Source organism: Microbacterium sp. GXF0217, from assembly GCF_054798195.1.
The window spans coordinates 170170-226159 of sequence record NZ_JBSJZG010000001.1 but is presented as its reverse complement, the minus strand read 5'-3'; the positions used below and the strand labels follow the sequence as shown (position 1 = coordinate 226159).

At 68.5% G+C, this 55990-nt stretch carries 57 protein-coding genes and 1 tRNA gene (2 of these 58 running past the window's edge); 16 read left to right on the top strand and 42 right to left on the bottom strand.

Annotation, left to right across the window (positions count from 1 at the left end; all coding sequences use genetic code 11):
• The 8 genes in view from ACWAT3_RS01125 to ACWAT3_RS01090 are tightly spaced (at most 46 nt apart) and all read right to left on the bottom strand, a layout consistent with a single transcriptional unit that may run on beyond the window.
• On the bottom strand, nt 1–368 hold the 5' portion of the coding sequence (locus tag ACWAT3_RS01125) for an RNA polymerase sigma factor (RefSeq protein WP_460795190.1). Its footprint begins 181 nt before the window's first position; 368 of the gene's 549 nt are visible here — the first part of the coding sequence; the start codon lies at nt 366–368; the stop codon falls past the left edge of the window.
• Entirely contained in the window at nt 326–1222 is an 897-nt protein-coding gene (gene era / locus ACWAT3_RS01120; RefSeq protein WP_460795188.1) for a GTPase Era, read from the bottom strand. The genes ACWAT3_RS01125 and era overlap by 43 nt, the downstream gene beginning before the upstream one ends.
• Complete coding sequence (locus ACWAT3_RS01115) at nt 1215–2492, bottom strand: hemolysin family protein (protein WP_460795186.1); 1278 nt, start codon at nt 2490–2492, stop codon at nt 1215–1217. Before ACWAT3_RS01115 ends, era begins: the two co-directional genes overlap by 8 nt.
• A complete protein-coding gene (gene ybeY / locus ACWAT3_RS01110) occupies nt 2489–2947 on the bottom strand; it encodes an rRNA maturation RNase YbeY (protein WP_460795184.1) in 459 nt (152 codons plus the stop codon). The genes ACWAT3_RS01115 and ybeY overlap by 4 nt, the downstream gene beginning before the upstream one ends.
• 25 nt (nt 2948–2972) lie before the next feature.
• Nucleotides 2973–3998: a PhoH family protein gene (locus ACWAT3_RS01105; protein WP_460795846.1), complete on the bottom strand. Its 1026-nt coding sequence runs from the start codon at nt 3996–3998 to the stop codon at nt 2973–2975.
• A 46-nt stretch (nt 3999–4044) separates the two neighbouring features.
• A complete protein-coding gene (locus tag ACWAT3_RS01100) occupies nt 4045–4392 on the bottom strand; it encodes an HIT domain-containing protein (RefSeq protein ID WP_460795181.1) in 348 nt (115 codons plus the stop codon).
• Nucleotides 4393–4406: 14 nt separating this feature from the next.
• A complete protein-coding gene (locus ACWAT3_RS01095) occupies nt 4407–5810 on the bottom strand; it encodes an FAD-binding oxidoreductase (protein ID WP_460795180.1) in 1404 nt (467 codons plus the stop codon).
• Nucleotides 5807–6571 carry an SDR family NAD(P)-dependent oxidoreductase gene (locus tag ACWAT3_RS01090; protein ID WP_460795178.1) on the bottom strand — a complete coding sequence of 255 codons (765 nt, stop codon included), beginning with the start codon at nt 6569–6571 and terminating at the stop codon, nt 5807–5809. Before ACWAT3_RS01090 ends, ACWAT3_RS01095 begins: the two co-directional genes overlap by 4 nt.
• Before the next feature lie 85 nt (nt 6572–6656).
• On the opposite strand from ACWAT3_RS01090, the gene ACWAT3_RS01085 reads away from it, so the two are divergent.
• Nucleotides 6657–7136 (top strand): MarR family winged helix-turn-helix transcriptional regulator, encoded by a 480-nt coding sequence (locus ACWAT3_RS01085; protein ID WP_460795176.1) that lies wholly within the window; start codon nt 6657–6659, stop codon nt 7134–7136.
• Between the two features lie 47 nt (nt 7137–7183).
• On the opposite strand, the gene ACWAT3_RS01080 is transcribed toward ACWAT3_RS01085, so the two are convergent.
• The 6 genes from ACWAT3_RS01080 to lepA form a co-directional block, all read right to left on the bottom strand.
• Nucleotides 7184–7912 carry a 16S rRNA (uracil(1498)-N(3))-methyltransferase gene (locus ACWAT3_RS01080; RefSeq protein WP_460795174.1) on the bottom strand — a complete coding sequence of 243 codons (729 nt, stop codon included), beginning with the start codon at nt 7910–7912 and terminating at the stop codon, nt 7184–7186.
• A gap of 3 nt (nt 7913–7915) precedes the next feature.
• Entirely contained in the window at nt 7916–9028 is a 1113-nt protein-coding gene (gene dnaJ / locus ACWAT3_RS01075) for a molecular chaperone DnaJ (protein ID WP_460795172.1), read from the bottom strand.
• Nucleotides 9029–9031: 3 nt separating this feature from the next.
• On the bottom strand, nt 9032–10060 hold the full coding sequence (hrcA, locus tag ACWAT3_RS01070) for a heat-inducible transcriptional repressor HrcA (protein ID WP_460795171.1): 1029 nt from the start codon (nt 10058–10060) through the stop codon (nt 9032–9034).
• Nucleotides 10061–10153: 93 nt separating this feature from the next.
• On the bottom strand, nt 10154–11419 hold the full coding sequence (gene hemW / locus ACWAT3_RS01065) for a radical SAM family heme chaperone HemW (protein ID WP_460795169.1): 1266 nt from the start codon (nt 11417–11419) through the stop codon (nt 10154–10156).
• Nucleotides 11419–12072 (bottom strand): DUF1990 family protein, encoded by a 654-nt coding sequence (locus ACWAT3_RS01060; RefSeq protein ID WP_460795167.1) that lies wholly within the window; start codon nt 12070–12072, stop codon nt 11419–11421. Before ACWAT3_RS01060 ends, hemW begins: the two co-directional genes overlap by 1 nt.
• 53 nt (nt 12073–12125) lie before the next feature.
• Nucleotides 12126–13979: a translation elongation factor 4 gene (gene lepA, locus ACWAT3_RS01055; RefSeq protein WP_460795165.1), complete on the bottom strand. Its 1854-nt coding sequence runs from the start codon at nt 13977–13979 to the stop codon at nt 12126–12128.
• A 238-nt stretch (nt 13980–14217) separates the two neighbouring features.
• Between lepA and ACWAT3_RS01050 the strand changes: the two genes are divergently transcribed.
• The 5 genes from ACWAT3_RS01050 (at nt 14218) to ACWAT3_RS01030 (ending at nt 20770) form a co-directional block, all read left to right on the top strand.
• Nucleotides 14218–15201, top strand: coding sequence for an ABC transporter permease (locus ACWAT3_RS01050; RefSeq protein WP_460795163.1), 984 nt, complete (start codon nt 14218–14220; stop codon nt 15199–15201).
• Nucleotides 15201–16118 carry an ABC transporter permease gene (locus tag ACWAT3_RS01045; RefSeq protein ID WP_460795161.1) on the top strand — a complete coding sequence of 306 codons (918 nt, stop codon included), beginning with the start codon at nt 15201–15203 and terminating at the stop codon, nt 16116–16118. Before ACWAT3_RS01050 ends, ACWAT3_RS01045 begins: the two co-directional genes overlap by 1 nt.
• Complete coding sequence (locus tag ACWAT3_RS01040) at nt 16115–18046, top strand: ABC transporter ATP-binding protein (protein ID WP_460795159.1); 1932 nt, start codon at nt 16115–16117, stop codon at nt 18044–18046. Before ACWAT3_RS01045 ends, ACWAT3_RS01040 begins: the two co-directional genes overlap by 4 nt.
• Nucleotides 18047–18207: 161 nt before the next feature.
• A complete protein-coding gene (locus ACWAT3_RS01035) occupies nt 18208–19926 on the top strand; it encodes an ABC transporter family substrate-binding protein (protein WP_460795158.1) in 1719 nt (572 codons plus the stop codon).
• Nucleotides 19927–20035: 109 nt separating this feature from the next.
• A complete protein-coding gene (locus ACWAT3_RS01030) occupies nt 20036–20770 on the top strand; it encodes an alpha/beta fold hydrolase (RefSeq protein ID WP_460795156.1) in 735 nt (244 codons plus the stop codon).
• On the opposite strand, the gene ACWAT3_RS01025 is transcribed toward ACWAT3_RS01030, so the two are convergent.
• Nucleotides 20709–21968, bottom strand: a complete 1260-nt coding sequence (locus tag ACWAT3_RS01025; RefSeq protein WP_460795154.1) for an MFS transporter — start codon at nt 21966–21968, stop codon at nt 20709–20711. The genes ACWAT3_RS01030 and ACWAT3_RS01025 overlap by 62 nt on opposite strands.
• A 198-nt stretch (nt 21969–22166) precedes the next feature.
• On the opposite strand from ACWAT3_RS01025, the gene rpsT reads away from it, so the two are divergent.
• Nucleotides 22167–22427 (top strand): 30S ribosomal protein S20, encoded by a 261-nt coding sequence (gene rpsT, locus ACWAT3_RS01020; RefSeq protein ID WP_406245480.1) that lies wholly within the window; start codon nt 22167–22169, stop codon nt 22425–22427.
• A gap of 135 nt (nt 22428–22562) precedes the next feature.
• On the opposite strand, the gene holA is transcribed toward rpsT, so the two are convergent.
• The 6 genes from holA to ACWAT3_RS00990 form a co-directional block, all read right to left on the bottom strand.
• Entirely contained in the window at nt 22563–23600 is a 1038-nt protein-coding gene (gene holA / locus ACWAT3_RS01015; RefSeq protein WP_460795153.1) for a DNA polymerase III subunit delta, read from the bottom strand.
• A 10-nt stretch (nt 23601–23610) separates the two neighbouring features.
• Nucleotides 23611–25884, bottom strand: coding sequence for a ComEC/Rec2 family competence protein (locus ACWAT3_RS01010; RefSeq protein ID WP_460795151.1), 2274 nt, complete (start codon nt 25882–25884; stop codon nt 23611–23613).
• Between the two features lie 374 nt (nt 25885–26258).
• A complete protein-coding gene (locus ACWAT3_RS01005; protein ID WP_460795149.1) occupies nt 26259–27530 on the bottom strand; it encodes an SH3 domain-containing protein in 1272 nt (423 codons plus the stop codon).
• A 118-nt stretch (nt 27531–27648) separates the two neighbouring features.
• On the bottom strand, nt 27649–28266 hold the full coding sequence (locus tag ACWAT3_RS01000; RefSeq protein ID WP_460795147.1) for a helix-hairpin-helix domain-containing protein: 618 nt from the start codon (nt 28264–28266) through the stop codon (nt 27649–27651).
• A gap of 105 nt (nt 28267–28371) precedes the next feature.
• Entirely contained in the window at nt 28372–30942 is a 2571-nt protein-coding gene (leuS, locus tag ACWAT3_RS00995) for a leucine--tRNA ligase (RefSeq protein WP_460795145.1), read from the bottom strand.
• Between the two features lie 62 nt (nt 30943–31004).
• Entirely contained in the window at nt 31005–32330 is a 1326-nt protein-coding gene (locus ACWAT3_RS00990) for an anthranilate synthase component I family protein (protein ID WP_460795143.1), read from the bottom strand.
• Nucleotides 32331–32373: 43 nt separating this feature from the next.
• Here ACWAT3_RS00990 and ACWAT3_RS00985 point away from each other — a divergent pair, with 43 nt between their 5' ends.
• Genes ACWAT3_RS00985 through ACWAT3_RS00975 form a run of 3 tightly spaced genes read left to right on the top strand, consistent with a single transcriptional unit; the run spans nt 32374 to nt 34984 of the window.
• Entirely contained in the window at nt 32374–33093 is a 720-nt protein-coding gene (locus tag ACWAT3_RS00985) for a DedA family protein (protein ID WP_460795141.1), read from the top strand.
• Nucleotides 33094–33098: 5 nt separating this feature from the next.
• Entirely contained in the window at nt 33099–34127 is a 1029-nt protein-coding gene (locus tag ACWAT3_RS00980) for an App1 family protein (protein WP_460795139.1), read from the top strand.
• Nucleotides 34127–34984, top strand: a complete 858-nt coding sequence (locus ACWAT3_RS00975) for a 3-methyladenine DNA glycosylase (protein WP_460795138.1) — start codon at nt 34127–34129, stop codon at nt 34982–34984. The genes ACWAT3_RS00980 and ACWAT3_RS00975 overlap by 1 nt, the downstream gene beginning before the upstream one ends.
• Nucleotides 34985–34990: 6 nt before the next feature.
• Here the strand turns inward: ACWAT3_RS00975 and ACWAT3_RS00970 are convergent, their stop codons facing one another.
• The 4 genes from ACWAT3_RS00970 to ACWAT3_RS00955 are packed head-to-tail and all read right to left on the bottom strand — an operon-like array spanning nt 34991 to nt 38095.
• Nucleotides 34991–35647 carry an SDR family oxidoreductase gene (locus ACWAT3_RS00970; protein WP_460795137.1) on the bottom strand — a complete coding sequence of 219 codons (657 nt, stop codon included), beginning with the start codon at nt 35645–35647 and terminating at the stop codon, nt 34991–34993.
• Between the two features lie 5 nt (nt 35648–35652).
• Nucleotides 35653–36183: a hypothetical protein gene (locus ACWAT3_RS00965; protein WP_460795135.1), complete on the bottom strand. Its 531-nt coding sequence runs from the start codon at nt 36181–36183 to the stop codon at nt 35653–35655.
• Nucleotides 36180–36971: a hypothetical protein gene (locus ACWAT3_RS00960; protein WP_460795133.1), complete on the bottom strand. Its 792-nt coding sequence runs from the start codon at nt 36969–36971 to the stop codon at nt 36180–36182. The genes ACWAT3_RS00965 and ACWAT3_RS00960 overlap by 4 nt, the downstream gene beginning before the upstream one ends.
• A gap of 53 nt (nt 36972–37024) precedes the next feature.
• On the bottom strand, nt 37025–38095 hold the full coding sequence (locus ACWAT3_RS00955) for an NAD(P)-binding domain-containing protein (protein WP_460795131.1): 1071 nt from the start codon (nt 38093–38095) through the stop codon (nt 37025–37027).
• 84 nt (nt 38096–38179) lie between these two features.
• Between ACWAT3_RS00955 and ACWAT3_RS00950 the strand changes: the two genes are divergently transcribed.
• Together ACWAT3_RS00950 and ACWAT3_RS00945 are read left to right on the top strand one after the other, a co-directional pair.
• Nucleotides 38180–38677 carry a hypothetical protein gene (locus ACWAT3_RS00950; protein WP_460795129.1) on the top strand — a complete coding sequence of 166 codons (498 nt, stop codon included), beginning with the start codon at nt 38180–38182 and terminating at the stop codon, nt 38675–38677.
• Between the two features lie 97 nt (nt 38678–38774).
• Nucleotides 38775–38850, top strand: a tRNA-Ala gene (locus ACWAT3_RS00945).
• A gap of 74 nt (nt 38851–38924) precedes the next feature.
• Here the strand turns inward: ACWAT3_RS00945 and ACWAT3_RS00940 are convergent.
• Both ACWAT3_RS00940 and ACWAT3_RS00935 read right to left on the bottom strand, forming a co-directional pair.
• Nucleotides 38925–39233 carry a hypothetical protein gene (locus ACWAT3_RS00940; RefSeq protein WP_460795127.1) on the bottom strand — a complete coding sequence of 103 codons (309 nt, stop codon included), beginning with the start codon at nt 39231–39233 and terminating at the stop codon, nt 38925–38927.
• A 50-nt stretch (nt 39234–39283) separates the two neighbouring features.
• Nucleotides 39284–40123 (bottom strand): transposase, encoded by an 840-nt coding sequence (locus ACWAT3_RS00935; protein ID WP_460795125.1) that lies wholly within the window; start codon nt 40121–40123, stop codon nt 39284–39286.
• Between the two features lie 71 nt (nt 40124–40194).
• Here ACWAT3_RS00935 and ACWAT3_RS00930 point away from each other — a divergent pair, with 71 nt between their 5' ends.
• Complete coding sequence (locus ACWAT3_RS00930; protein ID WP_460795124.1) at nt 40195–40728, top strand: hypothetical protein; 534 nt, start codon at nt 40195–40197, stop codon at nt 40726–40728.
• Nucleotides 40729–40742: 14 nt separating this feature from the next.
• Here ACWAT3_RS00930 and ACWAT3_RS00925 read toward each other — a convergent pair whose 3' ends face one another.
• The 3 genes from ACWAT3_RS00925 to ACWAT3_RS00915 are packed head-to-tail and all read right to left on the bottom strand — an operon-like array spanning nt 40743 to nt 43886.
• Nucleotides 40743–42320 (bottom strand): tripartite tricarboxylate transporter permease, encoded by a 1578-nt coding sequence (locus tag ACWAT3_RS00925; RefSeq protein ID WP_460795122.1) that lies wholly within the window; start codon nt 42318–42320, stop codon nt 40743–40745.
• Nucleotides 42313–42858 carry a tripartite tricarboxylate transporter TctB family protein gene (locus ACWAT3_RS00920; RefSeq protein WP_460795120.1) on the bottom strand — a complete coding sequence of 182 codons (546 nt, stop codon included), beginning with the start codon at nt 42856–42858 and terminating at the stop codon, nt 42313–42315. The genes ACWAT3_RS00925 and ACWAT3_RS00920 overlap by 8 nt, the downstream gene beginning before the upstream one ends.
• Nucleotides 42855–43886, bottom strand: coding sequence for a Bug family tripartite tricarboxylate transporter substrate binding protein (locus ACWAT3_RS00915; protein ID WP_460795118.1), 1032 nt, complete (start codon nt 43884–43886; stop codon nt 42855–42857). Before ACWAT3_RS00915 ends, ACWAT3_RS00920 begins: the two co-directional genes overlap by 4 nt.
• 146 nt (nt 43887–44032) lie before the next feature.
• Here ACWAT3_RS00915 and ACWAT3_RS00910 point away from each other — a divergent pair, with 146 nt between their 5' ends.
• A complete protein-coding gene (locus tag ACWAT3_RS00910; RefSeq protein ID WP_460795116.1) occupies nt 44033–45634 on the top strand; it encodes an ATP-binding protein in 1602 nt (533 codons plus the stop codon).
• Nucleotides 45631–46314 (top strand): response regulator, encoded by a 684-nt coding sequence (locus tag ACWAT3_RS00905; RefSeq protein WP_460795114.1) that lies wholly within the window; start codon nt 45631–45633, stop codon nt 46312–46314. The genes ACWAT3_RS00910 and ACWAT3_RS00905 overlap by 4 nt, the downstream gene beginning before the upstream one ends.
• Here ACWAT3_RS00905 and ACWAT3_RS00900 read toward each other — a convergent pair.
• The 11 genes from ACWAT3_RS00900 to rplU all read right to left on the bottom strand — a co-directional run bounded on the left by ACWAT3_RS00900 (nt 46296) and on the right by rplU (nt 55296).
• Nucleotides 46296–47342, bottom strand: a complete 1047-nt coding sequence (locus ACWAT3_RS00900; RefSeq protein WP_460795112.1) for a YihY/virulence factor BrkB family protein — start codon at nt 47340–47342, stop codon at nt 46296–46298. The two genes, ACWAT3_RS00905 and ACWAT3_RS00900, sit on opposite strands and share 19 nt — an antisense overlap.
• A 479-nt stretch (nt 47343–47821) precedes the next feature.
• The gene (locus ACWAT3_RS00895; protein WP_460795110.1) at nt 47822–48511 is read right to left on the bottom strand and encodes an SDR family oxidoreductase; all 690 of its coding nucleotides are present in this window, start codon (nt 48509–48511) and stop codon (nt 47822–47824) included.
• A 1-nt stretch (nt 48512) separates the two neighbouring features.
• The gene (gene rsfS, locus ACWAT3_RS00890) at nt 48513–48890 is read right to left on the bottom strand and encodes a ribosome silencing factor (protein WP_460795108.1); all 378 of its coding nucleotides are present in this window, start codon (nt 48888–48890) and stop codon (nt 48513–48515) included.
• Nucleotides 48890–50074, bottom strand: coding sequence for a hypothetical protein (locus tag ACWAT3_RS00885; RefSeq protein WP_460795107.1), 1185 nt, complete (start codon nt 50072–50074; stop codon nt 48890–48892). Before ACWAT3_RS00885 ends, rsfS begins: the two co-directional genes overlap by 1 nt.
• A complete protein-coding gene (gene nadD, locus ACWAT3_RS00880) occupies nt 50071–50673 on the bottom strand; it encodes a nicotinate-nucleotide adenylyltransferase (protein WP_460795105.1) in 603 nt (200 codons plus the stop codon). The genes ACWAT3_RS00885 and nadD overlap by 4 nt, the downstream gene beginning before the upstream one ends.
• 7 nt (nt 50674–50680) lie before the next feature.
• Nucleotides 50681–50905: a hypothetical protein gene (locus ACWAT3_RS00875; protein ID WP_376180527.1), complete on the bottom strand. Its 225-nt coding sequence runs from the start codon at nt 50903–50905 to the stop codon at nt 50681–50683.
• A gap of 52 nt (nt 50906–50957) precedes the next feature.
• The gene (locus ACWAT3_RS00870) at nt 50958–52253 is read right to left on the bottom strand and encodes a glutamate-5-semialdehyde dehydrogenase (RefSeq protein WP_460795102.1); all 1296 of its coding nucleotides are present in this window, start codon (nt 52251–52253) and stop codon (nt 50958–50960) included.
• 64 nt (nt 52254–52317) lie between these two features.
• Nucleotides 52318–53106, bottom strand: a complete 789-nt coding sequence (gene proB, locus ACWAT3_RS00865) for a glutamate 5-kinase (RefSeq protein ID WP_460795100.1) — start codon at nt 53104–53106, stop codon at nt 52318–52320.
• Entirely contained in the window at nt 53103–54614 is a 1512-nt protein-coding gene (gene obgE, locus ACWAT3_RS00860) for a GTPase ObgE (protein WP_460795098.1), read from the bottom strand. The genes proB and obgE overlap by 4 nt, the downstream gene beginning before the upstream one ends.
• Before the next feature lie 95 nt (nt 54615–54709).
• Complete coding sequence (gene rpmA, locus ACWAT3_RS00855) at nt 54710–54967, bottom strand: 50S ribosomal protein L27 (RefSeq protein ID WP_243225898.1); 258 nt, start codon at nt 54965–54967, stop codon at nt 54710–54712.
• A 20-nt stretch (nt 54968–54987) separates the two neighbouring features.
• Nucleotides 54988–55296, bottom strand: coding sequence for a 50S ribosomal protein L21 (rplU, locus tag ACWAT3_RS00850; RefSeq protein ID WP_264155001.1), 309 nt, complete (start codon nt 55294–55296; stop codon nt 54988–54990).
• A gap of 225 nt (nt 55297–55521) precedes the next feature.
• Between rplU and ACWAT3_RS00845 the strand changes: the two genes are divergently transcribed.
• A complete protein-coding gene (locus ACWAT3_RS00845; protein ID WP_460795096.1) occupies nt 55522–55797 on the top strand; it encodes a DUF4031 domain-containing protein in 276 nt (91 codons plus the stop codon).
• Here ACWAT3_RS00845 and ACWAT3_RS00840 read toward each other — a convergent pair.
• A protein-coding gene (locus tag ACWAT3_RS00840; RefSeq protein ID WP_460795094.1) for an Rne/Rng family ribonuclease crosses the window boundary here: on the bottom strand, nt 55753–55990 show its end. 2288 nt of this gene lie beyond the right edge of the window; 238 of the gene's 2526 nt are visible here — the last part of the coding sequence; the start codon falls outside the window, past its right edge — the gene reads right to left on this strand; it ends in the stop codon at nt 55753–55755. The two genes, ACWAT3_RS00845 and ACWAT3_RS00840, sit on opposite strands and share 45 nt — an antisense overlap.

Here is a 55990-nt window from a genome sequence, read left to right as displayed (position 1 = left end):
TCCCGACGGTCGAGAGTACTCTTTTCACCTGGATTCGTCACGACATTCTTCTGCACGGCCTCGAGAACCGATTCGCGGACGTCGCCTCGGCGACGACGCTCCCGCAGGAGTCCTTCCGCAATGCGCAGCAGCCAGGTCAGCCCCGGCGGCCGCGACACACGCAGGCGCTCCCACGCGAGCTGGAATACCTCGGCCACGACCTCGTACACCTGGGCATCCACGCCGAGGTAGCACTCGACGTGGCGGGTGACGGGCAGGCGGTATTCGGTGAAGAGCCGGTCGAAGACGCGGCGCTTCTCCGCCTGGCGCTGCTCCGACCGGGTGTTCAGAATCCCAGCCGTCCCAGCTGCTTGGGATCGCGCTGCCACTCCTTCGCGACCTTGACGTGGAGGCCGAGGAACACCCTCGTGCCCAGCAGCTGCTCGATGCCGGCGCGCGATCGAGCACCGACGTCCTTCAGGCGCGAGCCCTTGTGCCCGATGATGATCGCCTTCTGGCTGTCGCGTTCGACGACGATCTGCGCGTGCACATCCGTGAGGTCGCTGTTCTCCCGCGGTGCGATGTCGTCGATGACCACGGCGATCGAGTGCGGGAGCTCGTCCCGGACTCCCTCGAGCGCGGCCTCGCGGATGATCTCGGCGATGCGGTCCTCGGTGGATTCGTCGGTCGTGACCCCGGCCGGGTAGAGCGGCGGCCCCTGCGGCATCAGCTGCAGGATCTCGTCCGCCAGCACATCCAGCTGCTCGCTCGTGACCGCGGAGAGCGGGATCACGGCCGACCAGTCCTCGCGCAGGGAATCGACCTCCATGAGTCGTTCGGTGATCTCGTCGCGCGTCGCGGCATCCGTCTTGGTCACGATCGCGATCTTCTTCGCCCTGGGGTATCCGTCCAGAGACGCGGCGATGCGCCGATCACCGGGGCCGACCTTCTCGGTCGCGGGCACGCAGAAGCCGATCACGTCGACGTCGCCGAGCACCTGCTCGACGAGGTCGTTGAGTCGCTCGCCCAGCAGGGTGCGCGGCTTGTGGATGCCGGGGGTGTCGACGATGACCAGCTGGCCGTCCGGACGATTCAGGATGCCGCGGATCGCGCGACGGGTCGTCTGGGGCTTCGCGCTGGTGATGGCGATCTTCTCGCCGACGAGCGCGTTGGTGAGCGTGGACTTGCCGACATTCGGGCGTCCGACGAAGGTCGCGAACCCGCTGCGGGAATGGTCAGTCATCGTCGTCTCCTTCATCGGCGTCCGGTGCGCGCTCGACGAACACCGTCGCAATGCCCCGCCCGCGGCCTCGGGATGCGCCGCCGGTCAGTACGAGTCCATCCTGCACCGCCGTGGCGCCCGGCTGGGGAACCTGGCCGAGAGCCTTGCCGAGCAGACCGCCGATCGAATCGACGTCCTCGTCCTCGAGCTCGAGTCCGAAGAGGTCTCCGACGTCCTCGAGCGAGAGCCGTGCGCTGACGCGGTAGGCGCCGTCGCCGAGTTCGACGACCTCGGCGGGGTTGTGGTCGTATTCGTCGGCGATCTCGCCGACGAGCTCCTCGATCAGGTCCTCGAGGGTCACGAGACCGGAGATCCCGCCGTGCTCGTCGATCACGATGCAGACGTGCACCGCGTCGCGCTTCATCTGCTGCAGCAGCGTCTCCGCCCGCATCGATTCGGGGACGAACGTCGCTGGACGCGCGATCGGGCGCACGGGCACGCCGCGCCACGCGTTCTCATCACGGTATGCGAACTGCACCAGGTCCTTCAGGTACAGCACGCCGACGACGTCGTCCGCGTCATCGTCCACGACGGGCATCCGTGACACTCCGCGGGTCAGGAAGAGCTCCATCGCATCACTGGTCGTCGCGTCGGCGTCCACCGCCAGCATCTCGGTGCGCGGCACCATGACGGCGCGCACGAACTGATCGGTGAAGTCGAAGACGGAGTGGATCAGGTCGCGGTCGTCCTCCTCGATGAGGTCGTTGGATGCCGCCTCGTCGACCATGCTGAGCAACTGGTCCTCGCTCGTGAACGAGCTGCGTCCTGCTCCGGGAGTCACCCGGTTGCCGAGCGCGACGAGCCCCTGGGCGAGCGGGCCGAGGATGATCCGCAGACCGCGGACGATCGGGGCGCACGAGCGCAGCAGACCAGGAGCCCTGTGGCGCCCGACAGATCGAGGACTCGCGCCGACCAGGACAAACGTGATACCCGTCATGAGCACGGCGGCAGCGAGCATCGCCCACCAGATGTTGCCGAAGAGATTCGAGAACGCGACGGTGACGAGCACCGCGGCCGTCGTCTCGGCGAGCACGCGGATGAACGCGACGGCGTTGACGTGCACGTCGGGGTCGGCGGCGATCAGGCGCAGCGAGGCCGCATGGCGTCCCTGCTCCCCGAGATCCTCGAGGTCCGATCGGGAGGTGACGCCGAATGCGGCGTCGATCGCCGACATCAGACCGCCGAACGCCACCAGGAGAACGGCGGCGATCAGCAGCAGTATCTCGGTCATCGGCCGCGTTCGGCGCGGGCGAACCCGACGATCAGTTCTTTCTGCAGGCCGAACATCTCACGCTCCTCGTCCGGCTCGGCGTGGTCGAACCCGAGCAGATGCAGCAGGCCGTGCGTGGTGAGGAGGATCAGCTCGTCCATCAGGGTGTGCCCGGCGGCCTGCGCCTGGGTCTCCGCGACCTGCGGGCACAGCACGATGTCGCCGAGCAAGCCGGGCGCGGTCGGACGGTCCTCGGTGCCGGGTCGGAGCTCATCCATGGGGAAGCTCAGTACGTCGGTGGGGCCGGGCTCGTCCATCCACTGCACGTGCAGCGCCTCCATCGCCCCCTCGTCGACGAGGACGATGGCGACCTCGGCATCCGGGCTGACGTGCAGCTGGGCCAGATTGAAGTCTGTGAGACGCTGCAGCACGGTCTCGTCGATCTCGATGGCCGACTCGTTGTTGATCTCGATCATGCTGGTCCTCGTTCGCTGGTCCTCATCACGACTGTCCTCGCCTCGGCATCCGGTCGCGCGGACCTGGACGCAGCCCGCTGCGCCGGTCTGCACGGTTCGCGAACTCGTGCGCCTGCTCGCGCTCGACCTTGGCGGCAGTGCGCTGCTCATCGTATTCGCTGTAGGCGTCCACGATCCGTCCGACCAGGGAATGCCGCACGACGTCGGCGCTCGTGAGCCGCGAGAAGTGGATGTCGTCGATCTCCTTGAGCACCCGCGTCACCAGGCGAAGCCCGGACGCCCCCTGCGGAAGGTCGACCTGCGTGATGTCGCCGGTGACGACCATCTTGGTGCCGAACCCGAGCCGGGTCAGGAACATCTTCATCTGCTCCGGCGTGGTGTTCTGCGCCTCGTCCAGCACGACGAAGGAGTCGTTGAGCGTGCGCCCGCGCATGTACGCCAGCGGGGCGACCTCGATGGTGCCGGTGGCCATGAGACGCGGCACGATCTCCGGGTCCATCATCTCGTTGAGCGCGTCGTACAGCGGGCGCAGATACGGGTCGATCTTGTCGGTCAGGGTCCCCGGCAGGAATCCGAGCCGCTCCCCCGCCTCGACCGCGGGACGAGTGAGGATGATCCGGGTGACCTCCTTGCGCTGGAGGGCCTGGACGGCCTTCGCCATCGCGAGGTACGTCTTTCCCGTGCCCGCCGGCCCGATGCCGAACACGATCGTGTTCTCCTCGATCGCGTCGACGTACTCCTTCTGGCCCAGCGTCTTCGGGCGGATCACCTTGCCGCGGGTGGACAGGATCGCTTCGCCCAGCACCTCGCTCGGGCGGGGTCCGCCGTCCTGCCGGAGCATGCGCGCCGAACTCGTCACATCGCTGGGTGCGAGGTCGTGGCCTTCCTTCGTCATCGTGAGCAGCTCCTCCACGAGGGTCTTGGCTGCGGCGACGCGGGCGGCGTCGCCGGAGAGGGTGATCTCGTTGCCTCGGACGAGCACTTCGACCTCGGGGTGCTCCTTCTCGAGCATCCGGAGCAGGCGGTCCTGCGGTCCGAGCAGCCGGACCATCGCGACGCCGTCGACGTAGATGCGCTCAGTGGCGCCGGTCGCATCGTCAGAAGCCAACGAGGTCGCCTTCTTCGAGGTTGCCGAGCACGTGCGCGTGCACGTGGAACACGGATTGCGAGGCGCTGGCACCGTTGTTGAAGATCAATCGGTACTCGCCGTTCGCGTTCTCTTCGGCGATGCGCTTGGCTGTCTCGACGATCTCGGCGAGCAGCGCGGGGTCGCCGGCGGCGAGCTCGGTGACGTCCCGGTACGACTCGGACTTGGGAATCACGAGCGCGTGCAGCGGCGCCTGCGGATTGATGTCGCGGATCGCGAACACCCGCTCGGTCTCGAGCAGGATCTCGCCGGGAATCTCTCCGTTGAGGATGCGCGTGAAGATCGAGGGGGACGTCATGCTCTCCAGTCTAGTCAGCGGCGCGTGCGCGCGGCCCTGGCGTCCGCGCTGCCCTCCGCCCTGCGCAAGACCAGGCCTCCGTCGAACAGATGCTCCGGATCGACGTCCTCCGAGATGCGCCGCAGCCGTTCGCCCGTGGCGCCGGGCCACACCAGATCAGCGGTGTCCGAGCGGATGTCCGACGAATAGGCCCCGTACGCACCGGTGCCGACATCCTGCAGCGGCGCGAACGCGGCATCCACTCGCTCGATCGTCGCCGGCTGCGTCCAGATGCCGGCCAGCGCGCGCTGCGAGCGCGCGGCCCAGGCCGTCGACTCCGACGCGGCGTCCGAGACCGCGCCGCCCAGCGCACGCACTTCCGCCACCAGAGTGATTCCGTCCTCCAGCGTCGCCGCCAGTGCGGCGCCGACCTTCTCGTCGGCGGAATCCACCAGCACGTCGCGCATCCTGATGGTCTGCTGTCCGATGTGCGGACTGCCTGGGGAGGGGACGATGGCGGCGTAGGGGACGGCCTGGGCATCCTGTCCGAGCACACGGTCCAGACCCAGCGCGGCGCTGAGGGTCGGACGTGCCGCACCGACGTCATCGTTCGCCCAGACGTTGCGCGCATGGACGACGGCGCTGCCTTGACGGTCCCGCTGGATCATGAGGAAGCTCTCGGCCTCACGGGGTGCGCCGTCGATCCACTCGCCCCAGGCATTCGTGAAGCGCGCGAGGTCGGTCACGAGGTACTGGATGTTCTGATGGATGATGGTGGCGTCACCGGCAGCGCTGTGGATCGGCTCGGCGAGGACATCGAACTCGATCGCCACGCCCGCGTGCGCTGCTCCCCCGCGCACCGCCCAGAAGATCTCGGGTTCGTTGTGCTCATCGACCCAGCGGATGGAGCCGTCCGGGGTGGCGACCTTCGCGCGAACGACTCGATCGATCGTCAGGCCCTGCGATCGGGCGAAGTACCCGATGCCGCCCGCGGTGGCGAGGCCGCCGACCCCGGTGTCACCGAAGTTGCCGCTCGTGATCGTGAGATCGTGCGGAGACAGCAGGTTCGCGACCTCGCCCCATGTCGCACCGGCCTGCACTCGAAGGATGCCGCCGTCGGCCTCGAGATCCATCGCGCGCATCCGCGACAGATCGAGAACGATTCCGCCATCGTTGGTTCCGCTGCCCGAGATGCCGTGGCCTCCCGAGCGGATGCTGAACGGCACCCGCTTCCCCGTCTCGCGCCGCACCTCCGCGGCGTAGCGCAGTCCCGCGGCCACCTGGGCGTCATCGACGGGCCGGATGACGAGCTCAGGGCTGCCCACCCGCATGTAGGTGGAGCGGACCCACGGATAGGTGTCGTCGCCCGGGCTCACCGCGGCAGCGGCGACATCCGCTCCGGGCGTCGGCCATGCCGTCGACGAGGTCGGAGTGCTCATGCGCGATCGCCCTCGGATCCGGTGGCCGTGACGGCGGCGATGCGATCGGCCGCGTCAGCTGCCGAGTGCAGATCCGTGTGCGCCGACGGCGCCGACGAGACCGCGTGCGCGATGCTGACGCGTCCGACGTCCGCATTGCTCACCCAGGTCGGGTCGACGGAGCCGCGCCCGCGCGTGATCACGGGCCCGAGCGTGAACGCGAAGACGCGGCGCTGCGGCCCGGCCTCTGCCACGAGCACGCGATGCATCATGAGCAGAGCCGCCTGCTCCATGCTGATGATGCTCGCACCGGGGACCGGCGTGTATGCGCTGCCGCCGAGGACGAGCTGGTACGAACCGCTCTCGTCGAGCGCGGGCAGCCAGGCGCGGATGTTCGCGAAGTGGGCGGTCGTGAGATCCACGAAGTAGCGCTGCCAATCGGCCTCGGTCACAGCCCAGGTCGGCCCCGCCTGCCACCATCCGCCGATCGAGGCGATCACATCCGTCACACGGCCGTGCGCCGCGATGACGCGCTCGGACATGACCGACGCACTGTCGAAACCGGTGTAGTCGCCGATGACCGTGTGGAGCCGTTCGTCGGCCTGGGCGTCTGCGACGAGAGACCGCAGCTGCTCGGCGCTGCTCGTCGTCCGGCTGGGCACGATCACTTCTGCGCCTGCGGTCAACCACTCGCGGACGATGCCTTCCCCGACGCGACCGGTCCCGCCGAGGATGACCACCCGGCGCCCGTCGGCCGCGTGTGGAACGTGAAGCGTGGACATGACATCGCCTTTCCGCGTACGAGGTCGGATGCGCACGCATTATCTGTAACTACAGGTATATTCGTCTTATTCCGAGGAGGCCCCCATGAGTGCGAATGACCTGCGAATCGAGACCTGGCGACGCCTGCTGCGCGGACAGCGAGCGATGATGCTCCGCCTGACCGTCCGTCTGAAGCGCGAATTCGATCTCACCGCCGCTCAATACGAGGCTCTGCAGTCCCTGAACCATGCCGGTGGAACGATGACCGCCGCCCGACTGGCGCGTGATCTGCTGTACAGCTCGGGTTCGGCGACACACCTCCTGGCCCGCCTCGAGGAGCGCGGCTTGATCATCCGCGTCGCTTCGCCGACCGACGGTCGGGTCGTCGATATCTCCTTGACCGAGGAGGGACAGGCGCTCATCACCGCCGCGACGGCCGCGCACATCGCCGACGTCCATGACGCGTTCAGCCCGCTGATCCCCGATGACGAGATCTCGGTGCTCGTCGCTTTCGCGCGCCGGTTGGAGGCCGCGGAACATGCTGACCAGGCGCAACAGCGAAGCGGTCGGAGCACCCAGCGCTGATCGAGCGCCCGACACGCGCCAGCCGCCGCCTCAGCGGTGAGTCCGGATCACCAGCGTCCCAGCGCCGCGGAAAGCACCGCGATGGCGGCGGGGCCTGCGGTCGAGGTGCGCAGCACGGTGTCGCCGAGTCGCACGGGTTCGGCTCCGGCCGCCACGAGCTTCGAGATCTCGTCCGGAGCGATACCGCCTTCCGGCCCGACCACCAGCACGAGATCGCGCCCGTCCGGCTTGACATCCGTCAGCTTCTGTTCGGCTGCGGGGTCGAGGATCAGCAGCCGCTGCTCGCCCGCACGCGATGCCAACTGTGCGGTCGACGCCACGTCGGATACCTTGGGGATCCAGGACCGATGCGCCTGCTTCGCCGCTTCGCGCACGATGGATGCCCAGCGCTCCCGACCCTTCGCCGCCTTCGGTCCTTCCCAGCGGGAGACGCTGCGCGCCGCCTGCCAGGGCACGATCTCGTCGACGCCGAGCTCGCACGACGCCTGCACGGCGAGTTCGTCGCGGTCCCCCTTCGCGAGCGCCTGGACGAGCACGAGGCGCGGCGATGGCGAGTCGACGACGTGCCGGTGTGCGATCAGCACGTCCACTCTGGATGCCGAGACGTCGATCGCCGACCCCTCGAGCCACGCACCCGCACCATCGCCGATCGTGATGCTCTCGCCCACACGAACGCGGCGGACGATAGCGGCATGCTTGGCCTCCGCGCCGGTGAGTGAGACGACATCTCCCTCACCGGCATCCGATGCGGATTCGACGACGAAGTGCAGCGCCATGGCTCAGTGACTGCGGAAACGGTCGCGGAGCTTGGAGAAGAGCCCCTGCTGGAACTGGGCGAGCTGCGGCTTGGGAGCCTTGACCTTCTTCGCGAAGTCCTCGATCAGGCGGCGCTGAGCCGAATCCAGCTTGGTGGGCGTGAGCACCTGCACTCCGACTCGCAGATCGCCGCGCTGCGTGCCGCGCAGCGGAGTGATGCCGCGGCCCTTGATGGTCAACACATCACCGGACTGGACTCCGGCGCGGATCTCGAGATCGACCGGGCCATCCAGACCGTCGATGGTCGTCTCCGCGCCGAGCACGGCATCCGTCATCGCGACTTCGAGAGTCGCGAGCAGATCGTCGCCCTCGCGACTGAATGTCGCGTGCGTCGCGACCGTGATCTCGACGTACAGATCGCCGTTCGGGCCCCCGGCCTTGCCGACCTCGCCGGAGCCGGGAAGCTGCAGGCGCAGCCCGGTCTCGACACCGGCCGGGATGTCCAGCGAGACGGTGCGCCGCGAGCGGACCCGCCCCTGACCGCCGCACGTCGCGCACGGGTACGGAATCGTCGTGCCGTAGCCCTCGCACGTTCCGCAGGGCTGCGAGGTGACGACGTTGCCGAGCAAGCTGCGCACCTGACGCTGCACGTGACCCGATCCGCCGCAGATGTCGCACGTCACGGGCGATGTGCCCTCCTGGCAGCACGAACCCTGACACGTCTCGCAGAGAACCGCCGTGTCGACCTCGATGTCCCGGTGAGCGCCGAAGACCACGTCTCCGAGGTCGAGGTCGACGCGCACGAGTGCGTCCTGGCCGCGCTCCCGCCGCGACCGCGGCCGCGCGCTCCGTCCGCCGCCGGCCGCACCGAAGAACGTCTCGAAGATGTCGCCGAAACCGCCGAATCCGCCGGCGCCGAATCCGCCGTTCTCGTCGCCGCCCATATCGTAGCGGCGTCGCGATTCCTCGTCGCTGAGCACGTCGTACGCGTGCGTGACGAGCTTGAACCGCTCCGAGGCGTCGTCACCGGGGTTCACGTCCGGATGCAGCTGCCGCGCCAGACGGCGATACGCCTTCTTGATCTCGTCCTGGGAGGCATCGCGCGCCACCCCGAGGACCTCATAGTGGTCCGCCACCAGTCACCTCTCGTCTTCGTCGAGCAGTCGGGACAGGTAGCGGGCCACTGCCCGCGCCGCCGCCAGATTGCTCGGATAATCCATCCGGGTCGGGCCCATCACGCCGACCCGCGCCATCCCACCGGGGGTGGCGTAGTTGCTCGCCACGATCGAGGCCTCACCCAGACCGAACGGCTCGTTCTCGGTACCGATGCTGGCCGCGAGCCCGTGCTCGTCGGTCACCATCTCGCTCATCAGCCGCAGCAGCGTCACCTGCTCCTCGATCGCTTCGAGAAGAGGGTGGATGCTACCGCGGAAGTCGTGTTCGCGCCGTGCGAGCGTCGCGGCGCCGGCCATGACGAGCTTCTCCTGGCGGAACTCGTCCAGCTCCTCGGAGATGACGCTTGCCAGGACGCGCTGAGCGACATCCGCGCGGCCGGGCTTCACCGTGGTCGCGAGAGCGCCGACCAGGTCGCGTGCCTCGCTCACCGCCCGCCCGGTGATCGAGGCCGACAGCCGAGCACGCAGCACCGCGACGTCCGCCTCGTCGAGGTCGACCGGGAGAGCGGCGATGCGCTGCGAGACGCCGCCGGCGTCGGTGACGAGCACGACGAGGAGCCGGTTCGGTGCGAGGGCGACGAGTTCGAGATGCGTGAGGTGCGCGCGGGCGAACGACGGGTACTGCGCCAGCGCAACCTGTCCCGTGAGCTGCGTGAGCACGCGGACCGTACGCGCCATGAGATCGTCGAGATCGGTCGGCTCCGCGAGGAACATCTCGATCGCACTGCGCTGCGCTGAGGACAGCGGGCGCAACTGGGCCAGGTGGTTGACGAAGACCCGGTAGCCCTTGTCGGTCGGCACGCGACCCGACGACGTGTGCGGAGCCGTGATCAGCTCTTCATCCTCGAGGAGCGCCATGTCGTTGCGGATGGTCGCAGCCGAAACTCCGAACGAGTAGCGGTCGACGATCGATTTGCTCCCGACCGGCTCGTGCGTGGAGACGTAGTCCTGCACGATCGCCCGGAGCACCTGCAGACCGCGCTCAGTGACCATGACCGCTCTCCTCCCGCTGGCACTCACTGCTTCCGAGTGCCAATTCTACCCGCCGGTCGGCGTCGACCGCGCTCATCTCGCGGATCGGGATGCTCAGTCGGTGAGCTCTCTGACCACGGCATCGGCAAGGAGCCGCCCCCTGAGGGTCAGCTGCACCCGGCCGGAAAGGGCCGCCGCGGGCTCGACGAGGCCGTCGGCGATCAGGCCGGCGACGCGTGAACGGTTCGACTCAGGCAACTCGGAGACCGCGATGCCCTCGCGGATGCGACTCAGCAGGAGCACCCGCTCGAGCATCCGCGACTCCGCGTCCGGCCGCTCGGTGCCCGCAGCCGGCGATTCGGATACCGCGAGCCGCTGCGCGTACGCCGCCGGATGCTTGACGTTCCACCAGCGCAGCCCCGCGACGTGGCTGTGGGCGCCGGGACCGAAGCCCCACCAGTCCGAGCCGCGCCAGTAGGCGAGATTGTGGCGCGAGCGGTTGTCGCTCGTCGATGCGGTCCCTGAGCCCGCCGCACCGCTCGCTGAGCCTGTCGAAGGGCGGGCCCAGTTGCTCACCTCGTACCATTCGAATCCGGCATCCGCGAGGCGGCGGTCGGCGAGCTCGTACATGTCGGCCTGCAGATCATCGTCCGGCATCGGGACCTCGCCGCGACGGATCTGACGCGCGAGCTTCGTGCCGTCCTCGATGATGAGCGCATACGCGGAGATGTGGTCGGGCGCGAACGCCAGCGCCGCATCCAGCGAGGCATGCCAATCGGCCAGCGATTCCCCCGGCGTGCCGTAGATGAGGTCGACGCTGACGGCCAGGCCGGCGTCGCGCGCCGCATCGACCGCGGTCCGCACGTTCGACGGCTCGTGCGTGCGGTCGAGCGTCGCCAGCACATGCGGCACGGCGGACTGCATTCCGATCGAGAGGCGCGTGACCCCGGCATCCACCAGCGTCTTCACGACCTCCGGCGTGACCGTGTCCGGGTTGGCCTCGACCGTGACCTCCGCCCCGTCGCGAAGCCCAAAGGCGTCGCTCGCCGCGGTGAGCATCCGCGCCAGATCCCCGGCGGGCAGCAGCGTCGGCGTTCCGCCGCCGAAGAAGACGGTATCCATCGGCCGCAGAGCACCGGCGTCGGAGAGCACGCGACGCGCGAGAGCGATCTCGGCGATCAGCGTCGTGGCGTAGTCCTCCTGCTTCGCGCCGCGCAACTCGCTCGACGTGTAGGTGTTGAAGTCGCAGTACCCGCAGCGCACCCGGCAGAACGGCACATGCAGATATGCCGAGAACGGGGTGTCCGCGTCGATCTCGAGGTCGCCGGGCAGACGACCATCGACCGGAGCGGGATCGCCGATCGGGAGGGGGCCCGCCATCAGAGCGGGGTCGCGTACAGCGGCGAGATCGCTCGCAGGTACCGCGCGAAGAGCTCACGACGGCGCCGCTTCACGAGCGCGGGGACCGTGCGATACAGCAGACCGCTCGGCGCGTCGAAAGCGCGGACGGTGAACCAGACCTCGTCATTGTCCTCGCGCCATTCGATGTCGAACGATTCCTCGCCCTTCACCACGGAGCCGCCGACCGTGCCCAGCACGAACCCGATGCGCCTGGCGTCCTCGGTCACCGAGATCACGCGCAGTTCGGCATCGGCACGCATCCCTGCCACCCGACCGCGCAGATGCACGGTCATGCCCGCACCGGCGTACGGCAGCCCTTCGGAGTCGAAGCGCTGCTCGACGTCACGACGGCTGGGCGCGATCGCATTGCCCTCGGCATCGAAGCTCACACCCGAGTACGAGGGACCAGGCGCCGGACGGACATCGTCGACGGAGAGACCGGCTGCGCGCTGCGCCGTCCAGGAGAGCAGGGCGTCACCGGCCGTGCGGAAGCGCTCGGCTCCGCTGCCGATCCGCCAGGCGTTCTCCGCGGGGATGCTGTGCTCCGGCGGATACTGCATCAGGTCGGGCGCGTGCGTCGCACCCACGGCCGCATAGTCCACCGTGTCGTCTCGGAAGGTACCGCGCCGCATGATCTCCAGCCTACCCATCCTGCCTGGGAGCGCCCTGGCGACCCCCAGCATCCCTACTTCTTTTCCTTGCCTTCGACGTCTCCGGAGAGCGCGGCGATGAACGCCTCCTGGGGGACCTCGACGCGGCCGACCATCTTCATGCGCTTCTTGCCCTCCTTCTGCTTCTCGAGCAGCTTGCGCTTGCGGGTGATGTCGCCGCCGTAGCACTTGGCGAGCACGTCCTTGCGGATCGCGCGGATGGTCTCGCGGGCGATGATGCGCGCGCCGATCGCCGCCTGGATCGGCACCTCGAACTGCTGGCGAGGGATGAGCTTGCGCAGGCGCTCGGCCATCATCGTTCCGTAGGCGTACGCCTTCTCGCGGTGCACGATCGAGCTGAACGCGTCGACCTTGTCGCCCTGGAGCAGGATGTCGACCTTCACCAGATCCGCTTCCTGCTGTCCCGCCGGCTCGTAGTCGAGCGAGGCGTACCCCTGCGTCTTGGACTTCAGCTGGTCGAAGAAGTCGAAGACGATCTCACCGAGCGGCATCATGTAGCGCAGCTCGACGCGCTCCTCGCTGAAGTACTCCATACCCAGGAGCGAGCCGCGCCGCGACTGGCAGAGCTCCATGACTGTGCCCACGTAGTCCTTGGGCAGCAGGATCGCGGCCTTCACCATAGGTTCCGACACCGAGCCGATGCGCCCGTCGGGGTACTCGCTCGGGTTCGTCACGGTCACGGTCTCGCCGGTGTCGCTGGTGAGGACTTCGTAGATCACACTGGGTGCCGTGGTGATGAGGTCGAGTCCGAACTCTCGCGACAGACGCTCGGTGATGATCTCGAGGTGCAGCAACCCAAGGAATCCGCAGCGGAAGCCGAAGCCGAGTGCGACCGAGGTCTCCGGCTCGTACTGCAAGGAAGCGTCCGAGAGCTTCAGCTTGTCCAGCGCCTCACGCAGCTCCGCGTAGTCGCTGCCGTCGATCGGATAGATGCCGGAGAAGACCATCGGCTTCGGATCCGTGTAGCCGGCCAGAGCATCGGATGCCGGCTTGCGCGCGGTCGTGACGGTGTCGCCGACCTTGGACTGACGCACATCCTTCACGCCCGTGATCAGGTAGCCGACCTCGCCGACGCCGAGTCCCTTGGAGGGAATCGGCTCCGGGCTGGAGACGCCGATCTCGAGGAGTTCGTGCGTGGCGCCGGTCGACATCATCTGGATCCGCTCGCGCGGGCTCAGGTTGCCGTCGACCATGCGGACGTAGGTGACGACGCCGCGGTACGCGTCGTAGACGGAGTCGAAGATCATCGCGCGCGCCGGAGCATCCGCATCGCCCTTCGGCGCCGGGATCTCCTGGACGAGGCGGTCAAGAAGCTCCTCGACGCCGACTCCGGTCTTGCCCGAGACGCGCAGCACGTCCTCCGGCTTGCCGCCGATGAGGGAGGCGAGCTCCTTGGCGTACTTCTCCGGATCAGCGGCCGGGAGGTCGATCTTGTTGAGCACCGGAATGATGTGCAGATCGTTCTCGAGCGCGAGATAGAGGTTCGCAAGCGTCTGAGCCTCGATGCCCTGCGCCGCATCCACCAGCAGGATCGCGCCCTCGCAGGCGGCCAGGGATCGCGACACCTCGTAGGTGAAGTCGACGTGGCCGGGGGTGTCGATCATGTTCAGCGCGAACGTGTCGCCCTCGATCTGCCACGGCATCCGCACGGCCTGGCTCTTGATGGTGATACCGCGCTCGCGCTCGATGTCCATGCGGTCCAGATACTGCGCGCGCATGTCGCGATCGGAGACGACTCCGGTGATCTGCAGCATCCGGTCGGCAAGGGTCGACTTGCCGTGATCGATGTGAGCGATGATGCAGAAGTTCCGGATCTGCGAGGGCGGCGTCGCGGCAGGCGAGAGAGGGGTGAGAGCGCGTGGTGACATGTCTCGACGATTCTACGGTGAGCCGTCCCTAATCCCCGATTCGGGAAAACCAGTGATAGTCTCGCGAAGTTGCCTTGGCTCGCTCAGTGACACTGAGTTCCACAGGCGATACGACTCCGTAACAGACACGTAACGGTGTTGCATCGCGCAAGACCGCGGATGGTGATTGACTATCATCCCGACCCAGAGTTGCGTCGGAAGATCCCGCGCGCGTCTGTATAGAGAAAGACTCATCACCTTGATCAAGTATCTCGTGCGCCGCCTCCTGGGGTGGGTGCTGATGATCGTCATCGCGACGAACATCACTTATTTCCTGGCATGGAATTATCTCGATCCCGAGAACAACTACGTCGGACGCCGCCCACCGCTCTCACCCGAGCAGATCGATGCGCTCCTCGTCCCCCGGAACCTCAGCGATTCCGTCCCGCTGTTCGAGCGGTGGTGGACCTGGTTCTCCAACATCCTGTTCCACTGGGACTGGGGCATGGGCCCCACCGGAGAGTCGGTCAACGAGCAGGTCGCGTACCGCGTCTGGGTCAGCGCTGAGCTCGTCCTCGGTGCGACCATCATCACGACGATCCTCGGCATCGCGCTCGGTGTCTACACCGCATCGCGGCAGTACAAGCTCGCCGACCGGATCGGCCAGGGCACGAGCATCATCACGATGAACATCCCGACCGTCGTGTCCGGCTTCGCGCTCGTGCTGCTCGCGATCTACTTCAACAACGCCGTCGGCACCACCGTGTTCTACGTGGTCGGTTCGTCCAGTCCTGGCGTCGAAGGCTTCTTCCCCGTCCTGCTCGACGTGCTGCAGCATCTGACGCTGCCGACATTGAGTCTTGTGATCACCGGGTACGCCGGCATCCACTTCCTCCAGCGCTCACTGCTGCTCGACAACATCAAGGCCGACTACGTGCGCACCGCGCGTGCGAAGGGACTCACGAAGCAGCAGGCGATCCGCAAGCACGCACTGCGCACGTCGATGATCCCCGTCACCACGCAGGTCGCGTTCACGATCCCCGCGGTCTTCACCGGTGCGGTCCTGACGGAGACGATCTTCAACTGGAACGGCATGGGGCGGTACTTCATCACGACCCTGAACGGCAACGACATCCACGGCGTCGTCGCGGTCGCCGCGTTCGGTGCCCTCATGACGGCGATCGGCGCCATCCTCGCCGACATCACCGTTGTCATCCTCGATCCGAGAGTGCGGGTGAGCTGATGTCCATCGAAGCGATCGAGGTCTCTGCGGAGATCGAGAACAAGCTGAAGACGCGCAAGCGCACGTCGCTCATGAAGCTGTACACGCGCCGCTTCATGCGCAACCGCGGCGCAGTCATCGGCATCGTGATCCTCGCTCTGCTCGTGCTGTTCGCGATCATCGGACCGCTCATCTCGCCGTACACCCCGTCGGATCTCGACTTCCTGGCGCTGCGCCAGGCGCCGTCCGCCGAGCACTGGTTCGGCACCAACGGATCGGGCAACGACAACTTCGCGCAGGTGGCCACCGGCCTGCAGCGCTCCATGATGATCGCTGTCGTGGTCGCGTTCGGCACCACGGCGGTCTCGGCCATCGTCGGCGCGACGGCTGCCTACTTCCGCGGACCGTACGAGCGGATCATGCTCATCGTGATCCACTTCATGATGGTGATCCCGAACTTCCTGATCCTCGCGATGATCTCCAACGACGCGGGCGGCAACTGGATCGTGATCTCCCTGGTCATGGTCTTCGTGGTCGGCTGGTTCATGCCGGCGCGCATCATTTGGACGCTGTCGCTCTCGCTGCGCGAGCGCGAGTACATCCACGCCGCGCGCTACGCCGGTCTGCCCGGCCTGAAGATCGTCACCCGGCACATGCTGCCGAACATCGGCTCGCTGCTCGTGATCAACTTCACGCTCGGTGTCGTCTCCGCGGTGCTCACCGAGACCGCACTGTCGTTCCTCGGCTTCGGCGTCAAACTGCCTGACGTGTCGCTCGGCGCACTGATCGGCTACGGCTCCAGCACTCTTGTGAGCGCTCCGTGGCTGTTCTACTTCCCCGCCGCGGCGCTGACGCTGCTGACCGTGTCGATGGCACTCATCGCCGATGGTCTTCGCGACGCCCTCGATCCGACTTCGGCGGCTGGAGGTCGCGCATGAGTACAGTACTGTCGGTCCGCGACCTCAAGGTCAGCTTCCCCTCGGAGGCCGGGCGCGTGGATGCCGTGCGCGGCGTCTCGTTCGATCTCGAATCCGGCAAGACGCTCGGCATCGTCGGCGAGTCCGGCTCGGGCAAGTCCGTCACGTCGCTCGCGATCATGGGCCTGCTCGACGACAACGCCAAGGTCACAGGGTCGATCATCTACGACGGCCAGGAGCTCATCGGCAAGAACGACAAGCAACTGTCGGTGATCCGCGGCAACGGCATGTCGATGGTCTTCCAGGACCCGCTGACCTCGCTCACGCCGGTCTTCACGATCGGCGACCAGCTGATCGAGGCGCTCACGGTGCACCGCAGCCTGTCGAAGAAGGAGGCGTGGGAGCGCTCGGTCGAGCTGCTCTCACTCGTGGGCATCCCGGAGCCGGAGCGCCGGATGAAGGCGTTCCCGCACGAGTTCTCGGGTGGAATGCGCCAGCGCGTCGTCATCGCGATCGCGATGGCGAACAACCCGAAGCTGATCATTGCCGACGAGCCGACGACGGCACTGGACGTCACCATCCAGGCGCAGATCCTCGAGCTCATGGGCAAGGCGCAGGATGAGACCGGCGCCGCCATGATCATGATCACGCACGACATGGGCGTGGTCGCGAAGACCGCCGACGACGTGCTCGTGATGTACGCGGGCAAGCCCGTCGAGCACGCGGCCGTCCGAGAGCTCTTCTACCACACGCGGATGCCGTACTCGATCGGCCTGCTGGGCGCGATCCCCCGCGTCGACAAGGCCGAGAAGGTCCCGCTGATCCCGATCAAGGGCAACCCGCCGCTGCTGATCGATCTTCCGGATGCCTGCCCGTTCGCGGCGCGGTGCCCGATCGCGATCGACGCCTGCCGTACGGGAGAGCCGGCGCTGGAGCCCATCGCCACGGAGGGCGGCGGAGACCACACCGTGGCCTGCATCCGTGCGGACGACATCGACGACGCGGGCACGATCGGCGGGCTGCCGGTGTTCCCCGTTCCGGAGATCCCCGAGAGCGTGCTCGTGCAGACGCCCCGCGAAGAGCGGCCGATCATGCTCGAGGCGATCAACCTGAACAAGACCTTCCCGCTGATGAAGGGCTCCCTCTTCAAGCGCAAGGTCGGCGAAGTGCACGCCGTCAAGGGACTCAACTTCGATGTCCGCCAGGGCGAGACCCTCGCGATCGTCGGCGAGTCGGGCAGCGGCAAGACCACGACCCTGCTGCAGATCATGGATCTCGTCAAGCAGGAGGACGGCGACATCCGCATCGCGGGCAAGAGCGTCGGAGACATCAAGTCCCGCGCCGAGGAGCGCAAGCTCCGCCGCGACCTGCAGATCGTCTTCCAGGACCCGATGGGCGCGCTCGACCCCCGCATGACGGTGTGGGACATCATCGCCGAGCCGATGTTCGCGATCGGCATGCACAAGAACGATGTGTTCGACCGCGTCGAGGAGCTCATGTCGCTCGTGGGTCTCGACCCGGCGCACAGCGATCGCTTCCCGCAGGCGTTCTCGGGCGGACAGCGTCAGCGCATCGGCATCGCCAGGGCGCTCTCGACGAACCCCAAGGTCGTGGTGCTCGACGAGCCCGTGTCCGCGCTCGACGTGTCGATCCAGGCCGGTGTCATCAATCTGCTGGACGAGCTCAAGTCGAAGCTCGGGCTGTCGTATCTGTTCGTGGCGCACGATCTGGCCGTGATCCGGCACATCGCCGACCGCGTGGCGGTCATGTACCGCGGCTCGTTCGTCGAGCACGGCGATGTCGATCAGGTCTTCGACGATCCGCAGCATCCGTACACCAAGGCGCTGCTGTCGGCGATCCCGATCCCCGACCCTGATGTCGAGCGCACGCGCGAGCGGATCATCCTCCCGGTCGAAGGTTTCGACGCCGCGACGGTCGCCGCCGGTTGACCCAGGAGAGCATTCTGGGCGAATCGATGACGCTTATCGAACAGTCCTGTGACACTTTCTGCACAGTCCGATAACGAATCGGCCCGCATCGCATTCTGCCGGGCAGAGGCGACATAGTCTGCCTCTATCCCAAGTAAGGCCAAAAGGCACTAAGGAGTACCATGAAACGGCATCAGAAGCTGATGGGTATCGCCGCTCTCGGCGGCGCCCTCGCACTCGCCATGAGCGCATGTGCACCAGCGAGCAACGGTGGCGGCGACAACAGCGGCGAGGGCGAAGGCCCCCAGACCGTCGAAGGCGCAGACTACAACCCCCAGCCCCGCGAGAACCTCGCGGCCGGTGGCGAGCTGCGCATCCCCATCTCGAACATCGCCGAGCAGCTGAACTACTTCCACGGCGACGGCGACGCCCGCGTCACGCAGGTCGGAACCTGGTTCCGCCCGCAGGTGCTGCTGATGGACCCGGACGGCACGGTCAAGCCGAACCCGGCCTACCTGGATGACTACTCCTTCGGTGTCGAGGATGGCAAGACCGTCCTGCACTTCAAGGTCAACGAGAAGGCTGTCTGGAACGACGGCACCCCGATCGACGTGACCGCTTTCCAGGCCACCTGGCAGGCCCAGAACGGTGAGAACGAGGCCTACGTGCCGAACGCCACCGACGGCTGGAAGGAAATCGAGTCCGTCGAGGCCGGCGAGAACGACCACGACGTCATCGTGACCTTCAAGGGCGAGTTCGCCTGGCCCGAGATGGTCTACTCGCAGCTGCTGCACCCGGCTGTGAACACGCCTGAGCTCTTCAACACGGCGTTCCTCGGCGACTGGCACCCCGAGTGGGGCGCAGGTCCCTACACGGTCGAGGACTACGACAAGACCGGTGGCGTCGTCACCCTCACGCCGAACCCCAAGTGGTGGGGCGACGAGCCGCTTCTCGACAAGGTCACCTTCATCCAGATGGAGCCGACCGCTGCCGTCAACGCGCTGCGCAACGGCGAGGTCGACATGGCCGAGACCGGCAGCGCCGAGCTGCTCGCCCAGGTCGAGGACCTCGAGGGCGTCGAGACCTACAAGGGTCAGGCGACCGCGAACGCGATCTTCACGCTGAACGCCGCGAACCCCGTGCTCGCAGACCTCGACGTCCGCAAGGCGATCTTCGAGGCGATCAACATTGAGCAGATCAAGGAGATCATCTTCAACGGTCTCAACTACACCGAGGAGCCGGCTGGTTCGCTGACTCTGTTCTCGTTCCAGCCCGACTACAGCAACGCGCTCGAGGAGGCCGGCCGCAAGGACGGCGACACCGAGGGTGCCAACAAGCTGCTGGACGAGGCCGGCTGGGTCGTCGGTGACGACGGCATCCGCGAGAAGGACGGCCAGCGCCTGTCGCTCGTCTTCCCGGTCCACTCCGACACCGAGACCGCGCGTGCGCGTTCGCTCGCTGTCCAGGCGCAGCTCAAGGAAGCCGGCGTCGAGGTGGAGATCGATCAGCGTCCGTCCGCGGAGTTCGCCGAGGACTACAACACGCAGAACGGCGACATCTTCTTCCTCAACTTCACGTCGTCCGACCCGTTCGGTGCCGCTTGGTTCTGCCAGCTGTACTGCTCGGACAGCGGCCTGAACCTGTCGGGAACCGGCACGCCGGAGATCGACAAGATGATCCACGAAGAGCTCGAGACGATCTCGGACCCGGTGGAGCAGACGAAGAAGGCCATGGAGATGGAAGCTCAGATCTTCTCCGAGACCTGGGGCATCATCCCCGTCCTGAACGGCCCGGAGATCTGGACCGTCAAGGCTGGGCTGGCGAACCTCACGCCTGAGCCCTACGTCGGCCTCGACCTGTTCGGCATCACGCCGGTCGAGAACGTCGGCTACGAGAAGTAGGCATGAATGAAGGTCGCTGAGCTCGTTGAAGCGTCCTGAAGCGGGGCCGGTGGTTCACCCACCGGCCCCGTTTTCGTCTGTCCGCGGGCGGGGATCCTATGCTGAGGGCGTGAAGCCCCGCGTCGTCCTCGTCCACGGCATCCGCACGTCCCGCACGATGTGGCGCGGACAGCTGGAGCATCTCGGAGCGCGCGGCATCGAGGTCGTGGCGGTCGACCTGCCGGGGCACGGCTCGCGCATGGCCGAGCCGTTCACCCTGCCGGAGGCATTCGCGACGATCGATCGAGCCGTACGGGATGCCGCAGCTCACGCGCCCGTGCTGCTCGTCGGCCATTCGATGGGCGGCCTGCTCGCGGCCGCGTACGCGGGTCAGGAGGATCCGCCGCTGCTGGCCGGCCTGATCGGGGCATCGTGCACGGCGCTCCCCCGCGGCGTCGCGTTGTCGACGTACCGGTTTCTGGCCAGCCGTTTCGATGCGCTTCCCGATCGGGGGATGTGGCTGACCCGGCGGGTGCTCTACGCCACGCTCCCCGCCGACACGCGGAGGGACTACGAGGCGGGCGGGTACGCCCTCGATACCCAGGACACCGCACTGGCCAGCCTCGCCGACCTCGATCTCACCGCGTCGCTCCCCCGTATCCGGGTGCCGGTGTGGTGGATCAACGGTCAGTTCGACCAGCTGCGCATGCACGAGCGGCTGTTCCAGCAGCTGACGCCGCGCTCGGAGCTCATCCTCGTCCCTCGGACGACGCACCTGGTGACCACGACACGGCCGCGGGTGTTCAACGCACTGCTGGATCTGGCCGTCGCGACTCTCGAGCGGGACGCACGGCCATCGTCATGATCGCGCCGACGACCGACAGCGCACCGGCTGCCGCGAAAAGCAGCCAGAAGCCGCCGACCGCCGCGACCAGACCGGCTCCGATCAGCGGCCCCAGCAGCTGACCGAGGCTGGCCGAGACATTCGCCAGGCCCAGGTCGCGTGCACTGTCGAGACCGTCGGGCAGCAGATCGGTCGCCAGCGCCAGGCTGACCGACATGTACGCCCCGTAGCCGACGCCCATCACCGCCGCCGCGATCGCCGTCCCGAGCAACGTCGGAGCCGCGAGGATCATGATCGCCGACGCGGCCTGCACGAGAGCCGAGCCGATCACCAGCGCCCTGCGGTATCCGGATCGGTCTGAGATCCTGCCGGCGATGAGGGAAGCCACGACGACGAAGATCGTGTAGATCACGATGAGCACGAGCAGGTCGTCCTCGGCGGTGGCCGCGGGCGAACCGATGCCGTAGAGGACGAAGAAGAGCAGCAGCGCAGTGCCGAGCGCATTGCCGATGTTCACCGCGAGGCGACTAGCGAGCAGCCAGCGGAAGTCGTGGTCGTGCAGCGCACCCCAGCGGTCGCGCCGGGCCCGGACACCGACCGGGTCACCGCCCACGGGATCCGGCAGCAGCACGGCCGCGCCGACTCCGACGAAGAGCATGAGACCCGCGAGCACGAGGTCGCTCTCGAGGATACCGAGCCCGAGCAGGACGACCGCGCCGACACCCACCACGATGCCGACGGCCTGCGCCGAACTCACGAGAGCGGATGCCGTGCCCCGCTGCTCCTCGACCTGATCGGCGATCAGCGCGGTCAGGGCGGCCGACGTGACGGCGATCCCGATCGACACGCCGATCCAGGCCGCACCGACCGCCACCGGCGCCGTCTGGAGCCCGGTCAGGACGAGGGATGCTGCGGTGAGCACGGAGCCGCCGAGCACCCACGGGCGCCGCCTGCCCCATCGGGACGTCGTGCGATCCGAGAGCGCACCGGCGAGAGGGCCTGCGATGACGCCGGCGAGCCCGCCGACGGACAGGATGAGTCCGGACCAGACCACGCCGCCGATCCATGCACTCGCTCCCCCCGGCGTGTCCAGCTGCAATGGGAGCAGCAGCTGGATGGGCGTCAGTTGCGCGGTCCAGACGGCGAGCCAGGCGATCGCGTAGATCGTGAGCCACGTCCCGCCGACGCGGTGAGGAGCCCGCCCTGGTGCGTCCGTCATGGCGGCTCCCTCGTGTCGATAGCGCTCAGCATGCCGCATCCGACCGCTCCCGTGCCAGCGCCGCGCAGGAGTTCGCGGCAAACCTGGTAGGCTTGGTTCTTGGCTTGCGTGTGGGTGAACCCCTCACGACCGCTGGACAGCAGCCCCTCTACTGCTCCCGGCATTCCCAATCCCATCTCTGAACGAAAGCTTCCACGCGTGGCAAACATCAAGTCGCAGATCAAGCGCATCAAGACCAACGAGAAGGCGACGGCTCGCAACAAGGCCGTCAAGTCCGAGCTCAAGACCGTCGTCCGTCAGACCCGTGCGGCCATCGCCGCCGGCGACAAGGCTGCTGCCGAGGCGGCGCTGAAGAAGGCGACCAAGAAGCTCGACAAGGCCGTCAGCAAGGGCGTCATCCACGAGAACCAGGCGGCGAACCGCAAGTCCTCGATCGCCAAGCAGGTCGCAGCTCTCTGAGCTGAGTCTTCCCGAAGGCCCGTCCCGTTCGCGGGGCGGGCCTTCGTCGTGTCCGAGGCGCGTCGACGCAGGCGCAGGCATCGATTGCGGTCCGGGCGCCCGACACGGGGTTCGCCGCCCCGCCGGGGCGAGCGTTCAGCGCTCCTCGGCGAACGGGGCGCGCGTGGCGATGACGGTGACCATCCGCTCGAGCGCGAAGATCGGATCGCGCGCCGCGCCCTTCACCTCGGCATCCGCCCTGGCGGTCGCCTGGATCGCGAGGCCGAGCGATCGTTCGTTCCATCCGGCGAGGTCACGGCGTGCACGATCGATCTGCCAGTCCTTCATGCCCAGGCGCGTAGCGATCTCGCGGCTCGAGCCGCGGATGCCGGCGACCTTCGCCATCGTGCGGAGCTTCATCGCGAACGCAGCGACCATCGGAACGGGGTCGGCGCCAGATGCGAGAGCGTGCCGCAGCGACACCAGCGCCTCGCCGTATCGCCCGGCGATCGCGGTGTCCGCGACGACGAACGCCGATACTTCGACACGGCCGCCGTAGTACTTGGTGACGACGTCCTCTGTGATATCGCCCTCGACGTCGTTGATCAACTGCTGGCACGCGGCTGCCAACTCGGTCAGATCATCGGCGAACGCGGAGACGAGCGCGCGCAGCGCCTGCGGCTGGATGCGCTTGTTCGCCGCTTTGAACTCCCCCGCCACGAAATCGAACCGGTCACTGTCGCGCTTGACCGCGACGCACGGGATCTCGATCGCGCCGCCCGTGCCGGCGCGCAGGGCATCCAGGAGCTTCTTTCCGCGCACCGTCGCGCCGGTATGCCGCAGGACGACGGTCGCGCCCTCCTGCGGATGCTCGAGGTACGACAGCGTCTCCTGCAGGAACGCGTCGGAGCACTTCTCGACGCCGGAGACGCGCACCAGGCGCGGTTCACCGAACAGCGAAGGGGACGTCACGGCGAGCAGCGTTCCTGCGGCGTAGTCGTCGGCGCGGATGTCGCTCACTTCGAGCGCCGGATCCTCGGCGCGAAGGTAGTCGCGGATGCCGGCGATGGCGCGCTCTGCGCACACCTCTTCCGGTCCGGAGACGAGCACCAGCGGTGCAGGACGCGGCTCCCGCCAGGACACCTGCGGGATCTTCGCCGCTGTCTTGCGTGCGGGTGTGCGAGCAGCTGCCATAGGAGCCAGCCTACTCGGGGCCGCCGACCTCGCCCGGTGCGTCCGCGTCACCGGAACGCTCCGTCCAGACGACGAGCTCGCCCTCGCGGCGCCCCACCAGGATCCGCCCCTGCAGGTCGGTGCGCAGTGCCACGGCTCCGGTCGCCGCGACGAGGTCCAGGGTCTCGTCGCGCGGGTGTCCGTAGTCGTTGTCGACTCCCACGCTGAACAGCGCGACAGACGGGCTCAATGTGGCGTACAGACCGGCGTCCTGATCCGCACTCCCGTGGTGCGCGACCTTGACCACCGCGTACGGCGGCCGGAGCATTCCGGATGCCGCGAGCAGACGCTGCGGAGTCGCCGACAGGTCACCGAGGAAGATCGATCTCGGGACGTCCCCGCCGTCGATCTCGATGACGACGCTCGCGTCGTTGCCCGACGGGAAGGCCGCATGGTTCGCACGCGGCCAGAGCACCCGCCAGTCGGCTGCACCGATCCTTCCGCGCTGACCGGCGGATGCCTCGACGGTTTCCGCACCGCCATCGGCGAGTGCCGCGATCAGCCGCTCGTCCTCCGCGTTCCCCGCTGGCCCGTGCAGCACCGTGTCGACGCGACCGGCCAGCGCGGATGTTCCGCCTGCATGGTCCAGGTCGAAGTGCGTGAGCACGAGCAGGTCGACCCTGTCCACGCCGAGCGATGCCAGGCAGTGGCCGAGCGCCTCCGGATCCGGCCCGGTGTCGATCACCGCGATGCGCTCGTCCGAACGGACGACGAGCCCGTCGCCCTGCCCGACATCACACGCCGAGATCGACCAGTCCGGCGGAACGGCCACGACCGCGAGCGGGCCGTCCAGAAGGACGCGCGCCGCGCCGACGGCGACCCCGACGATGAGGACCGCACTCGCGGCGCGCCGGAGACCGGGCGATGGTCCGGCACCGGTACGGGCTCGGCACAGCAGCACGGCACAGGCCACGCTCAGCACCAGGACGATGGTCGCCGTGAGCACGCCGGGGACGACGAGCAGCTGCGCTCCCGGCATCGCCGCCGTCGTCGTCGCGGTCGTCGCGATCCACGCCGCGGGCAGCCAGGCGGATGCCGCCAGCAGATCGGCGAGGAAGGGGACAGGTGCCGCAAGGCAGGCGAGCAGCCCGACCACCGTCGCGATCGGTGCGGCAGGGGCCGCGAGCATGTTGGCCACGATGCCGATGAGCGACTGCTGTTCGGCGAACAGCGCGATGATCGGCCCGCAGACCAGCTGCGCTGCGATGGGGACCGCGATGCCCAGTGCGAGTGGAGCCGGCATCCAGCGCTCCATCCCCCGCGCGATCGGCGGTGCAAGCAGGATGAGCGCACCGGTTGCGGCCGCCGACAGTGCGAACCCGGGGGTCGCCGACAGCCACGGGTCCGCGATGAGGATGCCGGTGGCGGCGAGGCACAGCACGCTCACGCCGGCACTCGGACGCCCGAGCAGCACGGAGAGCATGCCCAGACCGGCCATCGTGGCTGCCCGGATGACGCTCGGCTCGGGCGTGACCAGAACGACGAAAGCGGCCAGCGTCGCGAGCGCGATGATCACGCGCGCCTTCCGCCCGCCGCCGCACAGCGCGACGAACCAGAATGCGGCGCCGACGACGATCGCGCAGTTCGCGCCGGACACCGCGGTCAGATGGGACAGCCCGCTGGTGAGCATCGCCTCGTTCAGCTCCGCGGAAACCGCGGTCGTGTCCCCCACCGCGAGTCCAGGCAGCAACCCGGCTCCCGGCTCGGGCAGACGGACAGCACGCGCGACGAAGTCCGCCCGCGTCGAGGCGGCAACAGCGAAGATGCCTTCCGCCGGGGTGACCACCTCGGCCGACGTCGCGAACACCACCAGCGCCGCGCGCTCGAACGGTTCGGTGGCCATCACCTGGCCGGTCACCCGGATTCGTGCCCCCAGATCGGCGCCGGCCAGCGCATCGGCCCCGATCCGCACTGCGACGGACAGCTCCTGCTCGGAGCCCCGCGGTCCGAGCCGCACGGTCTGCGCATCGAACCAGGACCTGCCGTCCGATCCTGTCGTGCTGGACGAAGTCACGTTCGCCTCGACGGACACGATTCGTCCGTCGAACTCCGACGCCGCTGCGCGCGCGGGTGCCGTGAGCGCACAGGTCAGGGCGACGCCCACCGCGGCCGCACACGCGAGGACGCCCAACGCTGCTCCGCCGGGCCCCCGCGGCCTCCGTGGTTTCCAGGCCACGACCATGAGAACCAGACCCGCGATCGAAGCACCCATCAGCAACCACCAACTCGGCGCGGGTGCGAACATGCACGCGAGTGCACAGGCCCATGCCGAGGCTGCCACAGGAACAAGCCGCAGATCACGCCTGCTCACAGGCGTGCCTTGTCCTGAAGCCGCAGCGGCTGCATCTGACCGCCGCGGGGAATCGTCGGATCGAGCGACGCGGTGAATGTCAGCCGCGACCGTCGGGGTGGCATGGGCGTGTGGGGGGTCGCTGGCACCCTGCCACGCTACGCACGCCGGGACCACCGCAATTGCGACAACCGCGGCATCCGTGGAGAACTACACGACGGAAGGGATCCGTGCAGGGCGAACACGTCCACCCCGATCGAGAATGCGGGGATCCGCGAGTGTGTGAGTCCTCCGAGGGCGACCTGCGTTGGACGGCAGCGTTTCAGCCGTCATTGCTTCGTGAGGTAGTCCTTGTGCACCCAGCCGGTCTTGCCGGCGTACGTGACCTTGCGCCAGGAACCGTTCGACGCGAGGATCTGACCGACGCTCTTCCCCTTCGGGATCGTCAGCAGCGGCTTCTGAGCCGTCGACGCCGTGGGTCGCAGGTTCAACGCCGCCGTGGTCTTGTACGTGACCGGCTTCGGCGGCTCTGCCGCCGCGGTCGACGTCGTGAGGTAGTCCTTGTGCACCCAGCCGGTCTTCCCCGCGTAAGTCACCTTGCCCCAGGAACCGTTCGACGCGAGGATCTGACCGACGCTCTTACCCTTCGGGATCGTCAGCAGCGGCTTCTGAGCCGTCGACGCCGTGGGCCGCAGGTTCAACGCCGCCGTGGTCTTATAGGTGGCCGCCGATGGAGAGGGAGTCGTCGGAGCCGGTTTCGGAGCGGTGATGACGGGCGGCTTCGGGCTGAGCAGCCAGTTCGCGATCCATCCGCTGCGCGAACCCGCGGTGACCGGCAGGAACGAGTTGGAGACCTTGCCGGGCACAGCCGTGACCATGGTGCCGGCGGCGAGCTTCACCACGACGGCCGTCGAGGTCGACGCCCCCGCGCGCAGGTTCACTGCGCCGGTCGTGTAATACGTGCAGGTGCTGGGCGCCGTCTTAGCGGTGATCCTTGTGGCGTGCGCGGCCAGGTCGACGCCACGGCTCTTCAGCCAGGGGACCGGATCGAGCAGTTTGTTCCCGCCCGCCGCGTGTTCCCAGAGCTCCAGGTGCAGATGCGGGCCTGTGGTGTTTCCGCTCGTGCCCACGGAGCTGATCCGCTGCCCGGCCTTCACGACCTGACCGACCTTCACATGGGTCGTCGCCGACCACACATGCAGATACTTCGTCGTGTACGTGACGTTGCCGACGGTGTGACGGATGTCGATGTGGCCGGCGGCCGAGCTGGTCCCCGAGACGGTGGCGGTGACAACCCCTGCCGCGACGGCGTAGATCGGCGAGCCGTTCTTGGTCGCGAGGTCGACGCCGCCGTGCGACGTGGAGGCGCCGGGACTCGGCATGCAGCGCGGACCCTGCCACGCGGACACGTCGTACGACTTCGCCGCGAGCGGCATCACGAAGGACGTCGCCGCAGGCACGGCAGTGGCCGTCGGGCCGTGGGCCGCGGAAACGGGCGCCGAAGCAGGCACAGCAGCGACCGCGGCGGCCGGAGACAGCCCCGCAACCCCCAGCACGATCGCAGCGGCCATGGACAGCACATGACGAGATCTGAGCTTCATGATTCTCCGGACGAGCAAGACCACGCGGTGGGGGCGCGCAGGTTCATGACATTACCGGCGCATCCGGACTCAGCGCCAGCTACGAACAGGAAGGACCCCCGGCGACAGCTCCCCCCGCTCACACCCGCACCTTGTCCCGCAGACCGGCGAGCAGCTTCTCACCGATCCCCGGCACGGCGAGCAGATCATCGACGGAAGCGAATCGGCCGTTCTCGTCGCGCCACTGGATGATCCGCTCCGCGAGTGCCGGACCGATCCGCGGCAGCGTCTCCAGCGCGGGCTGGTCGGCCGAGTTGAGATCGATCAACGCGTCTGCGCTCGATCCGGTCGCGGCTGAGGATCCGGGCGCCGCGACCGCACCGATCTGCGGCACGACGATCTGCTCGCCGTCCGAGAGCAGCCGTGCGAGATTGACCGCCTGCAGATCGGCGTCGTCGAGCGTGCCTCCCGCAGCCGCCAGGGCGTCGGCGACCCTGGTTCCCTGCTCGAGCACGTAGAGCCCCGGACGCGCCACCTGACCGAGCACGTGCACGTACACGTCGGCCGGAGCGACGGTCGCCGTCCCGGCATCCGACGCGCCGACCACCTGCGTCGGGGCCGTCTGCCCTCGGAGGATGCCGAGACCGACCGCACCGGAGAGCACGACGAGCCCGAGAACGATCGCCGCGCCGACGCCGAGTTTCAGATGCGCACGCGGCCGCGCGCGCACCGCTGGCGTCTCGGAATCCTCGGGCACTCCGCCACGCTACGCAGCAGCGCACACGGGTGAACGCGACGATCCCGGCACCCGTGGAGAACTCCTCGGGTGCCGGGATCGGTGCAGAACGGGTGCGACCCGGCGTCAGCCCTTGACGACGAAGCTCACGATCTTGGGCGCACGGACGACGACCTTCACGATCTCCTTGTCGCCGATCGCCCTGATCACGCGCTCGTCGGCGCGAGCGAGCTTCTCGAGTTCGTCCGCGCCGATCTTCGCCGACACCTCGAGCTGTGCGCGGACCTTGCCGCCCACCTGGACGACGGCCGTGATGGAATCCTCGACGAGCAGCGACGGGTCGGCCGAGCGCCACTGCGCGAGGCCGACGGACGGCTCGTGACCGAGCACCTCCCACATCTCCTCGGCGGTGTGCGGGGCGATCAGATCGAGCATGACCGCGATGGTCTCAGCCGCTTCGCGAACCGCAGGGTCCCCGGCGCCGGCACCGGAGTCGATGGTCTTGCGGGTGAGGTTCACCAGCTCCATCAGACGTGCGACCAGCACGTTGAACTTCGTCTGCTCGACGAGCGCCGGCGCATCGGACAGCAGTCGGTGCGTGCCACGGCGCAGCGCGGCATCGCCGCCGGCGAAGATCACATCGACCGGGCTGGCGACGTCGTGCGCCACGCGCAACGCGCGGGCCAGGAACTTCTGGGCACCGGTCGTCGAGACATCCGCCCAGTCCTTGTCGTCCTCCACGGGGCCGGCGAAGGCCAGGCCGACGCGCAGCGCGTCAGCGCCGTGCGCGTCGAGCTCCTCCTGGAACAGCACGAGGTTGCCCTTGGACTTCGACATCTTCGCCCCGTCGAGGAGCACCATGCCCTGATTGATCAGGCTCGAGAACGGCTCGGTGAAGTCGATCAGGCCCATGTCGAACAGCACCTTGGTGATGAATCGCGCGTAGAGCAGGTGCAGGATCGCGTGCTCGACACCGCCGATGTAGCTGTCGACGGGTGCCCACCGGTCGGCCTGCGCCGGCTCGAACGCGACCTGCTCGTTGCCCGGCGACAGGAAGCGCAGGAAGTACCACGAGCTGTCGACGAACGTGTCCATGGTGTCCGGGTCGCGCAGCACGGGGTCGCCGGTCTCCGGGTCGGTGGTGCGCACCCAGCTCTCAGCCGCGCCCAGCGGCGAAGCGCCCTTGGGCGACAGGTCCAGCCCCTCGATGCTCGGGAGCGTGACCGGCAGCCGGTCCTCGGGAACCGGGATGATCCGGCCGTCCTCGGCGTGCAGCATTGGGATCGGCGTGCCCCAGAAGCGCTGGCGGGAGATCAGCCAGTCGCGCAGGCGGTAGTTCTTCGCCGCGCGCCCGGTACCGGCCGCGGCGAGCTTCTCGATCGTGCGGGCGATCGCGGTGCGCTTGGACATGCCGTTCAGCTCACCAGAGTTGATCAGACGACCGTCGCCCGTCAGGGCCGTGCCGGTGACCGCGGGGTGCTGATCATCCAGGCTCGGCAGCGTGTCGATCGGCACGCCGTCCTCGTCGACCTCGATGATCGGCATCGCGCCGGTGACCGGAGCCGTCGTGTCGACGACGACCTTGACCGGCAGATCGAACGCGCGAGCGAAATCGAGGTCGCGCTGGTCGTGCGCGGGCACGGCCATGACGGCGCCGTGCCCGTAGTCGGCGAGCACGTAGTCGGCCGCCCAGATCGGCAGCTTCTCGCCGTTGACCGGGTTGATCGCGTAGCGCTCGAGGAACACGCCCGTCTTCGGACGGTCGGTCGCCTGACGGTCGATGTCCGTGGTCTTCTGCACGTCGCTCAGGTACTCGGTGAACCGCTGGCGCACCTCGTCCGGTGCGTCCGCCGCGAGCTCGGACGCCAGGTCGGAGTCCGGGGCGACCACGAAGAACGTCGCACCGTGCAGCGTGTCGGGGCGCGTCGAGAACACCGTGACCGGCTCGTCGCGTCCCTCGATCACGAAGTCGATGTCGGCGCCGATCGAGCGTCCGATCCAGTTGCGCTGCATCTGCAGCACCTTGTGCGGCCAGAAGCCCTCGAGCTGGTTCAGGTCGTCCAGCAGGCGGTCGGCGTAGTCGGTGATCTTGAAGTACCACTGGGTGAGCTTCTTCTTGATCACCTCGGCGCCGCAGCGGTCGCATCGTCCGTCGACGACCTGCTCGTTCGCCAGCACGGTCTGATCGTTCGGGCACCAGTTCACCGCGGACTTCTTGCGGTACGCCAGTCCGCGCTCGTGCAGCTTCAGGAACAGCCACTGGTTCCAGTGGTAATAGTCGGGGTCAGAGGTGTGCAGAACGCGCGACCAGTCGAATGAGACGCCGTACTGCTCGAATCCGGCCTTCTGCTGCGCGATGTTCCGGTAGGTCCACTCGCGCGGGTCGGCTCCCTGACGGATCGCCGCGTTCTCCGCCGGCAGGCCGAAGGAGTCCCACCCGATCGGGTTCAGGACGTTGTGCCCGCGGTGGCGCCAGAAGCGCGCCACGATATCGGAGTACAGGTAGTTCTCTGCGTGCCCCATGTGCAGGTCGCCGGACGGGTACGGGAACATCGCCAGCACGTACTTGCGGGGGCGCGTGTCGTCGGATCCGCCCGCGAGGAAGGTCTCGTTCTCGGCCCAGTACTTCTGCCACTTCGCCTGGAGGGCGTGCGGCGACGGCAGAGCGGATGCTTCTTCAAACGTGTTCTCGGACAAGAGCGAACGGCCAATCTGGAAGGCAGGGAGACGCGGAAATCGCGAAGTTCCAGGTTATCGGATCATCCTGCGTACCAGGCGTCCGGGAGCCGCGCCCCGAGCGCCGCCAGCGGGGCCCTCGCCTTGATCGCCACCTCGTCGACCTCGGCATCCGCGATCGACCCCCAGGTGATCCCTCCCCCGGCTCCCACATGCGCGCCCAGCGCGTCGATCAGGATGCTGCGGATCACCATCGCCAGATCGAGCGCTCCGTCGAGGCCGACGTACCCGAAGCAGCCGCTGTAGACGCCGCGGGGTCCGCCCTCCAGCGCATGCAGGATCGTCATGGCCGACCGCTTCGGAGCCCCCGTCATGCTCCCTGCGGGAAAGGCGGCGGCGAAGATATCGGCAACCGTCATCGACGGCGCCGGCGCACCGCTGACCGTGCTGACGAGCTGGTGCACGGCAGGGTAGCTCTCCACCTCCCACAGGCCGTCCACGCGGATCGACCCTGGAGTGCACACCTGCGAGAGGTCGTTGCGCATGAGGTCGACGATCATGACGTTCTCGGCGCGTTCCTTGACGCTGTCGAGCAGTTCGGTCGCGAGCGCGGCGTCCTCGGCCGGGTCTGCGGACCGGGGCCTCGTCCCCTTGATCGGACGCGTGAGGACGCGGCCTCGATCCGTGAACAGGAACTGTTCCGGACTCGCGCTGAGCAGGGCGCGCCCGCCGATGCGGATGAACCCGCCGTGGTGCGCCGGCGTCGCGTCCCGCAGACGCAGGTACGTCTGCACCGGGTCGTGATCGCCCGGCACGTCGAAGCGCGTCGTGAGGCACAGCTGGTACGCCTCACCGGCGCGGATCGCCTCCCGGCAGCGCTCGATCAGCGCGGCGTACTCCTCGGGGGTGTGCCGCGCGCTCGTCACGGCGGATGCGGCCTCGAGAGGCGTGATCGGGTCGGATGCCGCGGCGCACCGCCGTTCGACCTCGGCCGCCCATGCATCCAGTTCCGCCGCGGACGCGAGAGCCCAGAGCACTCCGGTGGTGTGATCCACAGCGACGGCGCGGCGCACGCGCAGCCAGGCACCGGACGCGATGCCGTCGACCACCGCAGGGGCGCCGGCGGCCGCTGCACCGGACTCGTAGTCCCACCAGCCGACCCACCCGCCGGTCAGCGGCGGCCGCAACCGGTCGCGGTGCGGCACGGCGTCGATGCGAACGGCGGCGGGCGCCCCGGCATCCGTCTCCGCCTCCCCCGAGCCGACGATGCTCCAGCCCTCGGCCGCGCCAGAGCCGGCATCCAGCCAGAAGACCGATTCCTGCTCGGTCTGCTCGCGCAGGAACAGCTGCTCCGGCGGGGCGAACGCGGACAGCGCACGCGCGTGGAGGACGGCGGGGATGTGCGGCACGCTCCCAGCGTACGACCGTGCCGCTCAGCGTATTCTCGACAGGGTGGACGACTTCCTGCTCTGGCTGCTCGATGCCGTGCAGTCGGTCGACCCGATCGCGCGCACACTGATCGCCGGAATCGCGGTCCTGCTGGAGACCAGCATCCTGATCGGCCTGGTCGTTCCTGGCGACACGATCGTCATCATCGCCTCGATGGGGGTCTCGAGCCTCGCCGAGGGCATCGCGCTCGGCATCGCCGTGGTCATCGGCGCCCTCATCGGCGAGAGCATCGGATTCGCGCTGGGCCGGTGGCTCGGTCCGCACATCCGGCATTCGTGGCTCGGGCGACGCATCGGCGAGGCGCACTGGGCGCGCGCGGAGACCTACCTGCGCCGCCGCGGCGGGCTCGCGATCTTCCTCTCGCGGTTCCTCCCCGTGCTGCACTCGCTCGTCCCGCTGACCGTCGGCATGAGCGGATACTCGTACCGACGATTCCTGGCATGGACGGCCCCGGCCTGCATCATCTGGGCCGCAGCCTATGTGAGCGTCACCTCGCTCGCCGCCGGCAGCTTCCGCGAACTCGTCGACCAGGTGCATTTCGCCGGCTACATCTTCGTCGGCGTCGTCGTGCTGTTCCTGGTGGCGCTGCTGCTGGGCAAGAAGGCGCTCGCCGCATGGGAGAGCCGGCACATGCACGATCACCCCGCCGACCTCGACGCGCAGTCGTCGGTGCAGATTCCGTCGAACGAGACCGAGGGTACCGGCCAGGGCATGAAAGACTGATCAGGATGCCCGATCAGTCCGCCCTTCCGGCCAGGATCCACTGGTTCGCCCGCCTGGAGCACCGTTTCCATGTCTGGCGCGAGGGTCGCGCCCGTCGGCGCGGCCGCACCGCGACGATCCTCCCGTTCCCCGGCTATGGCGGAGCGGGCTGGGTTCGGGTGGTCGGCCGCGTGCTGATCGTGGCCCCGCAGCGGCAGGATGCCAACGGCGAGTACGCGAGCATCCGCGGCTGGCGCAGCTTCGTCGGCATCCCGGTGGGCTTCGCCAATGTCGCGGTCTCGATCGGCGGCCGCACCCAGGTCGTCCCCACCGACCGCGGCGGCGTGGTCGACACGGTGATCAAGGCGGATCTCGAACCGGGGTGGCAGTCGATCACGATGTCGGTCGAAGGACAGGAGCCCGTCGAGGGCAGTGTGTTCATCGTCGACGAGAGCGTCGATTTCGGCGTGGTCTGCGACGTCGACGACACCGTCATGGTCACCGCTCTCCCCCGCCCCTTCGTCGCCGCCTGGAACTCGTTCGTCGTCGACGAGCACGCGCGGCTGCCCGTGCCGGGCATGGCTGTTCTGCTGGAGCAGATCATGCGCCAGCAGCCCGGCTGCCCCATGATCTACCTGTCCACGGGGGCGTGGAACATCGCGCCGACCCTGAGCAGATTCCTTACCCGGCACCTCTTCCCGTCCGGCTCCATGCTGCTCACCGATTGGGGGCCCACGCACGACCGGTGGTTCCGCAGCGGTCGAGACCACAAGCTGACGAACCTGCGCCGACTGGCCACCGAGTTCCCGAGCGTGCGCTGGCTGCTGATCGGGGACGACGGGCAGCACGATGAGGCGATCTACACGGAGTTCCAGCAGGAGCATCCTGACTCCGTCGCCGGCGTCGCCATCCGTCGGCTGTCCCCGACCGAGGCGATGCTGGCCGGTGGCCGTTCGTCCGGTGACGACCACTCGGACGAGGGGGCACCCTGGGTGTCCGCCTCCGATGGCGCTGGGCTCCGCGAACGGCTCGGCGAAGTGGGGATCCTGCGCTGATGGCCACCGCGCTCAGCTCGACGGAGTGGCGCGCACGCGAGCAGGCGCATCACGATCGTGCCGACGCGCTCACCGCGGATCATCGCGAACGCGCAGCACGACGCGAGAAGCATCCGGTCTGGGACTTCCTCTTCACGTACTACAGCGGGAAGCCGGCGCAGCTGAGACGCTGGCACCCCGGGGCCGGAGTGGTGCTCGAGGACGCTCCGGAGCGCCGAGCCTGGCGATGGTACTCCCCCGGCCCGTCCCTCGATTCGGCGGTGCCTGACGCGTCCGCCTATGCCGAGGACAAGCCGGACCTCGCCGCACACGTGGAACGCATGCTGCGGCGCACTGCCGCACGCCCCGGCCAGTTCGGATGCTTCGGCCTGCACGAGTGGGCCATGGTGTACCGGGAGCAGGAGCACCGGCATCCGGTGCCGTTGCGGCTGGGACAGGCCGGGACGGATGCCGTCGTCGAGGCGAACGAACTGCGCTGCACGCACTTCGACGCCTTCCGGTTCTTCACCCCGGATGCCATGCCGCGCAATCGATCGCCGCTCACGCGCGCGGACCAGCCGGTGCTCGAGCAGCCCGGATGCCTGCACGCCGGCATGGACGTCTACAAGTGGGCGACGAAACTCGGCCCGCTCGTGCCCGGCGAGGTGCTGCTGGACTGCTTCGAACTCGCCCGTGACATCCGCGAACTCGACATGCAGGCCGCGCCATACGACCTGAGCGACTGGGGCGTCGTGCCGGTGCCGATCGAGAGCCCGGAGGGCAAGGCCGAGTACGTGCGCCGCCAGCGCGTGTTCGCGGAGCGCGGCAACGCGCTGCGCACCCGGATCCTGGAGTCCTGGCCGGGCGCTGCGGCCTGACGCCGGTCAGCCGCGCAGTGCGGCCTCGATGGGCTCGGGGGACCCGTCGGTGCCGTTGCCGAACCGGATCGTCCGGCCGATCGTCGCCGGTTCGACGAGAGCCTGGGCGATGACCGCGGCGACATCCGCTCTGGCGACGCGGCCGCTGCCGCTCTCGTCCCGCTGGATCCGCCCGGTCGGTTCGTCGAAGGTGAGGGTTCCTGGACCGAGGATCGTCCACTCCAGCGCGGAAGACGCGAGATGCTCATCGGCCTGCCACTTGGCATCCGCGTACGCGAAGAAGCTGTTCTCCGGGTCGACGCCGTGCTCTGCCACGGAGCCGATCCACGACACCATCACGTAGCGGCGGACGCCAGCCCTCGCCGCGGCATCCATCGTCCGGATGGCCGCGTCCCTGTCGACGGCGTACGTGCGGTCGGCGTCTCCTCCGCCCGCGCCGGCGGACCAGACGACCGCGTCGTGGCCGGAGATGAGCTCCGCGATGCCCGCGGCATCCGTGTTCTCGATGTCGGCGACCACCGGCACCGCTCCCGTCGCCGCGACCTCGTCCGCGTGCGCGGGATTGCGGATCACCGCGGTGACCTCGTCGCCGCGGGCGACGAGAAGCGGTGCGAGCAGAAGGGCGATGCGACCGTGGCCGCCGAAGACGATGACACGCGACATGCGGATCAGTCTGCCAGTTCCGTCGTGTCGATCACATAGGCCTGCGGGTGCGACGGCAGATAGCGCACGACGATCTCGGCATCCGAGGGCACGTAGGCGTCCCGATCCGGATACATCGACGGAGTGAAGAAGTCGTCGGGAAGCGTGTAGGTCTCCCCCGTCGCCGTCGTGAAGGTCACGAAGTCGTTCTGCTGCGTGGCGACCGCCGGCTGCCCGTTCTCCAGGATGTAGGCCGAGGTGACGGGCACGCCGATGAGCGAGAGGATGCCGAGCACGAGGCCCGCCGTCATCACCACGGTCAGCACGCGGAAGAAGATCCGCTGGATGTGCGCGAGGACGCGGCGTCCTGAGCTGGCGGACTCCGGCTCAGGAAGCCCCTCGCGCTCACGGATGAGGGACAGCTGCGAGCGGCCGCCGATCGATCGGAAGGACTGCGCGCACAGACCCATCAGCGAGAATCCGGCGATGAAGACCATCGCGTAGCCGTGGCTGACGGGGAAGTTCGCGAGCCAGACCACCGTGTCCATGACGTTCACAGCCCGGCCTCCTGCTCGATCGTGAGGGCGACGGTGTGCGGATCCTCGCGCATGTACCGCGCCCAGACGGGCGAGCCGACCTGCAGACGCGCGATCGCCTCCGGGTAGGCGAAGACCGTGGTGACTGCTTCCCAGCTCGCCTTCCCCTCCGGCGTGATCAGCAGTCGCACGGCCAACTCGCTCTGTCCCTCGCGTCGCGTGCCGGTCGGCCGGATCGACAGAACGGATGCCGGAGCCTGAAGGCCGTGGCGCCGCGCACGGACCTGTTGCGGATCGATGAGTCCACGAGCGATCCGCCAGTCCAGCATCGCCTCGCGCACCAGCGGGTCGTTGATGTCGGCAAGCTGGACGGCATCGTGATCGGTGGCGTTGTACCGCACGGGCAACGGCACCCCCGGCTGCATCGCCACGGCATCCGTCGTCGGGACGAGTGTGCGCACCCGGCTGATGAACTCCGTGCCATCGGTCGGAGCGACTCGCAGAAAGATGTCGTACTGCGGGACGTCATTGACGGTCAGTCCGGTGCGCGACGATTCGAGGATCCGGCCCACACCGACCGCCGTCTCACCGCGCAGCGCGGGCCCTCGGGACATGCCGGAGGCGAAACCGCTGAACGTGAGGATGAGCCCCCACGCGACGCCGATCATGATGGGACCGGCGAGTCCGTCGCCGCTGTTGAACGGCAGGATCGATGTGCTCTGGTCGACGCCGAACAGGCCCTCACCGACCCAGATCAGGAGCCAGATCGACAGCAGGAGCCAGACGATGAGAACGATGATCCGAATCACGCGTTCAGGCTACTGGCAAGTCCTGTCGCACCGCAGACCGCGGACCCGGCCGGCTAGCTAGCGGCGATGCTCGCGGTGCGCGCTTCGAGCGCGCGCTGGACGCCCTTCGCGGCGGTGCGGCCGGCGCGGTTCGCTCCGATCGTGCTGGCGGAGGGGCCGTAGCCGACCAGTTGCACGCGGGGATCGGCGACGGCGGTCGTGCCGCGGCCGCCCCGGTCGAGCTGGATGCCTCCGGCAGCGCTGCGCAAGTGCAGCGGCGCGAGGTGGGCGATCGCCGGGCGGAAGCCTGTGGCCCAGAGGATCACGTCGACGCGCTCGAAGGATCCGTCGGCCCAGCGGACGCCGTCCGGTTCGATGCGCGCGAACATGGGCCGTCGAGCGGCATATGCTCCCAGGCGCTCGGCCTCGCGTTCCTGAGGGCGCAGCATGAGACCCGTGACGCTCACCACGCTCTGCGGCGGAAGGCCCTGCGCGACGCGCTGCTCGACGAGGGCGACGGCTGCGGCCCCCGCCTCCGGAGTGAAGTCGTCGCTGCGCCAGACCGGTTCGCTGCGGGTCGCCCAGAGCGTCTCGGTGAGGGGCGCGAGCGCGCCGAGGAACTGCACGGCCGACGCTCCCCCTCCGACGACGAGCACGCGCTTACCCCGGAAATGCGCAGGCCCCGGGTAGTCGACCGTGTGCAACTGCTCACCGAGGAACGTCTCCATGCCCGGGTAGTGCGGCAGGAAGGGGTGGGTCCAGGTGCCGGTCGCGTTCACGATCGTGCGGGTGCGCCATTCACGATTCCCGGCGTGGACGATGAGGATGCCGGCATCGTCCGTCACCCGGTCGACGGCGACGGGGCGAACGACCGGCAGGTGGTGCTCGCGCTCGTAGGCGTCGAACGTCGCCGGCACGGCCTGGTTCGCTTGGCGGTCGTCACGCCGCGGGGGCGTCGCCCCTGGCAGCTCGGCCACGCCGTGGACATCGCGCATCGTCAGTGCGTCCCACCGGTGCTGCCAGGCTCCGCCCGGCGCACCGTCGGCATCCAGGACGAGGTGTCCGACGCCGAGCCGCTGGAGGTGGTACGAGGTCGACAGTCCCGCCTGGCCTGCGCCGATCACGATGCTGTCGAAGATGTCCACGCTGAGGGAGAACGCGGCAGGACGCGCGGATGTTCCGTGACCGATCGACCCGCCTGTGTCAGGATGGCGGGACGGGGGATGAACATGACGGATACATCGATCGCGCCGAGGACCACGCTGGTGCCGGGGGCTGGAATCCTGCTGCGCCTGCGTCGGCTCATCGTCGTCAGCATCCTGGCGGCGCTCGCCAGCTGGTTCTTCATCAGCGGGAGCAAAGGCTGGTGCCCCGGCGGGCTCGACGCGGACGGTGGGTATCTGGATGCCGCGGGCCAGCCGACCCCCGAGCAGCCGATGTGCGCGTCGCTGACGCTGCAGCCGAGCGGTTTCATGCCGATCGTCCTGACGCTCGCGGTGATCTGGGTGATCGGCCGGGTCGTCCGATCCGCTGCCGACGAGGCCGGCGCGATCCGCATGATCGACAGGGTCGCCGCCGTGATCGCGATCGTGACGGCGGCCGGCATCCTGATCTCGTACGTGTGGTTCGCGCTGACGCCGCTGCCCGATCCGGGCGCGAGCTACGCCGTCTTCTCGCCGTTCCCCTTCGCCAGCATCGACGTGGACATCAGCCCGATGACGCCATGAGCGATGGAACACTCCCGAGATCCCGGCCGGATTCGCGCCCGGCGTCGATCCTGTTGTATTCTTTTCGAGTTGCCCCGGCTTCTACGGAGCAGCATCTGGGCCTGTGGCGCAGCTGGTAGCGCACCTGCATGGCATGCAGGGGGTCAGGGGTTCGAGTCCCCTCAGGTCCACCAGATCAGGGTCGAGAGTCCGCAGCATGATGCGGGCTCTCGGCCCTTCGTCATGCTGTCGGCTGCGAGCTGTGCGCTCACCGCGGAGCCCAGAACACTCCGAGCGAACCGAAGAACGGCGTGATCCCCCAGACGACGGCGAAGGCGACGACGGCGATGATCAGCCATAGCGGCCATCGCCCTCGCGCGTTGGCGACAGCCATCCCCACGAACACCGGGACCGCCATCGCCACAGCGACGACCAGAAGCACTCCGACCACGAACATCGATGCCGTCGCCGGGGCGCCGCTCGGCAGGAACAGCGCCGCGCCGATCAGACTCGGCGCAATGGAGATTCCGGTTGCGATGACCCCGATCGCATGATGCGGTTCGCGACGCCGATCCAATCCACGCCCGTGCGCGTGCCCGGGCGTGACCGGGACGATTCGGATCCCGATCAGCCTGGGCGTTGCGCGCGCTCATCAGCGAGCGCGTCCCGTGCGGCCGTGAGCTCGCGCTCCGCGGCATCCTTCGTCTCCTGATCGTGTTCGACCGCATCCGCCGCCGCGCGACCGCTGGCGCGGACCCGCTCCAGTTCCGCCTCGAGATCGGCCTCCTCACGACGCAGGTCGTCCCGCCGGCGCACTGAGGTGTCGTGTTCGCGCTCTGCCTCGCGCAGCCGCCGTTCCGCCTTTTCAACCTGCTGCTCGGCCGAGCGCACGCGCTTCTCGGCCTCCTTGCGCGCACGCCGGTCGCTCAACTCGTCCGGCGGGGTCTCGCGGACCGGGCGATGCGGCACAGCGCCCGCGACCGCATCCGAGATGTCCACCGCATCAGCGCCCGACGGCTCCAGAGCGCGGATCAGGCGCCCCGACGCCACGGCATCGGCGGCTGCGGCATCCAGCATCGCCGCGTTGAGTGTCTGCGCGACCGCTTCGGTGGTCGCCGCTGACACCGGCACGCCGGTGTGCTCGGCGAGGCCGGTCGCGGCGCGCGCGAGTTCCGTCACGAGCGTGCGGCGCTGGCGAGAGAGCGCCGTCAGCGTCTTCGCATCGAGGTCCTCCTGCGCTTCGCGCAGCGCCTCCGCCAGCTCGAGCGCCTGTGCGAGCTGACCGGGACGCTCGCGGGCGAACAGGTTCACCACCCATGCCGGCGCGAGCGGCTTGCGCAGCCCTTTCACGCCCGCGGCCAGCTCTCGATCGGCGATGCCCTTGGCGCGCTCGTTCCGCGCCGAGACGAAGGCGTCGGGCGCGACCGCGTACAACTCGGCGGCGATCTCCTCCAGGGTGTCGGTCATCTGCCCATTCTGCTCCCGGACCGGTTCCCAGGTCATCGAGCGCAGGCACCGTCTCGCCCTAAACTGGCGGCATGTCGTCCCCCTCTCCGCGCGAACACGGCCTCCTCAAGATCCATCGTGCGCTCAGGCCGGGTTTTGGAACCGAGGCGGCCGTCTACGGGACGATCCTCATGAGCGGTCTGATCGCCGTGTCATCCGCACACGGTGAGTCATCGGCCGTGGTGCTCATCACGGTCGGGGTCACCGTTCTGGTGTTCTGGTCCGCGCACGTCTACGCCGGGACCGTCGCCCGTGTCGGTGACGAGGACGAAGCGGGCATACCGACCGGTGTCGGCTCCGCTCTGCGGCATTCGCTGGCGCACTCCTTCGGGATGCTGAGCTCCGCGGCCGTTCCCGGCGTGATCCTGCTCGCCGGCACCACGCGGGTGGTCCCGGACGGCACTGCGAACGATCTCGCCCTGTGGTCCGGGACCGTCATCCTCGCCCTGCTCGGCTACATCGCCTTTCTCCGCCGAGGCAGTCCGCTGATCGTCCGTCTCGCCGGTGCGCTTGGAACCGCCTGCTTCGGCATCGTCTTCGTGATCCTGAAAGCGCTCGTCCACTAGCGCGCGACCGCGCGTCACCGCTCACGCAGCTGATCGGCGATCTCGGCATCCACCGTCCGGATCGTCGCAGTGTCGATATCGGGCAGAGCTCGCTCGAAACGCGCCTGGCGGCGCTTCAGCCACAGCCCGAGCACGATCAGCACGATCATGACCGAGTAGATGACGATCGAACCGGGACTCTGGACGAGATAAAGCGGGTCCCCCTGGCTGATGGCCATCGCCTTGCGCAGCTGCTCCTCTGCCATCGGTCCGAGGATGGCGCCGACGACCATCGGCGACACCGGGTATCCGTGTCGACGCATGAAGAACCCGATCACGCCGAGCAGCAGCAGCACGCCGATGTCGAAGACCGTGAAGTTCGCGGCATAGGCGCCGAGCCCCGCGAACACCAGAATCCCGGCGTAGAGGTAGGGCCGCGGGATCCGCAGCAGCTTCGCCCACATCCCCACCAGCGGCAGGTTCAGGATGATCAGCACGACGTTGCCGATGTACAGACTCGCGATGAGTGCCCATACCAGCGCCGGCTGCGTATCGAACAGCAGCGGGCCGGGACGGATCCCGTAGGTCTGGAAAGCCGAGATGATGATCGCCGCGGTCGCCGTCGTCGGCAGACCCAGCGTCAGCAGCGGAACGAGCACGCCGGCCGCGGCAGCGTTGTTCGCCGCCTCCGGACCTGCCACGCCCTCGATCGCGCCCTTCCCGAACTGGCGCCGGTACGGATCCTTCGCGAGGCGTTTCTCCGTGGCGTAGGACAGGAACGTGGCGACATCCGCGCCGCCGGCCGGGATCGAGCCGATCGGGAAGCCGATGACGGTTCCGCGCAGCCACGGCTTCCAGGACCGCTTCCAGTCCGAGCGCGACATCCAGGTGCGCCAGCTCCCCGAGACCGGGATGATCGGCAGCGTCCCCTGTCGCAGCCGCGACCCGACGTAGAGCGCCTCACCGACCGCGAAGAGACCGACCGCGACGATGACGACATCGATGCCGTCGCCCAGATTCGGGATGCCGAAGGTGAACCGCGCCTGTCCGGTCAGCGTGTCGGTGCCGACGAGTCCGAGGAAGAGTCCGATCGACAGGGACACGATCCCTCGGATCGGGCTCGACCCCAGCAGCGCCCCCACGGTGAGGAACGCCACGATCATGAGGGCGAAGTAGTCCGCCGGGCCCAGCGTGACCGCGAAGTCGGCGATGAACGGCGCGAACAGCGTGAGGAGGGCCGTGGCGATCGTTCCGGCGATGAACGAGCCGATCGCCGCGGTGGCCAGCGCGGCCGTCGCGCGGCCCATTCTGGCCATCTTGTTGCCCTCCATCGCCGTGACGATGGAGGCGGACTCCCCGGGGGTGTTCAGCAGGATCGAGGTCGTCGATCCGCCGTACATGCCCCCGTAGTAGATGCCGGCGAACATGATGATCGCACTCGTCACATCCAGCGAGTACGTCAGCGGCAGCAGCAGCGCGACCGTCATCGCCGGCCCGATGCCGGGGAGCACCCCGATCGCGGTGCCCAGCAGCACCCCGATGAACGCGAACAGCAGGTACTGCGGCTGCAGCGCCGTCGCGAAGCCGTCCATGAGCAGCTGCAGACTATCCACCGAACACCCCCGGAAGCACCATCCCGAACGGCGGCAGCGACAGCCCCAGAAGCGTCCCGAACAGCACCTGCGTCAGGATGCCGAGGGCTGCGCCGATGATCAGCGCCATCCACCAGCGCGCAGCGCCCAGCGCCAGCGCCGCTCCGCTGAAGAGGACGGCCACTGCCGCGGGCCAGCCGAGCAGCGGGATCACGAGCATCAGCGAGGCGAACGACACCACGAGCAGCAGCACCGTCTTCCAGGACGTGCGGGCCTCGGTGTCGATGTCCTCCGCTTCGTCCGGCTGTCCCACATCGCCTCGGAGAACCGCGATGATGGCCCCGAGCGACGCGAGCAGCATCAGCCCGGTCACCGCGTAGGGCAGCACGCGCGCTCCGAGCACGTTCGACGACCCCATCGGTTCCCGGATGAACCCGGTCATCACCAGCGCGACGGCCGAGAAGCCCGCGATCACGACGAGGAAGACCAGCTCACCTGCCGTGCGGGAGCGGGGAGCCCCGACGATCGCCGACGCTCCCGTCGTGATCGACTCGCTCATTCGATCAACCCGATGGTCTTGAGCGTCTCCTGGGTCGAGGCGATGTCGCCCTCGAGGAAGGATGCGAAGTCCTCGCCGACCAGGAACGCGTCGGTCCAGCCGTTGGTCTCGAGCACCTTCGTCCACGCGGCGCCGTCGTGCGTCTCCGTGACGAGGTCCTCGAGCGCTGCCTTCTCGTCCTCCGAGATGTCCCCGGGGGCGATCAGGCCGCGCCAGTTCGTGACGACGATGTCGATGCCCTCATCGGTGAGCGTCGGCACCTCCGGGAGCAGCGCGGCCGGCTCATCCGACGACACGGCAAGGGCCTTCAGCTCTCCGGCATCCACCTGCTGCGCGAACTCGCCGACACCGGAGATCCCCGCCTGCACCTGACCGCCCAGCAGAAGCGTCAGTGCCTCGCCGCCGCCCGAGTTCGCGATGTAGTTGAGGGTGCTGGGCACGTCGGCGGCGTCCACTCCCGCCTCGGTCAGCAGCTGCCCGGCCAGGATGTGGTCGATGCCTCCGGCGGAGCCGCCGGTCACGGCCATATCGGCCCCTTCGTCGACCCAGGCGTCGACGAAGTCCTCGATCGTGTCGTACGGGCTGTCCTTCGGGACGACGACCACCAGCGGCTCCTCGGTCAGCTTGGCGATCGGCGTGGTGTCCTCGATGCGCACGTCGGAGGCGTTGGTCTCGACGGCGCCCACCATGACGCTGCCGGTGATCATGAGTGTGTTCGGGTCCGTCTCGGTCGCGAGCGAGGCGAGACCGACGGTTCCTCCGGCGCCGCCGATGTTGCTCACAGGCGCGGAGGAGACGAGCTTGTCGGCGGTCGCGGACTGCGCGAAGGCGCGCGCCGTCTGGTCCCAGCCGCCGCCGGGGTCCGCCGGAGCGATCACGGCGACGCTGTCGATCGTGATCTCGCCGCCCGTTCCTCCGTCGCCGCCACCGGACGGAGCCTCACCGGAGCACGCGGCGAGCGTGAGTGCGGCGACGCCGACGGCTGCGCCCCAGACGAATCGGGTGCGGATGCGGGTGTGCTGTGTCATGAACTCCTCCTCGAGTCCTCGGCCCGGCGACAGTGCCGGGGTGTCACGCCCACCTTGGACCGCTGTCGCTCCGGGCACAGGTTGCGTACGAAACGACGGATTGTGGTCGTTTTGGTCGAACAGTGCTCGAGCGGCAGACGCCTAGCATGGGAGACGTGGTGAAGGCGATGACGCTCCGCACGCAGCTGGTGCTGCTGCAGGTCGTCATCGTGCTCGCGATCGTGCTGACCGTGGGGCTGGCCGCGATGCTCACGCAGGAGCGGCAGATCCGGGAAGCCTCGCAGGAGCGCATGATCGCCGTCGCCCAGTCGGTCGCGCAGCTCCCGACCGTCGTCGCCGCGTACGACGATGCGGATCCGGCAGCGGTGATCCAGCCGATCGCCGAGCTGATCCGCGATTCGTCGAACGTGGCATACGTCGTCGTCACGGATCACGACGGCATCCGCTTCTCGCATCCGAACCCGGAGCGCATCGGAGAGCCGGTCTCCACCGATCCGACCGTCGCCCTCTCTGGCGAGATCTACACCGGGACCCAGACCGGCACGCTCGGCGAATCCTGGCGCGTCAAGGTGCCGGTCTTCGACGAGAACGACACGGTCATCGGACAGGTCTCGGTCGGGATCCTGGAATCGGATCTGCGCGCCGACTTCCTGGGCGACATCACCGGCTTCCTGCTCGCGCTCGGCGGCGCGACCGTCGTCGGCGTCGTCGCGGCCACCGGCGTCGCGCGCATCGTGCGGCGCCGCATCTTCGGACTCGAACCGGAAGAGATCCGAGGGCTCCTCGAGACCAGGGAGGCGACCCTGCACGGCATCCGCGAGGGCATGCTCGCGCTGGACGAAGAGGGGCGGGTCTCCCTGTGCAACGACTCAGCAGCACGCCTGCTCGGGTTGGAGTCACCGGCCGAGGCCGTCGGACGCGCAGCATCCGAGCTGCTGGAGGACCTGACGCTCGTGATCGCCGAGGCGGATGCCGATGACGATGCCGCCCAGCGATTGGTCCTGTCCGGTGAACGGGTGCTGCTGGCGCGTGCGGCATCCGTACGGGTCAAGGGCCGCCGCGTCGGCACCGTGGTCACGCTGATGGACCGGACCGAACTCGACCATGCGCTGCGCGAGCTCGCCGGTGCGCAGAGCCTGGCGGAGGGCCTGCGCGCCCAGCAGCACGAGTTCTCGAACACCCTGCACACGATCGGCGGACTCATCGAGCTGGGCGAGGTGGACGCTGCGCGCCGAGTCGTCGAGCGCGTCGGAGACGGCGGAGCACTCAATCGCCTGGACGCCCCCACCGGCGTACATGACATCGAGCTGGCGGCCATCCTGCTCGCGAAACGGGCACGTGCACGCGAGCTCGGCGTCGTCTTGACCGTGACCGATGACTCGCAGCTGCCGGCCGACAGCGGAGGAGACGATCTGAGCACCGTGGTCGGGAACCTTCTCGACAATGCTCTGGATGCCGCGGGGCAGGGCGGCCACGTGAGCATCGCGCTCACCCACGAAGCCGGTGGAGGCATTCGCGTCGCCGTCGAGGATGACGGCCCGGGTGTCCCCCTCGAGCGGCGCGGCGACGTGTTCCGGCTCGGCTTCTCCACCAAGCCGGACGACCGCCAGCGCGGCTACGGCTTGACGATCGTCTCCCGCATCGTGGAGCGACGCGGCGGATCCATCGATCTCGGGCCGTCGCCCACGGGCGGTGCGCGCTTCACCGTGCGCATGCCGATGGGACAGCCCGCAGGGACGATTCGATGACCCGGCTGCGTGCACTCGTCGTCGAGGACGACTTCGCCGTCGCGCATGTGACGCGCGGATTCGTCGAGCGGCATCCCCGGTTCGAGGTCGTCGGTGTCGCACCGACCGGGGCCGATGCCCTGCGCGCTGTGCACGAGCTCGCACCGCACGTGATGCTGCTGGACGTCTATCTGCCGGACATGTCCGGCATCGAAGTGCTCCGTCGGGCTCGCGCCGCCGGGGCGCATGTCGAGGTGATCGCCGTCACCGCGGCCCGGGACCTGGAGACGGTTCGGCGTGCCAGGGCGCATGGCGTGCATCACTACGTGGTCAAGCCCTTCCCGATGCAGACGCTGCACGAGCGCCTGGACGACGTCTGGCGAGTGATCGCACGGGACGCCGAGCTCACGGGAACCGGCGAACTCGACCAGGCCACCGTCGATGCGCTCATGCGGCATGACGCGGTCGCCATCGCCGCGCAGCGCAAGGGGGTCTCCCCCGCGACGCTGCAGCGCGTCGCCTCCGCCCTGGAGTCCCGGGAGGCCGCGATGTCGGCATCCGAGGTCGCCGATGCGCTCGGGATGTCGCGTGTCAGCGCGCGGCGATACTTGGAACGGCTCGTCGATTCGGGTCTCGCAGAGAGCACCCCGACCTATGGCAGCGTCGGCCGCCCCGAGTTGCGCTACCGATCGCGTTCCTGAGCAGGCTGCGCGTCCGCCCCATCCTGCCTGAGGCGCTCCGCTCTGTGCTCCTCGTCGAGGTCTCGGCGCACCGCCGCAGCGATCGCCGAGGCATCGCGCAGTTCGACCTGCACCTGGCGCTCCGCCGGGAGCCCCTCTCGCAGCTGGCGCACGCGCTCCAGCTCGACATCGATCTCGACACCCATCAGCAGCGCCATGTTCGCGATCCACAGCCACAGCAGGAAGATCAGGACGCTCGCGAACGGTCCGTAGAAGCGCTCGTAGTCAGCGATCACGGTCACATAGAACCCGAACCCCGCTGAGGCAATGCCGAAGACGAGCAGCGCAGCCACCGCACCGAGGCTCATCCAGCGGAAGCTCCGCGGCGCGACGTTGGGCGCGAAGCAGTACAGGATCGCGATCAGGACGATCGTCACCACCGCCAGCGCCGGCCACCGAAGGACAGACCAGACGAACAGCCCGACCTCTCCGACTCCCCAGAGCTGACCGACACCGCGCGACACCCGCTCACCCGTGATCGCGAGGAGCACTGCAGCAGACACCAGCACGATCAGCACCGCGGTGAGCAGGAGGTGCATCGGCTTCGACTTCCAGAACGGTCGCCCCTCCTCGACGCCGTACACGCGATTGGCGGCGCGGCTGAACGACGTGATGTATCTCCCCGCCGACCAGACCGTCACGAGGAGGGATGCCGCCAGCACCCATCCCGTTGCGCGCGTGTCCGCGAGCGCCGCCAACGGTTCGCGCAGTGCCGCTGCGGCGCCCTCGGGAAGCACCGGCTCCACCGCACGCATCAGGTTCTCGAGGCGTGCGCCGTCCCGGCTGAGAAGTCCGATGACCGAGATCACGGCGATCGACGCGGGCACGGCGGCCAGCAGCGCGTAGAACGTCAGCGCTGCGGCCGCATCAGGGCACCAGTCGGTTCCGAACTTGCGCACCGCGCGTCGTGTCGCCAGCGCCCAGGCCTCGCGCCCGAGGCGCCACGGCGTCGGCGAGACGGACGCGTCGTCCTCATGGGCTCTGGACATCGTCTCCTCTTCTCGGCTGAACATGCAGGAGCACGATGATACGCCGAAGATGCGTCGCCACCAGGATCCCGGGGCCCAGGATGCTGCGTGCGGCCGGCTGCCCCGCAACCAGAGCTTCCACCAGCATTCGAACCTCGTGCGCGGCTGACTCGCGCGCGCGATGCGCATCCCCGTCCGACGATCCGATCACGGCGATCGCGCTCGCGGTGGCCTGACACGCTCGTCCGACGAGCGGGGTCAGTGTCGGATCGAGTGGGAAGGCCGTCGGACGTTCTCGCACGATGTCCTCCAACGCGTCGGAGATGTCGCGCACTCGCACCGCGACGCATTTCGGTTCCGCTCATACGAAGCGCCGCCAGAGAAAGACGGGCATGGGAACCTCCAGCGTCGGGTGCACACCATGCTGGTCGCCGCCCGCGCCGAGCGCAGGAGGGTTGACACCGCGGGCAGAAGGCTGCGCGGCATCCGTTCCGCGATGGTCAGGCGCCCGGCCGGACCGTCACGTCCGTGATGTCCGCGTCGCGCGGCAGGTCGAGTGCGGCGAGGATCGTCGTGGCAACGGATTCGGGATCGATGAACCGCTCCGGTTCGTACTCGGCCCCCTCCTGCTGGTGCACGCGCGCCTGCATGGGCGTCGCGGTGCGGCCAGGATAGACCGACGTCACACGGATGCCGTGCTCAGCCTCCTCCGCCCGCAGGGAATCCGCCAGGGCCTTGAGCCCGTGCTTGGATGCCGCGTACGCCGACCATCCCGCGTGCGCGTGCAGACCTGCTCCCGAGTTGACGAACACGACCTGTCCACGCGAGACACGCAGCACCGGAAGCATCAGCCGGGTCAGTTCCGCCGGCGCCATGAGGTTCACCGCCAGCTGGTGCTCCCACAGGGACACCGGCACGTCGGCCACCGCTCCGAGATCGACGACGCCCGCGACGTGCACGAGTGCGTCGATGCGATCCGGCAGCTGCTGCTTGGACAGCGCCCAGGACAGGCGTCCCGGGTTGGCGAGGTCGCCGACGAGCGTTCCCGCGCCGGGAAGCGACGCAGAGATCTCCCGTGCGCGCCCGATGTCGCGGGCGAGCACGATGACCTCGTCCCCGCGGTCGAGCAGCCGGCGTGCGAGCACCGCGCCGATTCCGGAGCCGGCACCCGTGAGCAAGTGGACGGCCATGTCAGGCGCGGTCTGCGGGCTCTGCCAGCTCGATCGGGACCACAGGGCAGTCCTTCCAGAGGCGCTCGAGGCCGTAGTAGACGCGCTCCTCCGCGTGGAACACATGCACGATTAGGTCGCCGAAGTCCATCAGGACCCAGCGCGCTTCGGCACGTCCCTCGCGGCGGACGCGCTTGTGTCCGGCCTCGATGAGCTTGTCTTCGATCTCGTCGGCGATCGCGGCGACGTTGCGCTCGCTGTTTCCGGTGACGAGAAGGAAGATGTCGACGAGCGGAAGCGGCTCGGAGACGTTCAGTGCGAGGAGATCCTCGCCGCCCTTGGAAGCCGCCGCGTTCGCGGCGATCTGGAGCATCTGCTCCGCGGTTTCAGGTGATTGCATCACAGCACATTCGTGGTGAAGGCGATGATCAGCGCGGCCGCCAGCGCGAGAGCGAGACCGCCGGCGGTGATCGCGAGGATCAGCATCAGCTTGTTGCCCTTCTCGGGTGCTGGTGGACGGATGACCTCGCCGGCGGGCTTGATGGTGCTGATCGCGGAGCTCGCCGCGATCGGCGTGGGAGAGGATGCCGGCGGCAGCTCGCCATCGATGAGAACCGCATCGATGTCCTTGCCGTCGGTGGTCCCCTTCGCGTGTCCTTGAGAGCCGAGACCCTCCGGGAGATCGTAGGACCCGGTGATGAGCACCTCGCCGGTGGAAGCGACCGGCCCGGAGAGCGAACCCTCCCCAGGCGGCGGGTTGAAGATCAGCGCACTGGGTGCGAGGTGCTGCGACCCGGTGGAATCGCCGACCGTGATGAGCTCGTCGAACGACGGCGTGAACGGCGGAGTCTTCTTCTCTTCGGACAGCACGCTCTGACCGAACATCGGGCTCACGGTCGGGCGCTCGCCCTGCTCGGACGGGTCATCGGTGTGCTCGATGGCGTCCGCGTCGACTCCGAGGTCGGCGAGCTCCGCCTCGGCGGGCTCATCCGTGTCGTCCTCCGACGATGCGGAAGGCTCTTCAGCGGGCTCTTCCTCGTCGCTCCCGACAGCATCGGCAGCGGCGCTCTCCCCCTCGGGCTCGGCGTCGGCCTCGGGCTCGGCGCCCGTCTCGGCGGTGCCTGCGGCCTCATCGTCGGACTCTTCCGCCTCCGCGGTCTCGTCGTCGCTCGGAGCGGACGCAGCCGCCGGAGCGAAGACCGGCACGCCGGAGACGATCGCCGGTTCTTCCGACTCGGTGGGCTCTTCGGCAGCTTCGTCTGCCGTCTCCGCGGCGTCGTCCTCAGCAGCCGCCTGAGCGGCTGAGGCTTCCTCGGCACCGATCACGGGCACGGAAGCCGTGCGGATGCGCTCCTGCTCGCGTGCCTGGCGCCGTGTGAGGGGCTGAGCTCCGAGGTCGACGGAATCGTCCGCGACGGGAGCCGGCGCGACCTGCACTGGGTCGGCAGCACGAGGCGCGCGCGGCACGGACGCGGCCTCCGCCGCCTCTTCCTCCGTGATCACCGGTGTCGCGCCAGTCAGGCGGATCTCCCGCAGCTGCTTGCGCGTCAGCGGTTCCTTCCCTTCGCTGTCCGATGTGCTCATGCCTTGCTCCGATACAGGTGATGCTTCGCGATGTACTGAACGACTCCGTCGGGGACCAGGTACCAGACCGGTTCGCCCTCTTCGACGCGCTGCCGGCAATCCGTCGAGGAGATCGACAGAGCCGGCACCTCCAGCTGGCTGACGTCGTCGCTCGGGAGGCCGTCGGTGCTCAGAACGTGTCCTGGACGCGAGACCGCGACGAAGTGGGCCAGATCCCACAACTCATCATGGTCCCTCCAGCTGAGAATCTGCGCTACGGCATCCGCGCCGCTGATGAAGAAGAGCTCCGCATCCGGCCGCTGGTTCTTGAGATCGCGCAGGGTGTCGATCGTGTAGGTGTCGCCCTTGCGATCGATGTCGACCCGGCTGACGGTGAACCGCGGATTGGATGCCGTGGCGATCACGGTCATGAGATAGCGGTGCTCACTGGGCGTGACCGTGCGCTTCTGCCACGGACGACCGGTGGGAACGAAGACCACCTCATCGAGATCGAACTCGTGCGCGACCTCGCTCGCCGCGACGAGGTGACCATGATGAATCGGATCGAATGTTCCGCCCATCACCCCGATACGCGGTGCCCGCGAGTTCGTGTGCTCCATCCGCGGCTCAGTGGCCGTGCCCAGCCCCGTGGCCGTCCTTGCCGTGCTGCGCAGCCCAGGCCTCCGCCTTGGCCGAGTGACGGTTCGCGACATGGCGGTACGAGAAGGTCACCAGACCGAGGAGCGCGAAGACGATCGCGGCGATGACGCCGAAGATCAGCGTTTCGAGCGCCACATTGCCGTGATGCTCGGTCTCAGCGGCTGCCATCGCGAACTGTGCGACGAGATTCATCCTTGCTCCGTTTCGTGACCGGGGGCGCGAACGCGCTCCCCCATCCTATCGCTCAGCCGCGCGTCTGCCCCGCCCCACGCGCGAGCCACTTCGTGCTGGTGAGTTCGGAGAGCCCCATCGGCCCGCGGGCGTGCAGTTTCTGGGTCGAGATGCCGACCTCGGCACCGAAGCCGAACTCCGCGCCGTCGGTGAAGCGGGTCGACGCGTTGACCATGACGACCGCCGAGTCCACCTCCGCCAGGAAGCGCTCGGCGTTGCGGGTGTCGGTGGTGATGATCGACTCGGTGTGACCAGTGCTGTACCGGCGGATGTGCGCGAGCGCTTCGTCGAGCGAATCCACGACCTTGATGGCGATGTCGAGGCTGAGGTACTCGGTCGCCCAGTCCTCCTCGGTCGCGGGGATCACGTTGCTGACCAGGCCGGCCACGACATCATCGCCGTGCACGGCGACGCCCTCGCTCTGCAGCGCGCTGGCCACGAGCGGGATCAGCCGCGGCGCGGCCTGGCGGTGCACCAGCACGGTCTCGACCGCGTTGCAGACGCTGGGGCGCTGGACCTTTGCGTTGACGACGATGTCGGTCGCCCAGTCGGCCGGTGCCGTCTCATCGAGCACGATGTGCACGACGCCGGCGCCGGTCTCGATCACGGGAACCGTGGACTCCGTGACGACGGTCTCGATCAGCGACGCGCTGCCACGCGGCACGAGCACGTCGATGAAGCCGCGCCCGTGCATGAGCGCCTTCGCACCGTCGCGGCCGAAGTCGTCCACCGTCTGAATCGCCTCGGCGGTGACACCGGCGCCGACGAGTGCCGCGCGCATGATCTCGACGAGCACCGTGTTGGAGTTCCGTGCCGCGCTGCCGCCGCGGAGCACGACCGCGTTGCCGGATCGCAGAGCGAGCGCCGCGATGTCGACGGTCACGTTCGGCCGGGCCTCGTAGATGGCACCGACCACACCGAACGGCACGCGCACCTGCTGCAGCGCCACGCCGTTGGGCATCCGGTGCCCGCCGACGACCTGCCCGACAGGGTCGGGCAGCGCAGCGACCTCTCGAACGGCCGATGCCAGCCCGGCGATGCGCTTCTCGTCCAGACGCAGTCGGTCGATGAGAGCAGCACCGATTCCGCCGGTCTCGCCGCGCGCGATGTCTGCGGCGTTCGCGGCGATGATCTGCTCAGCGCCGGCCTCGATGGCCCGTGCGATCGCTTCGAGGGCGTCGGCCTTGGCGTCGCTGGTGAGCTGGGCGACGGCGCGCGACGCCTCCTTGGCGAGCACAAGGCGCTCCTGCGGACCTGCGGTGTCCGCTCCGACGGTCTCGACGGCTGCGGTGAGGGTTTCGACGCTCATCAGCCCAGTTTATCCAGCGCCCGATCGCGCCAGGGCCGATATGACGGCGCCCGGAGCGCGGTGATCAGGCCTGGGTCGCGGGGACGAACCAGGTGCCGATGTGCTCGCCCGAGAGCGCTCGGTCGATCAGGTCGGCGCTCGTCACGAGCACGCCGATTCCGGATGCCGCGGCGAGCCGAGCGGCGGACACCTTGGTGGCCGCGCCGCCGGTGCCCACGCTGTTGACGACGCTCGCACCGAACTCGAGCCCCGCGAGGTCCGCGTCGGCCGCGATCACGTCGAGCGGCTCGGCATCCGGATCCGTCGGGGGCTTGGTGTAGAGCGCTTCGACGTCGCTGAGCAGCACGAGGGCATCCGCCTGGATGAGCTGCGCGACGAGCGCGGCGAGCCGATCGTTGTCGCCGAACCGGATCTCCTGCGTCGCGACGGTGTCGTTCTCGTTCACGATCGGCAGGATGCGCAGCCCGAGGAGGCGCTCCATGGCGCGGCGCGCGTTGCTGCGGGAGGTCGGCGTCTCGAGATCTCCGGTGGTGAGCAGCACCTGTCCGGCGACGATTCCGAACGGACGCAGCGCCTCCTGGTAGCGGTACACCAGAATGTTCTGTCCGACGGCCGCGGCAGCCTGCTGGGTGGCGAGATCGGTGGGCCGGGCATCCAGGTTGAGGAACGGGATGCCGGTGGCGATGGCCCCGGACGACACCAGGACGATCTCGCACCCGCGACCGTGCGCCTTCTGCAGCGCGTGCACGATCATCGGGATGCGCCAGGAGGCCTCACCGCTGATCGACGACGAGCCGACCTTGACCACGATGCGTGTCGCGGTGGCGAGCTCGGCGCGGGTGCGAGCGGTCATGCCTGGTCCTCGTCGAGATCCTCCTCGGTGACGAGGCGGCGCTCTTCGGCCTCGGCGCGCAGCGCGGCCTTGGCATCCATCCGCTCGTAGTACTGCTCGCGGCGCTGGCTCGTCGTACGACGCGGGTTCTGAGCCGCGAAGCGCGGATCGGTGCCACGGGGCGCGACCATGAGCTCGGCAGCTGAGGACATCGACGGCTCCCAGTCGAACACCAGGCCGTCACCCTCGCCGATGACCACCGTCGCGCCGGGGGTCGCGCCGAGGCGGAACAGCTCGTCCTCGACGCCGAGGCGCTCGAGGCGGTCGGCGAGGTAGCCGACGGCTTCTTCGTTCTGGAAGTCGGTCTGCTGCACCCACCGCACCGGCTTCTCGCCGAGCACGCGGTAGACGTTGCCGTACGTGCCGCCTTCGACGCGTACGCTGAACTCTTTCTGGGAGCCCTTCGGTCGGATGACGACGCGCTCCCGCGGCGGCTCGACGGCGAGTTCGGCACGGTGCTTCTCGACGATCTCGCCGAGCGCGAAGGTCAGCGGCCGCAGGCCCTCGTGCGAGACCGTGGAGATCTCGAAGACGCGGAAGCCGCGTTCCTCGAGCTCAGGGCGGACCAGTTCGGCCAGATCGCGCGCCTCTGGCACGTCGACCTTATTGAGCGCGATGAGCTGCGGGCGGTCCAGCAGCGGGATCTGACCCTCGGGAACCTCGTAGGCGGCGAGCTCGGCGACGATGACATCCAGGTCGCTGATCGGGTCGCGACCGGGTTCGAGCGTCGCGCAGTCGAGCACGTGCAGCAGAGCAGAGCAGCGCTCGACGTGGCGAAGGAACTCGAGGCCGAGGCCGCGTCCCTCGCTGGCGCCCTCGATGAGGCCGGGGACGTCCGCCACCGTGTAGCGGGCATCTCCTGCTTGGACGACGCCGAGGTTCGGATGCAGCGTGGTGAACGGATAGTCGGCGATCTTCGGACGCGCGGCGGAGATCGCACCGATCAGGCTGGACTTGCCGGCCGACGGGTACCCCACCAGCGCCACGTCGGCGACGGTCTTGAGCTCGAGGACGACGTCGCCCTCGAAGCCCGGTGTGCCCAGCAGGGCGAAACCGGGTGCCTTGCGCTTCGGCGAGGCGAGAGCGGCGTTGCCGAGCCCTCCCCGTCCGCCCTGGGCGACGACGAAGCGCTCACCGGGGATCACCATGTCCAGAAGGACCTGGCCATCGGCATCCTTGACGACCGTGCCGACCGGGACCGGGAGCTCGAGCGTCTCCCCGGCGTAGCCGGAGCGGTGGTCGCCCATGCCGAAGCCGCCGTTGCCGCTCGAGCGGTGCGGCGAGTGATGGTAGGACAGCAGCGTTCCAGTCTGCGTGTCCGCGACGAGGACGATGTCGCCACCGTCTCCGCCGTTGCCCCCATCGGGGCCGCCGAGCGGCTTGAACTTCTCGCGATGAACGGAGACGCAGCCGTTGCCGCCCTTGCCTGCACGCAGGTGGAGCGTCACGGTGTCGACGAACGTGACCATGTGATGTCCTCGGTTCCTGGGCTGATCTGGACGGCGGGAATACACGAACGGGACGGGCAAAAAGCCCGCCCCGTTCGGATGCTTGCTGTGCTGTGTTACTCGGCAGCAGCGACGATGTTGACGACCTTGCGGCCGCCCTTCGCGCCGAACTCGACCGAGCCTGCTGCGAGAGCGAACAGCGTGTCGTCGCCGCCACGGCCGACGTTCACGCCGGGGTGGAAGTGCGTGCCGCGCTGGCGGACGAGGATCTCGCCGGCGTTGACGGTCTGGCCGCCGAAGCGCTTCACGCCGAGTCGCTGTGCGTTGGAGTCACGACCGTTGCGGGTCGAGCTCGCGCCCTTTTTGTGTGCCATTTCTCAGCTCCCCTTCGTGCTTACTTGATGCCGGTGATCTTGACGCGCGTGAGCTCCTGACGGTGGCCCTGGCGCTTCTTGTAACCGGTCTTGTTCTTGAACTTCTGGATGACGATCTTCGGGCCGCGGAGGTTGCCGAGAACCTCAGCGGTGACTTTGACCTTCGCCAGCTTGTCGGCGTCGGTGGTCACCGTGGCGCCGTCGACGAGCAGCACTGCTGCCAGCTCGATCTTCTCGCCCTGGGCGGCCTGCACACGGTCGAGCTGAACGATCGTGCCGACCTCGACCTTCTCCTGCCGTCCGCCGGCGCGCACTACTGCGTAAACCACTTGATACCTGTTTCATCGGGGAGCCTGTAGCTCCGAAATCTCACGGGAAAGACTGTGCCTGCGTTCGTCGCAGGTCTGACGGGTGCGAGCACCGGGGCTCATCCGGACCGCCCTGGGGACGGTTCAGCTCGCGCACCAAGGGTCCACTTTACCGGATGGCGGACGATGTGGCAAAGCGAGCGGATGCCGTGTCGCACGAGTCGAGCCCGGACATAGGATCGCGAGGTGACCGTACTCGTCGACGACCCGATCTGGCCTGCACACGGTCGGCTCTGGGCGCACCTGGTGAGCGACGCCGCGCTGGCCGAGCTGCATGATTTCGCAGCGCTCAACGGCGTACCGGCGCGCGCGTTCGACCTGGATCACTACGACGTGCCGGAGGAGATGATCCCCCGGCTCGTCGCAGCAGGCGCCACCCACGTGGGCGGCAAAGAGCTCACCAGGCGTCTGATCGCGTCAGGACTGCGCATCCCCGCCCGCGACCGGCGCGGCAGCCGCTGACCCGGAGTCGGCGTTCACAGACACCGGAGTGCCGGTGAGGGCCGCCGTGGTCACACGACGACGGTTGCGTCCCTGACCGGGCGCCTTGGGCTCGGGGAGAGCGTCCAGCACCGAGTCGAGCAGCACATCGGTCTCGGTGCGCGGTGCCTTGGCGCGCTCAGAGCGCTTCTTGCGGGTCTTCTTGGGCCGCTCG

Bases quoted from the DNA above. Each gene is read 5' to 3' on its own strand.
- obgE (WP_460795098.1), bottom strand. From the start codon at position 54,614: ATGGTCACGTTCGTCGACACCGTGACGCTCCACCTGCGTGCAGGCAAG.
- proB (WP_460795100.1), bottom strand. From the start codon at position 53,106: ATGACCGCTCGCACCCGCGCCGAGCTCGCCACCGCGACACGCATCGTG.
- ACWAT3_RS00920 (WP_460795120.1), bottom strand. From the start codon at position 42,858: ATGAGCGAGTCGATCACGACGGGAGCGTCGGCGATCGTCGGGGCTCCC.
- rpmA (WP_243225898.1), bottom strand. From the start codon at position 54,967: ATGGCACACAAAAAGGGCGCGAGCTCGACCCGCAACGGTCGTGACTCC.
- ACWAT3_RS00950 (WP_460795129.1), top strand. From the start codon at position 38,180: ATGACGGATACATCGATCGCGCCGAGGACCACGCTGGTGCCGGGGGCT.
- ACWAT3_RS00885 (WP_460795107.1), bottom strand. From the start codon at position 50,074: ATGAGCACATCGGACAGCGAAGGGAAGGAACCGCTGACGCGCAAGCAG.
- ACWAT3_RS00905 (WP_460795114.1), top strand. From the start codon at position 45,631: ATGACCCGGCTGCGTGCACTCGTCGTCGAGGACGACTTCGCCGTCGCG.
- ACWAT3_RS00915 (WP_460795118.1), bottom strand. From the start codon at position 43,886: ATGACACAGCACACCCGCATCCGCACCCGATTCGTCTGGGGCGCAGCC.
- ACWAT3_RS01090 (WP_460795178.1), bottom strand. From the start codon at position 6,571: ATGTCCACGCTTCACGTTCCACACGCGGCCGACGGGCGCCGGGTGGTC.
- ACWAT3_RS01040 (WP_460795159.1), top strand. From the start codon at position 16,115: ATGAGTACAGTACTGTCGGTCCGCGACCTCAAGGTCAGCTTCCCCTCG.
- ACWAT3_RS01035 (WP_460795158.1), top strand. From the start codon at position 18,208: ATGAAACGGCATCAGAAGCTGATGGGTATCGCCGCTCTCGGCGGCGCC.
- ACWAT3_RS01085 (WP_460795176.1), top strand. From the start codon at position 6,657: ATGAGTGCGAATGACCTGCGAATCGAGACCTGGCGACGCCTGCTGCGC.
- ACWAT3_RS01095 (WP_460795180.1), bottom strand. From the start codon at position 5,810: ATGAGCACTCCGACCTCGTCGACGGCATGGCCGACGCCCGGAGCGGAT.
- ACWAT3_RS01010 (WP_460795151.1), bottom strand. From the start codon at position 25,884: ATGTTCGCACCCGCGCCGAGTTGGTGGTTGCTGATGGGTGCTTCGATC.
- ACWAT3_RS01060 (WP_460795167.1), bottom strand. From the start codon at position 12,072: ATGCGGCGCGGTACCTTCCGAGACGACACGGTGGACTATGCGGCCGTG.
- ACWAT3_RS00970 (WP_460795137.1), bottom strand. From the start codon at position 35,647: ATGTCGCGTGTCATCGTCTTCGGCGGCCACGGTCGCATCGCCCTTCTG.
- hemW (WP_460795169.1), bottom strand. From the start codon at position 11,419: ATGGCGGGCCCCCTCCCGATCGGCGATCCCGCTCCGGTCGATGGTCGT.
- rsfS (WP_460795108.1), bottom strand. From the start codon at position 48,890: ATGCAATCACCTGAAACCGCGGAGCAGATGCTCCAGATCGCCGCGAAC.
- ACWAT3_RS01100 (WP_460795181.1), bottom strand. From the start codon at position 4,392: ATGACGTCCCCCTCGATCTTCACGCGCATCCTCAACGGAGAGATTCCC.
- lepA (WP_460795165.1), bottom strand. From the start codon at position 13,979: ATGTCACCACGCGCTCTCACCCCTCTCTCGCCTGCCGCGACGCCGCCC.
- ACWAT3_RS01005 (WP_460795149.1), bottom strand. From the start codon at position 27,530: ATGAAGCTCAGATCTCGTCATGTGCTGTCCATGGCCGCTGCGATCGTG.
- ACWAT3_RS00975 (WP_460795138.1), top strand. From the start codon at position 34,127: ATGGCCACCGCGCTCAGCTCGACGGAGTGGCGCGCACGCGAGCAGGCG.
- holA (WP_460795153.1), bottom strand. From the start codon at position 23,600: ATGGCAGCTGCTCGCACACCCGCACGCAAGACAGCGGCGAAGATCCCG.
- ACWAT3_RS00935 (WP_460795125.1), bottom strand. From the start codon at position 40,123: ATGACCGACACCCTGGAGGAGATCGCCGCCGAGTTGTACGCGGTCGCG.
- ACWAT3_RS01105 (WP_460795846.1), bottom strand. From the start codon at position 3,998: ATGGTCCGGCTGCTCGGACCGCAGGACCGCCTGCTCCGGATGCTCGAG.
- ACWAT3_RS01025 (WP_460795154.1), bottom strand. From the start codon at position 21,968: ATGACGGACGCACCAGGGCGGGCTCCTCACCGCGTCGGCGGGACGTGG.
- ybeY (WP_460795184.1), bottom strand. From the start codon at position 2,947: ATGATCGAGATCAACAACGAGTCGGCCATCGAGATCGACGAGACCGTG.
- ACWAT3_RS00980 (WP_460795139.1), top strand. From the start codon at position 33,099: ATGCCCGATCAGTCCGCCCTTCCGGCCAGGATCCACTGGTTCGCCCGC.
- hrcA (WP_460795171.1), bottom strand. From the start codon at position 10,060: ATGGTCACTGAGCGCGGTCTGCAGGTGCTCCGGGCGATCGTGCAGGAC.
- ACWAT3_RS00875 (WP_376180527.1), bottom strand. From the start codon at position 50,905: ATGAATCTCGTCGCACAGTTCGCGATGGCAGCCGCTGAGACCGAGCAT.
- ACWAT3_RS00930 (WP_460795124.1), top strand. From the start codon at position 40,195: ATGTCGTCCCCCTCTCCGCGCGAACACGGCCTCCTCAAGATCCATCGT.
- ACWAT3_RS01115 (WP_460795186.1), bottom strand. From the start codon at position 2,492: ATGACCGAGATACTGCTGCTGATCGCCGCCGTTCTCCTGGTGGCGTTC.
- ACWAT3_RS00900 (WP_460795112.1), bottom strand. From the start codon at position 47,342: ATGTCCAGAGCCCATGAGGACGACGCGTCCGTCTCGCCGACGCCGTGG.
- ACWAT3_RS00895 (WP_460795110.1), bottom strand. From the start codon at position 48,511: ATGGCCGTCCACTTGCTCACGGGTGCCGGCTCCGGAATCGGCGCGGTG.
- era (WP_460795188.1), bottom strand. From the start codon at position 1,222: ATGACTGACCATTCCCGCAGCGGGTTCGCGACCTTCGTCGGACGCCCG.
- nadD (WP_460795105.1), bottom strand. From the start codon at position 50,673: ATGGAGCACACGAACTCGCGGGCACCGCGTATCGGGGTGATGGGCGGA.
- ACWAT3_RS01045 (WP_460795161.1), top strand. From the start codon at position 15,201: ATGTCCATCGAAGCGATCGAGGTCTCTGCGGAGATCGAGAACAAGCTG.
- ACWAT3_RS00870 (WP_460795102.1), bottom strand. From the start codon at position 52,253: ATGAGCGTCGAAACCCTCACCGCAGCCGTCGAGACCGTCGGAGCGGAC.
- ACWAT3_RS00910 (WP_460795116.1), top strand. From the start codon at position 44,033: ATGGGAGACGTGGTGAAGGCGATGACGCTCCGCACGCAGCTGGTGCTG.
- ACWAT3_RS01080 (WP_460795174.1), bottom strand. From the start codon at position 7,912: ATGGCGCTGCACTTCGTCGTCGAATCCGCATCGGATGCCGGTGAGGGA.